Here is a 54,564-nt window from a genome sequence, read left to right as displayed (position 1 = left end):
TACGGACCTTCACCCAGTGCCTGCGGCACGTCAACCGTGTAAGTGCCGCCCGCCAGTACCGGCGTGGTCACTGTGATGACCGTGTTGCCCTGCGTGATGGTCAGCGTGACGACGCTACCTACGGGCGCATCGGTGGTGCCAGTGATGGTCGGCGTTGTGTCATTACTGACCGCCGGAGCATCGACGGTGATCGCCGGCGCGGTGGTGTCGATAGCACCGCTATCAGTGGCCGAACCTGTGTTGCCAGCCGGATCGGTAACCTGAGCGCCCACGGTATACGGACCTTCAGCCAAGGCTTGCGGCACGTCGACGGTGTAAGTGCCGCCCGCCAATACTGGCGTGATCACTGTGATGACTGTGTTGCCCTGCGTGATGGTCAGCGTGACGACGCTACCTACGGGCGCATCGGTGGTACCAGTGATGGTTGGCGTCGTGTCATTGTTGACCGATGGGGCATCGACGGTGATCGCCGGAGGGGTTGTATCGATGGCGCCGCTATCGGTCGCGTTGCCCGTATTTCCGGCCGGGTCAGTAACCTGAGCACCCACGGTATACGGACCTTCAGCCAGAGCCTGCGGCACGTCGACGGTGTAAGTACCTCCCGCCAGTACCGGCGTGTTCACGGTGATGACCGTGTTGCCCTGGGTAATCGTCAGGGTGACAGTGCTGCCCACCGGCGCATCGGTGGTACCAGTGATGGTCGGCGTCGTGTCATTGCTGACGGCTGGAGCAGCGACGGTGATGGCCGGAGCGGTGGTGTCGATGGCGCCGCTATCAGTCGCGTTGCCTGTATTCCCGGCCAGGTCAGTAACCTGAGCACCCACCGAGTAAGCGCCTTCAGCCAGAGCCGCCGGTACATCTGCCGAGTAGGTACCACCCGCCACAACCGTGGCAGTTGTGGTCAGCACGGTCGTGCCCTGAGTAATGGTCAGGGTAACGGTGCTACCTACGGGCGCATCGGTGGTGCCGGTGATGGTCGGGGTGGTGTCATTACTGACTGCCGGAGCATCGACAGTGATCGCTGGAGCCGTGAGATCGATGGCGCCGCTATCAGTCGCGTTGCCCGTATTTCCGGCCGGGTCAGTAACCTGAGCGCCCACGGTATATGGACCTTCAGCCAGAGCCTGCGGCACGTCGACGGTGTAAGTACCTCCCGCCAGTACCGGCGTGCTCACGGTGATGACCGTGTTGCCCTGAGTAATCGTCAGGGTGACAGTGCTGCCCACCGGTGCATCGGTAGTACCAGTGATGGTTGGCGTCGTGTCATTGCTGACCGCTGGGGCATCGACGGTGATCGCCGGCGCGGTGGTGTCGATGGCGCCGCTATCAGTGGCCGAACCTGTGTTGCCAGCCGGATCAGTAACCTGAGCACCCACGGTGTACGGACCTTCCGCCAAGGCCTGCGGCACGTCGACGGTATAAGTACCACCCGCCAGTACCGGCGTGTTCACGGTGATGACCGTGTTGCCCTGGGTAATCGTCAGGGTGACAGTGCTGCCCACCGGTGCATCGGTAGTACCAGTGATGGTTGGCGTCGTGTCATTGCTGACGGCTGGAGCATCGACGGTGATGGCCGGAGCGGTGATGTCGATGGCGCCGCTATCGGTCGCGTTGCCTGTATTCCCGGCCGGGTCAGTAACCTGAGCACCCACGGTATACGGACCTTCAGCCAGTGCTTGCGGTACGTCAACCGTGTAAGTACCACCCGCCAGTACCGGCGTGTTCACGGTGATGACCGTATTGCCCTGAGTAATCGTCAGGGTGACAGTGCTGCCCACCGGCGCATCGGTGGTGCCGGTGATGGTTGGCGTCGTGTCATTGCTGACCGCCGGAGCATCGACGGTGATCGCCGGAGCGGTGATGTCGATGGCGCCGCTATCGGTCGCGTTGCCCGTATTTCCGGCTGGGTCAGTAACCTGAGCGCCCACGGTATACGGACCTTCAGCCAGAGCTTGCGGCACGTCGACGGTGTAAGTGCCGCCCGCCAATACTGGCGTGCTCACGGTGATGACCGTGTTGCCCTGCGTGATGGTCAGCGTGACGACGCTACCTACGGGCGCATCGGTGGTACCAGTGATGGTCGGGGTGGTGTCGTTGCTGACTGCTGGAACATCGACGGTGATGATCGGTGCTGTGACGTCGACCGTATAAGGTCGCTCATCAACAGCCGTACCCACGTTACCAGCTTCATCCACGCTGCTGATCGTCGCAGAGATAGCGCTGGCGGCGCCAAGATTGGCTGCGCTTACCGGAATGCTGAAGCCAAGCACTCCATTGCCGAGGTCTACAACTGAGCCCGTAAAGAGAGTGCCGCCCACATTCAGCGTGATCGAGTCCCCAACTTTTGCTTCGCCGCCAACGGTGCCGGTAACGACTACCGTAGCCGCACCGAGCTCAGCGCTATTAAGCAGGTCGTCACCAGTGATCGGGTCGATGCTGATGGTGACCACAGGCGCTGTGTTGTCAGGGGCGTTCGGAGTAGCGGGCAGAGTAGAGTCGGTGAATAGGGCAGGTTCATTGTCTTCGATAAGATTGAAGCCTGGCGTGCCAGGGCCTGCTGTCTGAAAGCCTATGGTCGGATCGACTCGCTGGGCTGTCTCGGTCAACATCACCGCGCTATGGCCGCCACCCGCACCGCCCGCGCCGCCAGCCGAGCCTGGACCCGCTGCGGTCGGTTCCAGATCGGTAGTCGGGTCGAGGCCCGCCGCAAGCGCCTGTTCGAGTTCGCTGCTACCCGACTGATTCGCGCTGTCGGCGATCTCCTGAGCTTGGGCATTGCCCGCTTGCCAGGAGCTGTTCGCGCCCAAGCTAACGGTCTCGCCATTTGCAAGTTCCAGAGTAACGGAGCCGCCGTTTGCTGTAGTGATCTGCTCACCAGCAAAAATGCGGTCACCCTCGAAGACCTGACGTCGCAATCCGTCCACCGACACGACAAATACCTGGCCAACCAAAGACTTGATGACAGCGGCGAAATCACTCATATGCAGCTCCGTGCGCGCATGCGCGAACTAATCCTGTTAAATGCAGCTATACCGTTATAGCGGATGTTGATGAAAACGGTACGTCATATAATTGGCAGGTATTTAAAGGCGGGTTCATTTGCGTCAGAGTATTGACCCGTTGCCTCTGATCATAAACAATCGCACGCATTGATGTCACTTTGATATTTTTCAGACGTTCGGCACTACGGTGGAGCGCTGAAATCTGGGTGGCAATGATAGGCTGTCGGCTGGTTCCGCAGCGACTTGATACCGACCGACGACGCGTCGTCTTTCATAGGGAATTTTCGACCATGCGTTTCTTTGCTGCTCTTCCTCTGGCCTTCGCAATCTCCGCTTCTGCGTCCGGCCAAACGCTCACTGAGGCAATGCAGAATGCGCTTAATGTGCATCCTGAAATTCAGTCCGGTATCAACGCGCGCCTGGCTGTAGAAGAAGAGATGAAGGCAGCCAAGGCCGGCTACTTGCCGCGGGTCGAGGTTCAGGCCGGGTATGGTCGTGAAGGCACCGATAACAACAGCACGCGTGGTGTCGATGATCGGGGCTATCGCACGCTCAATCGTTCCGAGTCCAGCTTGACCGTGCAGCAGATGTTGTTCGATGGGTTTGCCACGCGAGGGGAGGTCGCTCGTCAGCGCGCGACCGTGAACGCCCGCGCTTATTCCCTGATGGCCAACTCCGAGCGCACCGCGCTGGACGTAGCCCAGGTCTATCTCGAAGTACTGCAACGACAGAGCCTGATGCGGCTGGCGGAAGACAACCTGCGCAGCCACGAACGCATCTACGACCAGATTTCACTGCGCAGCGAGCGTGGGGTAGGGCGCATGGCCGACCTGGATCAGGCCGAGGCGCGTCTCGCGCAAGCTCGTAACAATCTGCTCACTGAACAAACCAACCTCGCTGATGCTCAGGTCACTTTTCTCAGCATCGTCGGCCGTGACGCAACGGATCTGAGTATGCCCGACAGCATGGGTGTGTACCTTCCGGAAAACCTGACCGCCGCTCGTGACGAACTGATGGCCAATAACCCGAATATCAGTTCAGCCGAAGCCGATGTAAGAGCCACCGAGGCGCAGTACCAGACCGCCAAGGCCTCGTTTTACCCGCGTTTCGATGCGGAACTGTCGACCGGCGCCAACCACAACGTCGATGGGGTCGAAGGGCAGAGCAACGAATGGCAGGCGATGGTCCGCATGCGTTACAACTTGTACGCTGGCGGTAGCGACAGCGCCAACGTGCGCTCCAAGGCCTATCTGAGTAACCAGGCCATGGACATTCGCAACAATGCTCTGCGAGTGCTCAACGAAGAAGTCGGTCTGGCCTGGAATGCGCTGCAGAATGCCCGTGCGCAGTTGCCGATCGCTCAGCAATATGTCGACCACAGCTCCCGCGTACGCGACTCCTATCAGAAGCAGTTTGGCCTGGGCGAACGTACCTTGCTCGATTTGCTGGACAGTGAGAACGAGTATTTCACCGCCGCTCGTCGTCTCGAAGAAGTGCGTTTCACCGAGCTGTTTACCCATTACCGCATCAAGGCGACCACCGGTACTCTGCTCAAGAGCCAGGGCATCGCGGCGCCTGTTGCGTCGGTACCGTTGGATGTCATCAAGGCTAATGTGCAACTGCCCAAGTTGAACTAGAGTCAGGTTTTTAGTAAAGGGTAAATGTGCAGTGGCAGTAGAACCTGATCCGTCCCAGCCGCGCAGCGACCCGCGCGATCGTTACGACGACCCCTTGCTGGATAGTCTGCTGTCCCTGTGCAGTCTGCATCAGAAGTCCGTTAGCAGGGCCATGCTCACCGCCGGGCTGCCGCTGCCCAAGCAACGCTTGAATGCCGATTTACTGCCGCGTGCAGCGGCCCGCGCCGGGCTGCAGGGGCGCTGGTTAAGGCGCAGCCTGGACAAAATCCCCGAGCTTGCACTGCCCGCACTGTTGCTATTGCGCGACGGCCGTAGCGCCTTGCTGCTCGGCTGGGAAGCCGAGGGGCAGGCGCGGATCATGCCCAGCGAGACCGAGGGCGGCGAAGTTCGCGTCAGCGCTGAAGCCTTGGCCGAGGATTACAGTGGGCGAGTATTCTTCGCTCAACCTCAGCACAAATTCGATTTTTCTCGCGGTGAGCTGGTTCCTCAGGCCAGGACCTGGTTCCGCGACACCCTCAAGCGTTCGCGCTGGCTGTACGTCGATGCCGTAGCCGCCAGTCTGCTGATCAACCTGATCGGCATGGTTACGCCCTTGTTCGTGATGAACGTCTACGACCGTGTTGTACCCAACCAGGCCGAAGCGACCTTGTGGGTGCTGGCAATCGGTATCTGTGGGGTGTTCTTTTTCGATCTGCTGCTCAAGACGCTGCGTGGGCTGTGCCTGGATCTTGCTGGCAAAAAGACCGACATGATTATTTCCGCCACGCTGTTCGAGCGCATTGTCGGTATGGCGATGAAGCATCGACCGGCGCGAGTCGGCAGCTTTGCGCAGAACATTCATGAGTTTCAGAGCCTGCGCGATTTCCTGGCGTCGCTGACGCTGGCGAGTGTCATCGACCTGCCGTTCACCGTGCTGATTCTTGCCGTAATCGCGTACCTGGGCGGGCATCTGGTGTGGATTCCCATCGTCGCGTTTCCGCTGGTGGCATTGATCGGCTGGGCCTTGCAGAGGCCTTTGGCAAAAACCATGGAGCGCAGCATGGCGCTGGCTGCCGAGCGCCAATCCGGGCTGATCGAAAGCCTGGCTGGCCTCGATGCAATCAAGGTCAACAACGCCGAAAGCGAACGCCAATACATGTGGGAGCAGACCATCGGCACCCTGGGCCGCTTCGAGCTGAAGGCGCGCATGCTGTCGAGCCTGGCGATGAACTCGACGCTGTTGCTGCAGCAACTGGCGGGCGTGGTAATCATCGTCCTTGGCGTGTACCAGATCATCGCCGGCAACCTGAGCATGGGCGGCCTGATCGCCTGTTACATGCTCAGTTCACGTGCTCTCGGCCCATTGGCACAGATTTCCGGGCTGCTGATCCGTTACCAGCAGGCCCGCGTTACCCTGGATTCCGTCAACCACATGATGGAATTGCCTCAGGAACGCCAGGCAGACGAGCGCCCGTTGAAGCGCCAGACCTTGCAGGGCGGCGTCGAATTCCGTCAGCTGGATTTTCATTACCCAGATCAACAGCAGGCCGCCCTGCAGAACATCAATCTGATGATTCGCCCTGGCGAGAAGGTCGGCATCATCGGCCGCAGCGGCTCGGGCAAGAGCTCTCTTGCCAAGCTGATCGTGGGGCTTTATCAGGCCGATGCGGGCAGCTTGCTGGTTGACGGCATCGATGTACGGCAGCTCGACGTCAGCGACGTGCGCTACAACATTGGCTACGTGCCTCAGGATATCCAGCTGTTTTCCGGCACGCTGCGCGACAACCTGGTGTCCGGCGCGCGCTACGTCGAGGACGAACTGGTACTGCAGGCGGCCGAGTTGGCCGGCGTACATGAATTCGCGCGGCTCCATCCCAATGGCTACGAGCTGCAAGTTGGCGAGCGTGGACAGAACCTTTCCGGCGGCCAACGCCAGAACGTCGCCCTGGCTCGCGCGCTGTTGCTCGATCCACCGATTCTGTTGCTCGATGAGCCGACCAGCGCCATGGACAACACCGGCGAAGAGCGCCTCAAGCAGCGCCTCGCCGCGATCAGCAAGAACAAAACCTTGCTGCTTGTCACTCACCGCGCCTCGATGCTTACCCTGGTTGAGCGTCTGATCATCGTCGACCGCGGCCGCATCATTGCCGATGGGCCGAAAGAGAGCGTCATGGAGGCGTTGAAGAAGGGGCAAATCAGTGTCAGCTAACAACCCCTTTACGCGCTTCTTCCGTGCCGCTGCCTCTTACTTCGGTCCTCGAGACGAGGTGGGTGACGAACCGCTTCCTGAAGTTCGCAAGGCACTCATCGAGGACGCGCCACGGGTCATGCGCCTCACGCTCTGGGGCGTGATCGCTTTCGTGGTGTTTTGCCTGCTGTGGGCCAACTTTGCCGAGGTCGATGAAGTGACCCGTGGCGATGGCAAGGCCATTCCCTCGTCGCGGGTGCAGAAGATCCAGAACCTCGAGGGCGGCATCGTTTCCGAACTGTTCGTCCGTGAGGGGCAGATTGTCGAGGCCGGTGCGCCTCTGTTGCGCCTCGACGACACGCGCTTCGCCTCGAATGTTGGCGAGACTGAAGCTGATCGCTTGTCGCTTTCCATGCGCGTCGAGCGTTTGAGCGCCGAGGTCGAGGGCCGCGAACTGGCCATCCCGGATGACATTGCTGCTAAGGCGCCAGGCCTCGCGCAGAGCGAGCGACAACTGTTCGCCAGCCGCCAGCAACAGCTCAAGGATGAAGTGGCAGGGCTGCAGGAGCAATTGACTCAGCGCCGCCAGGAAGTGCGCGAGTTCGCCTCCAAGCAGGGCCAGTATCGCAACAGCCTGGAACTGCTGCGTCAGGAAATTCGCATGTCCGAGCCGTTGGTGGCCGAAGGTGCGGTATCGCCGGTGGAAGTGCTGCGGCTCAAACGTGCTGAAGTGGAAAGCCGCGGCCAGCTCGAGGCGACCGGCCTGGCAATTCCCCGCGCAGAGGCGGCGATCAAGGAAGTCGAGCGCAAGATCGACGAAACCCGTGGTCGGTTCCGCAGCGAAGCGTTAACGCAATTGAATGAGGTGCGCACCGACCTGAGCAAGATCGAGTCGACTGGCAGAGCGCTCGAGGATCGGGTCAACCGCACGCTAGTTACCTCGCCTGTGCGAGGCATCGTCAAGCAACTGCTGGTCAACACCATTGGCGGGGTGATTCAGCCGGGCAGCGATATGGTCGAGATTGTACCGATCGACGAAACCCTGCTGGTGGAAGCGCGCATCCGTCCACAGGACATCGCTTTTCTGCATCCTGGGCAGGAGGCAGTGGTCAAGTTCACCGCTTATGACTACACCATCTACGGCGGCATGAAGGCCACACTGGAACAGATCGGCGCCGACACAGTGACCGACGAGGAAGGCAACAGCTTTTACCTGATCAAACTGCGTACCGAGAAAAGCCACCTTGGTACGGAAGAGCGCCCGCTGCTGATCATTCCCGGCATGGTGACCTCGGTGGACATCATCACCGGCAAGAAGAGCGTACTCAGCTATCTGCTCAAGCCGATCATCCGCGCTCGCTCCGAGGCGTTACGCGAGCGCTGATAGGCGGCCTAGCCGAGTCGCGCCAGCGGATGCTCACCCGCAGGTTGAGCAAAATGCGCATCGACGATGTGCGCACGCACTGCGGCGACGTCCGGCCAGTGCCAGCGCGGCGCGTGGTCCTTGTCGATCAGCCGGGCCCTTACGCCTTCGGCGAACTCTGGGTGGCGGCAGCACGTCAGGCTCATGCCGTATTCCATCTGGAATACCTGCGCCAGAGACAGATGCCGTGCCCGGCGGATTTGCTCCCACACCAGATGTCCGGTCAATGGGCAACCGCCCAGCATGGTCTTCGCAGCTTTTGCCAACAGCGCATCGTCATCGTTTTGCAGCGCTGCCAGGGCGTTCCAGCTGAGCGGCAGGCTGGCTTGGTCGAGCAGCGCATCGATACGTTTGCGACGTGGTAACCACTGAGCCGGCGGCAGCTCGCCGGAGGCCTGATGTGCCAGCGCCTTGAGCAGGCTGTGCAGCTGCAAATCTGCCTGGTCACGCCAATTCAGCTGAATCAGCCCATCGATCAGTGCGTCCTGTTGAGTGTCGAGCAGGAAGCGGTCGGCCAGATCGAGGTCCAGGGCATCAGTGGCATTCATCGGGCTCGCCGTGAGGCCGAAGAACAGCCCCAGTTTGCCGGGCAGGCGAGACAGGAAGTGGCTGCCGCCAACATCCGGGAACAGGCCGATGCTGATTTCCGGCATGGCCAGGCGGCTGCTGGTGGTGACGATTCGAATGCCCGCGCCTTGCAGCAGCCCCATTCCTCCGCCCAGTACATGACCATGAGCCCAGCAGATCAGCGGTTTTGGGAACGTGTGCAAATAGTGGTCTAGCCGATACTCGTGGGCGAAGAAACGCTGCGCCAACTCCGGCGTTTCGCCTGGGTTCTCCAGACAGCGCTTAGCCAATTGCACGACATCGCCGCCTGCACAAAATGCCTTGCTGCCGTTGCCTCGCAGCAGAACGCAGGCGACACGCGGGTCATCGGCCCAGGCCTGCAGGCGATCCTGCAGCGCATCGATCATTGGCAGCGACAACGCGTTGAGGCTGCCGGGTGCGTCCAGGCTGGCGATACCGATCAGGTAGCCGTGCAGGCTGGGCCTTTCCTCAAAAATCACATTCATGGTCGGTTCCAAAAGCTATTGCCGGTAAAGGTCAGGTATTACGCCAGTGTGCCGGGCGTTTCTCCAAAAAGGCATTGACCCCTTCACGAGTGTCGGCGGCATCGAACAGGTCGACGAAACGCTCGCGCTCGGCAGGTAACCAGGTCGTCGGAGCACGTTCCCGGGCGCCCTGAATGAGCGGTTTTATCGCGCGCACTGCTACCGGACTCTGGCTGGCCACCTTGGAGGCCAGTAACAGAGCGTGGCCGCGCGCCTCGCCTTCATCAACCACTTGTTCGACCAGGCCAATGCGCAGCGCGGTATCGGCATCGACCCGTTCACCGCAGAGGATCATGCGTTTGGCCCAGCCTTCGCCCACCAGCCAGGGTAGGTTCTGGGTGCCGCCGGCGCAGGGCAGCAGGCCGACACTGGCTTCCGGCAGTGCCATCAGCGCCTGGCGTTCGGCGATACGAATGTCGCAGGCCATGGCGCATTCCAGGCCGCCGCCCATGGCATACCCATTGATCGCAGCAATCGATACACCGCGAAAATCGCGCAGCCGTTCAAAAGCCTCACCGAAGCGGCTGGCCATTTCGCGGGCGCGGGCCTTGTCGCCGTCGGCAAACAGCTTCAGGTCGGCGCCGGCAGAAAAGAACTTGCGGCCCTGGCCGGTGATCACCAGCGCGTAAATGTCGTCATCCCGGTTGAGATGCTCGATCAGATGCCTGAGGCCGATCAGCGATTCACGGTCCCAGGTATTGGCCGGTGGGTTGTTGATGGTCAGCAGCGCCGTGTGCCCGTGTTTTTCCACGGTGAGCTTGTGGGTCAGGTCGAAGATTCCGGGTTTGTAAGGTTCGATTGCCGTACTCATGGGGCGTCCTCTTCTAAGGCGTTGCACTTACTGTAGCGCCAATGGTTGCCCCGCGTTACGCCGCTCGGCCTGCCAAGTGGCGAGGTCGGGCAGGCCGTTGCCGCCATCCAGGCGCTCGACGATTTCGAAGTAATCCTGTTTGAGCGGGTCCTTGAGGACTTCAGCGCGGGGTTTCACCTTCACGGCGTAAACCGTCTGCACGTTTTGATGATCGAAACTGCGCCACTGCTGGCGGTCCTTGAGCAGGGTGTAGCTGTGACCTTCCAGTGCCTTGATCAACGCCTCGCTGTCCAGGCTACCGGCGCGCTTGGCCGCATCGGCCCATTGTTGGACGATGCTATAGGCGGACGCCGCAGAGCTGGACGGGTACATGGCGTAGCGTTCGCTGTAGGCTTTGACGAAGGCCTTGCCGAGCGCCGAGTTTTCCAGCTCCGGAACGCGCCATGTCCACGGCTCGGTGCCGACCACACCTTCCATCAAGCCAGGCCCGGCCTGCTCGACGATGCTCTGGGTGAGGTTGGGGGCAACGATCTGCATGCGCTCCGTGAGGCCAAGATCCTTGGCGATGCGCATGGCTCTGACCAGATCTTCTCCAAACAGTACCAATGCCAGAACCTGAGCGTCGCTCGCGGCTGCCTGGGTCAGAGCTGTCTGATAGCCGGCCAGGCTGGCACCGGGAAACGGAATCTTGAGGCTTGGGTGCAAGGCCGTATCCTGGGTGTTGGTGGTTTGCCGCAACGAGCTTTCGGTCGTGTGGCCCCAGGTGTAATCGGAGGTGATGTAGAAGTAGCGTTTATTCGGCAGTTGCTTGTTCAGGTACTGGCCTAGCACCTGAGCGCTCATCCAAGCGTTGTTGCACTCGCGAAACATGAAGCGATGGCCGTCTTTGCCGGTGGTGTCGTTGGAGTAGGTGAGCGTACCGAAATACAACAGCCTATGCTCCGCCGCGCGCTTGCTGGCAGCAATGGCGACCGCGCTGGAAGCGCCACCGAAGAGCATCGAGACGCCCTCTTTGGCCAGTTTGTCGACGTTGCGCTCAGCCTTTTTCGGCCGCGATGCGTCGTCCAGGCTGGAGAGCCGCAGGCTGCGGCCCAGCACGCCACCTTGTGCGTTCAACTCATCGATAGCCAGCAAGGCGCCGCGCATTTGCGAGAGGCCTTCCTCCTTGTAACTGCCGGTGCGCGGGTAGCTGAGGCCCAGAGTAATCGGGTCGGCAGCGTGGGTGAAGGCATTGAATCCGGCGCACAGGGCCAGAAAGGCGAGCAGTCGTCTCATGGTGTGTTCCTTGTTTTTATTATGATGTTGGCCCCTACGTTTTACGCTTTTCTTCGCCCGGTGGGTAAGTCGCTTTTGACAAAAGTGACGGTTGCTAGTCATTTATGCGGGCGTTGCCAGGACCGTCTGCCTTGACTTGGCTTGTGTGCTTCTCTAGCGTGCCGATTCATTTGGTTAGCCGGGAGCAGGCATGTCCGCCGCAGATAAGGTCAAGCTGGAAGCCGGCTGGAAGCAGGCGCTTCATGAGGAGTTCGATAGGCCCTACATGACGGCGCTGGGGGATTTCCTGCGTCAGGAGAAGGCCGCCGGCAAGGAGATATATCCGCCTGGACCGCTGATCTTCAATGCACTGAATTCGACGCCGCTGGATCAGGTCAAGGTCGTCATCATCGGCCAAGACCCTTATCACGGCCCTGGCCAGGCGCATGGTTTGTGCTTCTCGGTACAGCCGGGTGTGGCGACGCCGCCGTCGCTGGTGAATATCTATAAAGAGCTCAAGCGCGACCTGAACATCGACATCCCCAACCACGGTTATCTGCAGTCGTGGGCCGAGCAGGGCGTATTGTTGCTCAACACATCGCTGACCGTGGAGCGGGGCAACGCCGGCTCCCACGCTGCGAAGGGCTGGCAGCCATTTACCGACCGCATCATCTCGGTGGTCAGTGAGCAGCGTCCGCGATTGATCTTTCTGCTATGGGGGGCCCACGCGCAGAGCAAAGAGCGGTTGATCGATACCAGCAAACACCTGGTGCTCCGCTCGCCGCACCCATCGCCGCTGTCCGCGCACCGGGGCTTCATCGGCAACGGGCATTTCAGCCGTACTAATAAATTTCTCGAGCAGCACGGCCTCGCGCCTGTTGACTGGAGACTGCCGCCGGCTCAAGCCTGATCGGAACAGATCTGCCCAGCCAGATCGGTTTGTAGCGAGGCCAGGCGCTCGCTCGCCTGCATGCGCTGCTTGTCATCGGCCGTCGCCAGAAGATCGCTGAGCAGCCCAGCCATGGCCTGGCGGGATTCGCGGTAGGCCTGCTCGGCCTCATCATCAGGGGTGCCTCGGCGGCTTTCCAGTACCCGGCTCATGCGCTCCGGGAAGTCGACTTCGCCGCGTGCGTCTAGTGCCGCGCGGAACTCGGCTTGCCAACGGGCGCGGTTCTCCAACCATTGGTGGTTTTGCTCACGGCGCTCGCTGGCCCATTCACCAACCCGCTTGCGTTGCGCGTCGTTCAGCGACCCGAACCAGGGACGCAAGCGTTTTTCCAGGCGCTCGGCGCGCTCTTTGATCTGCGTTGCCACAGGCGGCTCGAGAAACTCCTTTTGGTCTTCCAGGTTGTCCTTGTCCATGCGCGCGTACAGGCGTTCGACCTGCTCGGCGCGCAGACCGCCCAGTAGAGCAACGGTAGTGGTGTTGGTCTGCTGCACCACGGCGTGAAATGCCTGTTCCGCTTCGAGCATGTGCGCCTCGAGCAGCCCGGCATCCGGGTGCGGTTGCTGCAGGAGTTCCTGGGCACGTTGCAGCCAGGCGACGTAGCGCGGCAGCTCGGTGCTGCAATGCCAGCCAAGATGAGCCTGCACCTGCGGCTTGAGCCAGGCTTTCTGCTGCGAATCGAGGTCCAGGTACTGGTTGACCCGCCAAGGGATTATCCAGTCGAGGTTGCGATAAGCCAGGCTCGTCTGGTTGCAGGCAGCGATGAACACGCCGACACACAGCAGTAAAACCGCGCTTTTAAGATGACCTAACATTGAACGCCTCCTCGCGATCACTCAGGTAACGAGGTTACGCCTGCAATAACGCGATAGGCGCCCCTGACATATCTGCTAAACGAAGCGTTTTACGACCAAAGTCTTACCTGCAGAAAATCTGAGAGCTGCTAGTTTCATAGTGCCATAACAACAATAACAACCTTTGGAGGACCCTATGGCCCTGTCCAAGCAAGAGGCCGCCACGGCCTATTGGAAAGAAAATCTGCGGCTGATGCTCTGGCTGCTGGTGATCTGGTTCGTCGTGTCGTTCGGCTTCGGCGTGCTCTTCGTCGATCAGTTGAACACCATCAATGCGTTCGGCTTCCCCCTGGGATTCTGGTTCGCTCAGCAAGGCTCCATCTACGTGTTTGTGCTCGAGATCTTCTTCTATGTCTGGAAGATGAATCGCCTCGATCGCAAGTACAACGTGCACGAAGAATGAGGCCGCAAGCATGAGCACACAGTTCCTGATCTATCTGTTTGTCGGCGCGACCTTCGCGCTCTATATCGGCATCGCCATCTGGACCCGAGCGGGCTCCACCAGTGAGTACTACGTCGCCAGCAAGGGCGTGCATCCGGTACTCAACGGCATGGCCACCGGCGCGGACTGGATGTCTGCCGCCTCGTTCATCTCGATGGCTGGGATTATCGCCTTTGCCGGTTATGACGGCTCCGTGTACCTGATGGGCTGGACGGGCGGCTACGTGCTGTTGGCCATGTGCCTGGCACCGTACCTGCGCAAGTTCGGCAAATTCACCGTTCCGGAGTTCATCGGCACGCGCTACTACTCACAAACCGCACGCATGGTGGCGGTGGTGTGCGTGATCTTCATCTCGTTCACCTATGTTGCCGGGCAAATGCGCGGCGTGGGTATCGTGTTCTCGCGCTACCTGGAAGTGAACATCGAGACCGGCGTGGTCATCGGCATGGCCATCGTGTTCTTCTATTCCGTGCTGGGCGGCATGAAGGGCATCACCTACACCCAGGTGGCGCAGTACTGCGTGATGATCTTCGCCTACATGGTGCCTGCCATCTTCATTTCGATGATGATTACCGGCAACCCGATCCCGCAACTGGGCTTCGGCAGCGAGGTGACTGGTACAGGCCAGACCGTTCTCGAGCGTCTCAATGGTCTTGGTGCCGAACTGGGCTTCACGCCTTACACCGATGGCAGCAAGTCCACCACGGACGTGTTCTTCATCACCATGGCGTTGATGGTCGGTACCGCCGGTCTGCCGCACGTTATCGTTCGCTTCTTCACCACCCCGACCGTGAAGGACGCGCGTAAATCGGCCGGCTACGCCCTGCTGTTCATCGCCATTCTGTACACTACTGCGCCAGCGGTTGCGGCGTTTGCCCGTACCAACCTGCTGACCAGCGTGCCCAATACCAGCTATGAGGAAGTGCCTGCCTGGTTCAAAACCTGGGAAAACTCCGGTCTTATCGGTTGGTTGGACAAGAACAACGATGGCGTTATTCAGTATGGCCCGGGTGCGGCATTTGCCGGCAAGCCGACCTTCGGCGCAGAACGCGGCGACGTAGGCCAGCGCATGCTCACCAACGAGCCGACTGCAGCGGCCAACGAGCTGTACGTCGATAACGACATCATGGTACTGGCCAACCCGGAAATTGCCGGTCTGCCGGGCTGGGTGATCGCGCTGATTGCGGCCGGTGGTCTGGCGGCGGCATTGTCTACCGCTGCCGGCTTGCTGCTGGTGATTTCCACGTCGATCTCCCATGACCTGCTCAAGAGCAATCTGATGCCTGGCATCAGCGAGAAGAAAGAGCTGCTTGCTGCGCGGGTTGCGGCGGGTGTCGCGGTGGTGATTGCCGGCTTGTTCGGTATCTATCCGCCGGGTTTCGTGGCCCAGGTGGTGGCCTTCGCCTTCGGCCTTGCGGCAGCGTCGTTCTTCCCGGCTATCGTGATGGGGATTTTCTACAAGCGCATGAACAAAGAGGGCGCTATCGCCGGGATGGTGGTCGGTCTGGCCTTCACCTTCGGCTATATCGTGTACTTCAAGTTCATCAACCCGACGGCAACTGCCGCTGACTGGTGGTTCGGTATTTCGCCGGAAGGTATCGGTACCCTGGGGATGATCTTCAACTTCGTCATCGCCTTCTTGGTTTCGCGCATGACTGCACCACCGCCGGAGCACATCCAGCACCTGGTGGAGGACATTCGCGTACCACGCGGTGCGGGGGCTGCGATCGACCACTAAGGCGTTAGCCGCGAGAAAAAACGCCGGATATTTCCGGCGTTTTTTTATGCCTGTCTAATGCACGCCTAAGAGTCGATGGCCGTGAATTATCGTTGGGCCTACTGGGACGTTGCCGTTACAGGTGTAGCGAGGCGTAGGTTGGTATCTCGACGAGGCGCCTGGTAAAAGCAAGCAACGCAGTTCCTGTCTTCGAGTAGCCGCCACATCAGATGCGCATCACCACAACCCGGGCCAGCGATTGGCTTGCGACAGATAAGGGAACCCAGCTACCCGCAACCGTTATGCGCTGTGCGGTGAGCCAGGTAAAGACGCATTGTTCCTTTCGGTATTCAGGGCAGCGGTGACCGCCGCATCCACAGGCGGTAGAGTGGCTCGGCCAGAAACATCACCATGAACAGGCGAAAGGCCTGCAATGCCGTGACCAGGGCGACCGATAAGTGCAGCGCTTCGGCGGTCAGGCACAGCTCGGTGATGCCGCCCGGCATCATGCCAAGCATCAGCGACACCGCCTCGATACCCGCCAGCCAGCCCAGCGCTGTGCCGAGCAGGGCGGTAGCGACCATGGCCAGCAGGGTGAACATCACCACACGAGCCAAAAATGCGGGAGCGCTGCGAAAGAATGTGCGATCGAAATGGCAACCCAGCGCGCAGCCGATCAACCACTGGCCCAACTGGCCAAGCCAGCCCGGCGTGCCGATATGCAGGTCGAAGGTTACGCTGGCTGCAGCACACAGCGTTAGCGGGCCGAGCATCCAGGGATTGGGTTGGCCGAGACGGCGCCAGACCAGAGCAAGCAATCCACCAGCAGGCAGCAGGATCAGCAGCCAGGCCCAGTCGACGTCTACGGCTGGCGGTGGCTCCATGGCCGGGAGGCCCCAGGTGAACAGCGCTGGAATCAGCAAAATCACCATCAGCAGGCGCGTGCTGTGAGCTGCTGCGATACGCGCAGGCTGCGCGCCATGGCGCAGCGACAGGTTGACCATCTCACTGGCGCCACCCGGCATGCTGGCGAAAAAAGCAGTCGCACGGTCTACACCGGAAAGACGCAAACCGATGATGCCGATAACGCTCAGGGCAAGGGTTACGAAAACCCCGATCGCGATGATCGCCAGGTTGCCGAGTACTTGCTCAAGCACCTCGCCAGTGAAATGCAGGCCGATGCCTGCAGCCACCAGCCATTGACCAACTTGCCTGCCGCCTGGCATTTCCCGGCTGAGTACGCCGCTGCAGCGCAGGGCGATCACCGCCAGCAGCGAACCGATCACCCATGGCAAAGGCCAGCCTATAAGGCTGGCCAGGTAACCACCGAGTGCGCCAACCAGTGGCGTGGGCCACCAGTTGCGCAGGTGCTTCGGGTTGTCGCGGGGCTCGACGCTATCAGGCATTCGCCGCTTCGGCCTTGCGCTGACTACGCTTGCGCCACGCACGGTAAAACGGCAGGGCAATCATAGCCACGATCAGTGTCCATACGCCCCAGGTGATCGGGCTGGCGAACAGGATGCCCAGCTCGCCGTTGGAGATCGACAGGGCGCGGCGCAGGTTCTGCTCCATCAGGCCGCCGAGGATGAACCCGAGCAGAATCGCCGAAAGCGGGAAGTCCATCTTGCGCAGGATGTAGCCAGCCACCCCGATACCGATCATCAGGAACAGGTCGAACGCGGTGGCGTGCACGGCGTAGACGCCGATCGAGGTGATGATGGCGATGGCCGGCACCAGTGCCCAATACGGCACGGCGAGGATCTTGGTGAAGATCTTGATCATCGGCACGTTCATCACGATCAGCATGATGTTGGCGACGAACAGCGAGGCGATCAGGCCCCAGACGATGTCCGGCTGGTCGCGAAACAGCAGCGGGCCGGGGGTGATGTTGTACAGCGTCAGCGCGCCGAGCATCACCGCGGTGGTGCCGGAGCCCGGAACGCCGAGGGTCAGCATCGGCACCATCGAGCCACAAGCCGACGCACTGTTGGCGGTTTCCGGCGCGGCCAGGCCACGCAGGTCACCTTCACCGAACTTGTTGTCCTTGGTGGCCAGGCGTTTTTCGCTCATGTACGCCACGGCACTGGCCAGGGTCGCACCGGCGCCCGGCAGAATGCCGAGGAAGAAACCGACCGCGCCGCTGCGCAGGTTGGTGCCCAGTACCGACAGGCCTTCCTTGAGGTTGAACAGCATGCGGCCCTTGGCTTCGATGGCCTTCTGGCCATGGTGGGTACGCTCGAGCAGCACCAGAATCTCACTGACCGAGAACAGGCCCAGCACCAGCACCACGAACTGAATGCCGTCGGCCAACCCCAGGCTGCCGAAGGTGAAACGGTACACGCCACTGTTGGAGTCGATACCGACACAGGACAGGAACAAGCCGATACAGGCGGCAATCGCGGTCTTCATCGGTTTGTTGCCGGCCATGCCCGCCAGGCAGACGATGGCGAACACCATCAGCACGAAATACTCGGCCGGGCCAAACGCCACGGCCCACTTGGCGAGCAGCGGGGCAAAGATCACCACGCCGCAGGTGGCCATCAGGCCGCCGACGAAGGAGCTCCAGGCGGAGATCGACAGGGCCACACCGGCCTTGCCCTGACGCGCCAGCGGGTAGCCGTCGAGGGTGGTCATCACGGCCGAGGCTTCGCCCGGGATGTTCAGCAGAATGGAAGAGATACGCCCGCCGTATTCGCAGCCCAGGTACACGGCTGCGAGCAGGATCAGCGCGGTTTCCGGCGGCAGGCCGAGGGCGAAGGCGATCGGGATCAGCAGCGCCACGCCGTTGATCGGGCCCAGGCCCGGCAGCAGACCGACGACCGTGCCGATCAGGGTGCCGCACAGCGCGGTGAACAGGTTGTAGGGGCTCAGGGCAACGCCGAAGCCTTGACCCAGGTAGCTAAAAGTATCCACGGATCAGATCTCCAGGCTGGAAAGGATGCCGAGCGGCAGCGGTACATCGAGGATCTTGTCGAACAACAGGAACAGGCCGACCGCCAGCAACACGCCGGAGATCACGCTGGTCTTCCAGGTGCCCTCGTAAAGGCGGGCCATGGCGATGCCGAAGATCAGGCTGGCCGGAATGAAGCCCAGCGGCTCGAAAAGCGAGGCGTAGATGGTGAAGATCGCCACGCAACCGACCACCTTGCGGATCACATGCCGGTCCAGTGGCGGCTCATCACTGTGCGACGTGGTCTTGGACGGTTTGACCAGCAGGTAGATGGCGCCCAGGCCCATGAGGATCAGCAGCAACAGCGGATAGGCGCGAGGGCCGACCGGCTCGTAGGAGAAGGGCGCGTGATAGCCCCAGGCGACGATGCCCAGCCCGGCACACGCCAGCAGCAGCACCACGCCGAAAATGCGTTGTGACATGAAGAATTCCTCGTTTTTTACCATGCCGAAAGCATCCCCTGGGCAATGCCCAGAGGATGACCGTGAATCACAAGTAGTTGGAGCTGGGTTACTGCTGGATCAGGCCGAATTCCTGGGCCAGTTCCTTGTACTGGGCGACCTGCTTCTTCACGTAGCCGTCGAGTTCTTCGCCGGTCATGGCGAACGGATAAAGCTGGCGATCTTCACGCAGCTTGGCGAAGTCCTCGGAAGCGAGCAGTTGGTCGAAGGAGTTCTTCCACCAAGCATAGGCTTCATCGCTGACTTTCGGGCCGAGGTAGAAGCCGCGAATTACCGGCCAGACCACTTCGTAGCCTTGTTCTTTGGCGGTCGGGATGCTGGCCACTACGTCACCCGGAAGGCGATCTTCGGAGAACACAGCGAGAATGCGCATGTCGCCGCTTTCGATGTGCGGTACGGAGTCGGCAATGTCGGTACTGGCGACCTGAATATGACCGCCGAGCAGTGCGGTGGCCAGCTCACCGCCGCCTTCCATCGCCACATAGCGCATTTCTTTCGGGTCGATACCAGCAGAGCGGGCGATCAGGGCGGTCTGCATCCAGTCCTGGCTACCGACGGTGCCGCCTGAGCCGATGACCACTTTACTTGGATCGTCCTTGAGTGCTTTGACCAGATCGTCCAGGGTTTTGTAAGGCGAGTCCTTGCGAACCGCCAAGGCGCCGTAGCTGGTGCCGACGCCAGCCAGCCACTTCACGGCGCTCTCGTCGAAGCGACCGAATTTGCCTTGTGCCAGATTCAGCAGCGAGCCGCTCGAGAAGGCGGTGATGGTGCCGGCGTCAGAGGGGCGCTGGGCGACAACCGCGTTATAAGCCACCGCACCCACGCCGCCTGGCATGTAGGTCACGCGCATTGGCGATTTCAGCAGCTTGCTTTCAACCAGGGCACTCTGTGCCAACTTGCAGGTCAGGTCGAAACCGCCGCCCGGCGCTGCCGGTGCGATGCACTCGGGGCGACGTGGCTCGTCGGCGAATGCCTGGCCGGCAACCAGCAGGCAGGAAGCGGTCAGCAGAATGGTACGCATGGATGTTTTCATGGGGCGTTCTCCGGTGGAGTCTTTATTGTGGGTACGGCAGCACCTATCCGATCAGCAGTGCGCGGTGCGCGTCATCAGCATCACGCGTGCGCAAAAGCAGTCTAGATAATCAGGTGAGCAAATCTTCGGGAGTCGAGGGTGGGCAGCTTCGGTGTTGAAGCGGGCAGACGCTGGGCTGTCGGCATTGTGTGGATACTCCTTGTTATTTTTGTCACGCCTGCACGCCACTGTGCAGATCGTTTTATAGGGGGATCAAGCCACCTTCCAGTTATCCTAGTGGCGTAACCTTTCGCAAAGCTTTCAATGCTGAAAGTTGTTCCTTGGCGGTCTCGGTGAATGTCTTAACAGCCAAGTTCTTGCGCGAGCGGTAAACTCCTGCCCCTCATGGCGGTCAGGTCCATGGTTCGGTGTGGAGGTTGCAGTGCGAATACTGCTGGTCGAGGATCATCCGCAATTGGCGGCGAGCGTGACTCAGGCGCTCAAGAGTGCCGGGTGGACAGTGGATGTTCTGCATGACGGAGTGGCCGCGGACATGGCACTGAGCAGCGAGGAGTACGCCTTGGCGATCCTTGATGTAGGGTTGCCGCGTATGGACGGTTTCGAGGTCCTGGCGCGTCTGCGCGCGCGCGGCAAGACCGTGCCGGTATTGATGCTAACCGCTCGCGGTGAGGTCAAGGACCGGGTGCACGGCCTCAATCTGGGGGCCGATGACTACCTGGCCAAGCCGTTCGAGCTGAGCGAGCTGGAGGCGCGGGTCAAGGCGTTGCTGCGGCGCAGCATGCTCGGCGGCGAACAACAGTTGCGCTGCGGCGACCTGGTTTACGACCTGGATACCCGCCGTTTCACCTTGTTGGACGAGAACCTCAATCTGACGTCTCGCGAGCAGGCCGTACTCGAAGCGATGATCGCTCGCCCGGGGCGGGTCATGAGCAAAGAACAGTTGGCGTCTCAGGTATTCGGTCTGGACGAAGACGCGAGTGCCGACTCAATCGAGATCTACGTGCATCGGCTGCGCAAGAAGCTGGAAGGCGGTTCGGTGCGTATCGTCACGTTCCGCGGTCTCGGTTACCTGTTGGAAGCCACGGGTGGATAGGCCGGGTAGTCTGCGTGGGCGGCTGATCCGGCGGCTGGCGGTATTGTTCACGGTAATTCTACTGGTCAGCAGCCTCACGGCTTACTGGAGCGCCCGGCATGCCGCGGATACGGCCTATGACCGTACCTTGCTGGCCTCCGCACGGGCTATTTCCGACGGCCTTTATGCGGTAGAGGGCATGCTCAGCGCCAATGTGCCCTATATCGCGCTCGATACCTTCGCCTACGACAGCGCCGGGCGCATCTACTATCAGGTGCTGGGCCCCAAGGGTGAGCTGGTGTCCGGTTACGACAATATACCGGCAGCACCGCCTGATACGCCGCGTACCAACGACTATCCCGCCTTGGCCAAGTTCTATGACGGCGAGTACCTCGGACAGGGCGTGCGGGTGGTCAGCTTTCTGCAGCCGGTCAGCGAGCCGGGCTACAGTGGCATGGCGGAAATTCGCGTGGCCGAAACCCAGGGGGCCCGCGAGCGTATGACTCGCGACCTGTTGCTTGGCACGCTATGGCGCATGGGGCTGCTGTCGGTCAGTGCGCTGCTGCTGGTGTGGCTGGCGGTGAGCGCGGGTCTGCGGCCGCTGGAGAGCCTGCGGCGCGCCGTGGCCGCGCGCAGTAGCGATGACCTGCGACCGCTGCCCGATGGTGACATGCCGCGAGAGCTGCTTCCGCTGGTCAATGCATTGAACCAGTTCAATGCCCGTCTGCGCCGATTGTTCCAGCGGCAGTCACAATTCATCGCCGATGCCTCACATGAATTGCGCACGCCGCTTGCTGCGCTAAAGGCTCGTGTCGAACTCGGCTTGCGCGCTCGCGAGCCCGAGGTGTGGCATGCCACCCTGGAGGACGCAGCGCTGAATGCCGATCGCCTCACCCATCTGGCGAATCAACTGCTGTCACTGGCGCGTATCGAAAGTGGCGCCCGGGCGATTGCCGAGGGCGGGGCGCTGCGCCTGGACCTCAGCCAACTGGCTCGCGAACTGGGCATGGCCTTGGCGCCGTTGGCCCATTCGCGGGGTGTCGCGCTGGCGCTTGAGGCCGAACAGCCGGTGTGGATTCATGGCGAGCCGACGCTGCTCAACGAGCTGCTGTGCAACCTGATCGATAATGCCATGGCTTACACCGAAGCCGGCGGCAACGTGACCCTGCGAGTGCTGGAGTCCGGCGTGTTAGAGGTGGAGGATGACGGGCCGGGAATTCCCGAAGAGGATCGCGAGCGGGTGTTCGAACGCTTTTATCGCCGTCAGGCTCAGGGGCTTGGCGCAGGGTTGGGGCTGGCCATCGTGGGCGAGATCTGCCAGGCACATCGTGCCGCCATCAGTCTGCATCAAGCCAGTCCGCAGGGTTTGCTGGTCCGCGTGGCGTTCCACAGCGAAGCCGACTGAACCAAAAACGGCGAGCAGCCGCTCGCCACAGCGGGTTTACTGCAGCATGGTCATGGCAGCATCCATGGCCGCTGACAGGTCTTCATCGGCATGGATATCCATATCCGGCTTCAGACCGAGCTTGGCAAACGCCGGGATTTGGCTCCAATCCAACTGAGTGTACGGGTGCGGTGTACCAAGATGGCTTTGCAGGGTGGCCACTTGGACGATGTCGACGTAATCGACTTTCGCACTGTTACGGCTGAAATTCGCGTACTGGCTGGGCACGCAGGCGATGACCTCAGGGAACTCCCAGGCGCGCAGGATCTTGTCACCGATTATCGGGTGGATCTGTTCGATCACATGATTGAGGCTGATCGAGTCGGCTAGTAGCTCGCTGTGCTCTTCAGCGTAGGTCAGGATCGGCAGCACGCCGATCTGGTGGACCAGCCCGGCTAGCGTGGCTTGATCCGGCATCAGGCGGGTGTAGTGGCGGCACAGAACGTGGCTGATGCCGGCGATCTCGGTGCTCTTGTTCCACACTTCACGCATCTTGCGGTCGACCACATCGGTGGTGGCCTGGAACATCTGCTCCATGGCAAGGCCGGTGGCCAGGTTGCAGGTGTAATTGATGCCCAGGCGGCCGATGGCCATCTGCAGATCGGTAATTTCCCGGTTGGTGCGCAGCAACGGGCTGTTTACCACCTTGATGATGCGTGCGGTAAGTGCCGCGTCATTGCCGATGACCTTGCTCAATTCCGGGATGCCGACATTCGGGTCTTCAGCCGCCTCGCGAACTTTCAGGGCGACCTCGGGCAAGGTCGGCAGAACCAGTTCATCGTTGTCGATGGCTTTGATCAGATCCAGTTGGACTTTCTCGGCGAGTTTGCTCATGAAATTCTCGTTGTTAGCGTTGTGTTGGCGGACGAAGCGCAGTGTACGTCAGCGCTGGATTTCGCGGTTACTGTCCAGCGTATACGGCAAGTCGAGCAGGGTGAGCGGCGCTCCTTCCAGGGCGCCGAGATGCACAGCGCCATTATTTGCTGCGTCTTCCTGCAGCACGGCGAGCAGTTCTACGCCAGTGGCGCAGGACGCCGCCAACACCACTTCGCCCACCGCGCTGCGATGCACAGGGGAAAACAGCTCGGTGCCGGGCAAGGGTAGCTCGGCACAGGTGCCAGTGAGCCGATAGAGGCGGCGCTTGAGCTTGCCCAGGTACTGCATGCGGGCGACGATTTCCTGCCCGGTGTAACAACCTTTCTTGAAGCTGACCCCGCCAACGGCTTGCAGGTTGATCATCTGCGGGATGAACAGCTCTCGGGTCGCGCCGGTCACCTGGCCGATGCCGGCGCGGATTTGCGCCAACCGCCAGTCATTGAGCGTCGCCGGCGGCAGGTGCTCGCTTAATTGTTGGCGAATGCTTGCGTCGTGTTGTGCTGGCACCCACAGTTCGGCGCGACCATCGCTCAGGCGGATGGCGAACAGGCTTTCGGTGGTTGCGACACTGTCTGCTTCGGTCGCCAGTTCCAGGCCCAGCGCTCGTAACGCTGTGTCGCCAGCGCTCAAACCATAGCGAACCCAGGCCTCACTTTCATCGGTGAGCTTGGCTTTGGAGAACACCGCGTATTTCTGCAGATCGGTCAGCTGCGGCGCCAGCAGCTCGCGATCCATCGCCAGCAGGAAACCATCCGCCACGCTGACGATGCGAAAACTGGAAAGCATGCGGCCTTTTGCTGTGCAGCGTGCTCCGAGGCTCGAGCCATTGGTGCCCAGGTAGCTGATGTTGCAGGTGATCTGCCCTTGCAGAAATTTGCCGGCGTCGGGGCCGCGCACCGCGAGAATGCCTTCATGGGTGAGTGTGCAGAAGAAAGCGCTATCGGCCATGATCGAGAACGTCGCCGGTAAAGAATGAGGCTGCCATGATAAGAGCAGCAGTGAGCCGCAAGCTACAGGCAAAAGCTCGTCGGCCTGGGCACAGCAAGTATTGCCCGATGGCAGCGCTGATCTGGCCGGCAGCTGTTGTTATACTGCCGGCCTTTTCCGAGGAGCAGCCCATGGTCGACGCCACTGAACTCAATCGCCTCTTCTGGCACAGCCGACGCGGCATGCTCGAGTTGGACGTGCTGTTGGTGCCCTTCGTGCGCGAGGTGTACGCCACGCTGAACGACGAAGACCGCGCTCGCTATCGCAAGCTGCTCGAGTGCGAAGATCAGGACATGTTCGGCTGGTTCATGCAGCGTGGCGAACCCGAGGATGCCGATCTGCGTTACATCGTTCGCATGATCCTGGATCGTGTCCAGCCCAAGTAAGCGCTTCGAATGCTACTGGCAACCGTCTCGACGGTTGCTGGAGATCTACCTGTGCCTGCAGGTGCTTGTCCTGTTAACGCTGTTTTGGGTCGAGCTTGCGCTGTGGGCTCGGGTCGCCGGCCTGGCGATGTGTGGCGCTCACGCAGCCTGGGTTTTGCCTCGGCACGTGCTGCTGAGCAGCCCTGAGACCTTCCGCGGCGTGCGTCACGACGACGAGGGTTGGCAGGCGCGCCGTGCAGACGGCGATTGGCTGCCTGTCACCTTGCTACCTGACAGCCTCGCGCTGCCGTGGCTGGTGCTCCTCAGGTTCCGCCTGGCCGGCCAACACCGCGTGCACAGCCTCTGCATCCCAGCGGATGCCCTGGCGTATGAAGCCCATCGTCGCCTGCGTGTGCGCCTGAAATTCAGCCGTCAGCGTTGGCGGGTCGCAGAATAGTGTCCATGGCTTCGGGCAGCATGTCCGGATAATCCAGGGTGTAATGCAGGCCCCGCGACTCTTTGCGCTCCATGGCCGAGAGAATCATCAACTCGGCCACCTGGGCCAGATTGCGCAGTTCGATCAGATCCCGGCTGACCTTGTAGTTGCTGTAGAACTCATCGATCTCGTCGAGCAGCAGCCGCACGCGGTGCTGGGCGCGCTGCAATCGCTTGGTGGTGCGTACGATACCGACGTAGTCCCACATGAAGCGCCGCAGCTCATCCCAGTTATGGGCGATGATCACGTCTTCGTCCGAGTCGGTCACCTGGCTGGCGTCCCAGGACGGCAGGTCTGCGGGCATCTTAATCTGATCCAGCTGCGCGACGATGTCCGCGGCGGCAGAGCGGGCATACACGAAGCATTCGAGCAGTGAGTTACTGGCCATACGATTGGCGCCATGCAGGCCGGTGAAACTGGTTTCGCCGATCGCGTAAAGGCCGGGCACATCGCTGCGGCCAGCCTGATCGACAACCACGCCGCCGCAGGTGTAGTGCGCTGCGGGCACCACGGGGATTGGCTGCCGGGTCATATCGATGCCGAATTCCAGGCAGCGCTGGTAGACGGTAGGGAAGTGGCTTTTGACGAAATCTGAGGGCTTGTGGCTGATGTCCAGGTAAACGCAGTCGATGCCCAGGCGCTTCATTTCATGGTCGATGGCACGGGCGACGATGTCGCGCGGCGCCAGTTCTTCGCGAGTGTCGAAGCGCGGCATGAAGCGTTCGCCATTGGGCAGGCGCAATAACGCACCTTCACCGCGCAGCGCCTCGGTCACCAGAAAACTCTTGGCCTGCGGGTGGTAGAGGCAGGTCGGGTGGAACTGGTTGAACTCCAGGTTGCCAACCCGACAGCCGGCGCGCCAGGCCATGGCGATGCCGTCACCGCAGGCCCCATCCGGGTTGCTGGTGTACAGGTACACCTTGGCTGCGCCGCCCGTGGCCAGGATGACGAAGCGGGCGTGGTGAGTGTCCACCTCGCCGCTGCGCCGATCCAGCACGTAGGCGCCTATGCAGCGCTGGCCCTCGCGCCCGAGTTTGCGCTCGGTAATCAGGTCGATCGCGACCCGCTGCTCGAGCAATTCGACATTGCTGCGCTCGCGCGTGCGCTCAAGGAGGGTATTGAAGATCGCCGCGCCGGTGGCGTCGGCGGCATGGATGATGCGCCGATGGCTGTGGCCGCCTTCGCGAGTCAGGTGGAACTCGAACCCGCCGTCCTCTCGATCATGCTCGTCGTCCCGCGTGAAGGGTACGCCTTGGTCGATAAGCCACTGAATGGCCTCGCGGCTGTGCTCCACGGTGAAGCGCACGGCATCTTCACGGCACAGGCCGCCGCCCGCATTGAGCGTGTCATCCACATGGGAGTCGATGGTGTCGCTGTCGTCCAGGACTGCCGCCACGCCACCCTGAGCCCAGAAAGTCGAGCCGTTGGCCAGCTCACCTTTGCTCAGCACCGCGATGCGCAGGTGCTCGGGGAGGGTCAGTGCCAGGGTCAGGCCCGCAGCACCGCTGCCGATAACCAGGACGTCATGGTGGAAATGTTGGCTCATTGTTCTAAGAGTCCACTAGGGGGCGCCCTCTAGTATATAGAGAGGGGCAGCGGCACAATAGCCAGCCCAGTGGGCTGTCGCGAGCAGAAGGTGTATCGTGGCGGGCTGGCGATGTGCCTGCCAGGTAGTTCTTGAGAAAGTGGTGCTGGAGTTTCATATGCCCAGCTAGAACCAGGATGAACTTTTATAGTCGTCAAGGTTCATAGCCGGGTCGCCCCGGAGAGGGATTGTGTCTGGCGGTCAGGCGCGTGAAGTCGCGATAAAGCGAAAATTCACCTCTGCACCTCAGGCGTTCTAAGACTATTCGCGCAGCAGGGCAGCACCCTGGTGCGCTGTTTCGTGCAAAACCAGAAAGCGTTTTGCGGGAAGCTTGTTCGGAGGGGGAGAACTTTTGCGCATGGCTCGAGTCTATTTTTGCAGACTGGTCCTCTTGCAGACGCTGACCTCCTACGAATTCAACGAGGAGTATTCATGCTAACCCAGGAAGAGGATCAGCAGCTGGTCGAGCGCGTTCAGCGTGGTGACAAGCGAGCGTTTGATCTGTTGGTGCTGAAGTACCAGCACAAGATTCTCGGGTTGATCGTGCGTTTCGTGCACGACACCCATGAAGCTCAGGATGTGGCGCAGGAAGCTTTTGTAAAAGCTTATCGGGCGCTTGGAAACTTTCGCGGTGATAGTGCGTTCTATACATGGCTATACCGCATCGCCATTAACACGGCGAAGAATCATCTGGTTTCTCGCGGTCGGCGGCCACCGGATAACGATGTAAGCGCAGAGGATGCGGAGTTCTACGACGGCGATCATGCCCTCAAGGACATCGAATCTCCCGAGCGTGCGTTGTTGAGGGATGAAATCGAAGCCACCGTGCATCGGAGCATTCAGCAATTACCAGAAGATTTACGAACGGCGCTAACGTTACGTGAATTTGATGGTCTTAGTTACGAAGACATTGCGAGCGTCATGCAGTGTCCTGTTGGCACAGTGCGTTCGCGAATCTTTCGGGCGCGTGAAGCCATCGACAAGTCCCTGCAACCGCTGTTGCAGGAAGCCTGAGACAGCGGCGACAGCCAAGAGAGGAACCGCTATGAGTCGTGAAGCCCTGCAGGAATCGCTGTCCGCGGTAATGGATAACGAAGCGGATGAACTTGAACTTCGGCGTGTGCTCGGTGCGAGCAACGATGCCGAAATGCGTGCAACCTGGTCTCGTTACCAAGTAGCCCGCGCTGTGATGCACAAGGATCTGCTCGTGCCACAGCTGGACATCGCTGCAGCCGTTTCCGCAGCCCTGGCAGACGATGCCACACCGGCAGCGGAGCAGAAAGTAGTGCGTGGTCCTTGGCGCAGTCTTGGTCGGGTAGCTGTAGCAGCTACCGTGACCGTTGCAGTGCTGGCGGGTGTGCGCTTCTACAATGAAGACGATGTTGCCGGAGCCCAGCTGGCTCAGCAGGATCAACCTGCAATCGCACTGCCGCAGGCGCAAGGTCCAGCTATCCTGGCCGGTTTCAGTACTTCGGATTCTCAGCCTAGCATTGAGACCGTATCTGCCGAGACTGAACAGGAACTTCCTGAGTACCTGCGTCAGCAAGCCCAGCAGACTGCTAACGGTGCTGCTGTGAGTGACCAAGAGCGTTAAGTAGAGCGCACATGCGTCATGCGCTCTATGCCTCCCTGTTGCTCGGCAGTTCCTTGGTTATTCACACCATGGCTGCCGAAGCGCGGGGTCGGTCGCATCAACCCAATAAGGGTTGGAGGCGATCAAGATGTTCTCCATGTTAATAACCCAAAAACTCTCCACGCACTTTATTTGGCGTCTCAATGAGCCAGGTAGAAGTGTGAGCGAGAGTTTTTTCAGTTACTTCTACCTGGGAAATGTTGCCTCAGGGGCATTCGGCACTGAGGTGTGCGGCCATTCGTTTAGTGCTGCCGCGCAGCGCATCGCTTGCGTGGCGGGCGAAAGATATGTGGGGTCCAGATTGGCTAACCATGTGTTTAGTCGTTCCGTTGCATAACCCTTTGCAGGGCGGCATTTATACATAGAAGCGTTTAGCTGGCAGTTCATTCTCGGCGCCTGACAATCGATGCCAGAGATGGCATGGTGATGTTACTGAGATACCTGTCGGCAATGTCGGAGCGTATCCTCATGTCGATTCGCTCTGATCCGGTGTACACAGCAGGCTGGGTCGAGGGGATGACAAAGGTCCGTTGTGTCGTTGTACCGTTATGTTGTTTTACCGATAGCCCCGCAGGGGCTCGCTTGTTCTGGATGGGGAAGAAACTGCAATGTCGATGCCTAGCCTGAAAACCTACGCGGCCGCGCTATTCGCGGTGTTCATGATGGCCCAGTCCGTTGCCGCGCATGCGCAGTTGCCGGACTTCACGCCACTTGTCGAAGCCGCTTCGCCTGCCGTGGTCAATATCAGTACCCGGCAGAAAGTGCCAAATGCCGTCGCAGGCAATGGCGGTCTCGCTGTTCCGGATCTGGAAGGCCTGCCGCCAATGTTTCGCGAGTTCTTCGAGCGCAACATTCCCCAGCAGCCCCGTGCCCCGGGCGGTGGTCGTCAGCGTGAAGCTCAATCGCTGGGCTCCGGCTTCATCATTTCCAAGGATGGCTACATCCTGACCAATAATCATGTGGTCGCCGACGCCGATGAGATCATCGTGCGGTTATCTGATCGCAGTGAGCTGGAAGCCAAGCTGATCGGTACCGATCCGCGCAGTGATGTGGCTTTGCTCAAGGTCGAAGCTGACGATCTGCCCACGGTGAAGCTGGGCAATTCCGACGATCTGAAGGTCGGGGAGTGGGTGTTGGCCATTGGCTCGCCCTTCGGTTTTGACCATTCGGTGACTGCCGGTATCGTCAGCGCCAAAGGTCGCAGTCTGCCGAACGAAAGCTATGTGCCGTTCATCCAGACCGACGTGGCCATCAATCCGGGTAATTCGGGCGGTCCGCTGTTCAACCTGGAGGGCGAAGTGGTCGGCATCAACTCGCAGATATTCACTCGCTCCGGCGGCTTCATGGGTTTGTCATTTGCCATCCCGATGAGCGTGGCAATGGATGTGGCCGACCAGTTGAAGAGCAGCGGCAAGGTTAGCCGTGGCTGGTTGGGTGTGGTCATTCAGGAAGTGAACAAGGATCTCGCCGAGTCCTTCGGTCTGGAAAAACCAGCCGGTGCGCTGGTCGCGCAAGTCATGGAAGACGGCCCGGCCGCTAAAGGTGGGCTGCAGGTGGGTGACGTAATCCTCAGCCTGGATGGCAAGCCGATCATCATGTCCGCTGATCTGCCGCACCTAGTGGGCGTCTTGAAGCCTGGCACCAAGGCTAATCTGGAAATTGTCCGTGAAGGTTCGCGTAAGAACCTCAAGCTAGCCGTAGGTGCCATGCCCGCCGATGACGGTGACGAGACGGCCGAAAGTGCCACGCCGGGCGTCGAGCGCAGCAGCAACCGCCTGGGTGTCAGTGTCGCTGAGCTGTCCGGTGAGCAGAAGAAAGCGCTGGATCTCAAAGGGGGTGTGATCATCCGTGAAGTACAGGACGGTCCGGCTGCATTGATCGGCCTGCGCCCGGGTGACGTGATTACTCACCTGAACAACCAGGCGATCAGCTCGGCATCCAACTTCGATGAAGTCGCTCAGGCACTGCCGAAAAACCGCTCGGTGTCGATGCGTGTGCTGCGCCAGGGGCGCGCCAGCTTCATCACCTTCAAGCTGGCTGAGTGAGTCTTGCCAGGTAGGTTTGACTGAATCGTGGCCTGATTGGTCGTGATAGAAAAGAGGCGGCGAAAGTCGCCTCTTTTTATGGGCGGCTACTCATGAAATAACTCACCGGAGTCGTAGTCATGATCGAATTCTTCGCTGCCCTGGGGGTTTTCGGAGTGCTCAGGCTGGCAAATACCTCGCTCCACCGGTTGTCCCGACGTGACGTAGGGGCAACCTCTCGGGTAAACTTCCCGGCTATTTTCGGCGGGCAGTCGCCTGCGGCCTTTTCGAGTGTTGTCCTGTGAGTGACCTGAGTCATATCCGCAATTTTTCCATCATTGCCCACATTGACCACGGCAAGTCGACGCTGGCTGACCGTTTCATCCAGATGTGCGGTGGTCTGACCGCGCGTGAGATGGAGGCTCAGGTACTCGACTCTATGGATCTGGAGCGTGAGCGCGGCATCACCATCAAGGCTCACAGCGTCACCTTGTACTACAAGGCGAAGGACGGCATCACCTACCAACTGAACTTCATCGATACACCCGGCCACGTCGACTTCACCTATGAGGTGAGCCGCTCGCTGGCCGCCTGTGAAGGTGCGTTGCTGGTGGTCGATGCCGGCCAGGGCGTGGAAGCACAGTCGGTAGCCAACTGCTACACGGCCATCGAGCAGGGCCTGGAAGTGATGCCTGTGCTCAACAAGATGGACCTGCCGCAAGCCGATCCAGATCGCGTCAAGGACGAGATCGAGAAGATCATCGGCATCGATGCCACCGACGCCGTCGCCTGCAGCGCCAAGAGCGGCATGGGCGTCGATGAGGTACTGGAGCGCCTGGTGCACACCATTCCGGCGCCGACCGGCGAGATCGAGGCGCCGTTGCAAGCGCTGATCATCGACTCCTGGTTCGACAACTACCTGGGCGTCGTCTCCCTGGTTCGCGTGCGCCACGGTCGAGTGAAGAAAGGTGACAAGATTCTGGTCAAGTCCACCGGCAAGGTGCACCTGGTCGACAGTGTTGGCGTATTCAATCCCAAGCACACCGCCACCGCCGATCTCAAGGCAGGTGAAGTGGGCTTCATTATCGCCAGCATCAAGGACATTCACGGCGCGCCGGTGGGCGATACCCTGACCCTTAGCTCGACACCCGACGTCGAAATGCTGGCAGGCTTCAAGCGTATTCAGCCGCAGGTATACGCCGGTCTGTTCCCGGTCAGCTCTGAAGATTTCGAGGACTTCCGCGATGCGCTGCAGAAGCTGACCCTCAACGACTCATCGCTGCAGTACCTGCCGGAAAGCTCCGACGCCCTGGGCTTCGGCTTCCGCTGTGGCTTCCTCGGCATGCTGCATATGGAAATCATCCAGGAGCGCCTGGAGCGCGAGTACGACCTGGATCTGATCACCACCGCGCCGAGCGTTATTTTCGAAGTGTTGCTCAAGACCGGTGAAACGATCTACGTCGACAACCCGTCCAAGCTGCCGGATGTGTCCTCGGTCGAAGACTTCCGTGAGCCGATCGTACAAGCAACCATCTTGGTTCCGCAGGAACATCTGGGTAACGTGATCACCCTGTGCATCGAGAAGCGCGGTGTACAACGTGACATGCAGTTCCTCGGCACTCAGGTCCAGGTTCGCTATGACCTGCCGATGAACGAAGTGGTGCTCGATTTCTTCGACCGCCTGAAATCCACCAGCCGTGGCTATGCCTCGCTGGATTACCATTTCGACCGTTACCAGTCGGCCAATCTGGTCAAGCTGGACGTGCTGATCAACGGTGACAAGGTCGATGCGCTGGCATTGATCGTGCACCGTGACAACGCCCACTACAAAGGGCGTCAGTTGACCGAGAAGATGAAAGAACTGATCCCTCGGCAGATGTTCGACGTTGCCATCCAGGCCGCCATCGGCGGACAGATTGTGGCGCGTACCACTGTCAAGGCGCTGAGAAAGAACGTTCTGGCCAAGTGCTATGGCGGTGACGTAAGCCGTAAGCGCAAGCTGCTGGAAAAGCAGAAGGCCGGTAAGAAGCGCATGAAGCAAGTGGGCAACGTGGAAATTCCGCAGGAAGCCTTCCTTGCTGTACTCAAGTTGGATAGTTAGGGCCTATGTCATTCAATTTTCCGCTGTTGCTGGTCATCGCCGTCGCCGTGTGCGGCGCGCTGGCGCTGTTCGACCTGGTATTCCTGGCGCCCCGTCGTCGTGCGGCGATTGCCAGTTATCAGGGCAAAGTCGAGCAGCCCGACGAGGCAGTGGTCGAGAAGCTCAACAAAGAGCCTTTGCTGGTTGAATACGGCAAGTCGTTCTTTCCGGTGCTGGCCATCGTGCTGGTGCTGCGCTCGTTTTTGGTAGAGCCGTTCCAGATTCCGTCTGGCTCGATGATCCCGACGCTAGAAGTTGGCGATTTCATTCTGGTCAACAAATTCGCCTATGGCATTCGCCTGCCAGTGCTGGATACCAAGGTGATCGAGGTCGGTGATCCGCAGCGCGGAGACGTCATGGTGTTCCGTTATCCCAGTGACCCCAACGTCAATTACATCAAGCGCGTGATCGGCCTGCCCGGCGACCACGTTCGTTACAGCAGCGACAAGCATCTGTTCGTCAATGGCAAGCCCATCGCCGAGCAGCTGATCGGCGAAGAGCCCGGCAGCCTTGGCAGCGCCACGCTGTACAGCGAGCGTCTGGGTGATATGGAGCATCGCATCCGCAAGGAGATGAACCGCTACCGCGCCGAGCCTGGCAAGGAGTGGACGATTCCCGAAGGGCATTACTTCATGATGGGCGACAACCGCGACAACTCCAACGACAGCCGTTACTGGAACGACCCGAATATCCCCAAGGATGTGCTGGGCATGGTTCCGGATCGCAACATTGTCGGCAAGGCGTTCGCCATCTGGATGAGCTGGCCGGATCCCAAGTTCAGCCACCTGCCGAACTTCTCCCGTGTCGGCCTCATTCACTGATCTGATGAAAATTTGCGGCGCCGTTCAATACGGCGCCGCCAGCTATCTATAGTCTTCTTGTGCGCGCGACGCGCATGACTAGAACTATCTGGATATTTGGGGAAAAACATGAAATTCGCACGCTCGCAGCAAGGCCTGTCGATTGTGAGTTGGCTGGTTGTGCTTGCTGTGGTGGCGTTTCTCGCCAGCACCGCGTTCAAGATAATCCCGCATTACCTCGACTACATGTCGATGGAAAAGATCATCACCTCGGTCGAGACCGACAAGGTGCAGGAAGTCAGGACCGTAGGCGACTTCTATGCTCACGTCAGCCGTGGCATGACGGTCAATAGTATCCGCGACCTGAACCTGAAAGATGTGTTGAAGGTGACCATCGAGAACAATGAGTTTCTCGCCCACCTGAAGTATGAAAAACGTGAATCGCTGATCGAGAACCTCGATCTGGTGGTCAATTTCGATAAAGAATTTCGTGTGCGAATGCCGTGAGTGTTTCGTTGACCCGCCTTGAGCGCCAGCTCGGGCACACCTTCAAGGACCAGGATCTGATGATCCTGGCGCTGACCCATCGCAGCTTTGCCGGGCGCAATAACGAGCGCCTGGAGTTTCTCGGCGATGCCATCCTCAATTTCGTTGCCGGTGAGGCGCTCTACGAGCGCTTTCCCCTGGCCCGCGAAGGCCAGCTCTCCCGGTTGCGTGCGCGGCTGGTAAAGGGCGAAACCCTGGCTGTAATGGCCCGTGGGTTTGACCTGGGCGAATACCTGCGCCTCGGCTCCGGTGAATTGAAGAGCGGCGGTTTCCGTCGTGACTCGATTCTCGCTGATGCGCTGGAAGCCCTGATCGGCGCCATTTACCTGGACGCTGGCATGGATGTCGCCCGCGAGCGAGTGCTGGCCTGGCTGACCAGCGAGCTGGACAGCCTGACCCTGGTCGATACCAACAAGGACCCGAAGACCCGCCTGCAGGAGTTTTTGCAGTCGCGTGCCTGCGAGTTGCCGCGTTATGAGGTGGTCGATATTCAGGGCGAACCTCATTGCCGAACCTTCGTGGTCGAATGCCAGATCAATCTACTCAATGACAAAACCCTGGGCCAAGGTGCCAGTCGTCGCATAGCCGAACAGGTTGCAGCGACGGCCGCGTTGATCGCGCTGGGTGTGGAGAACGGCAATGACTGATTCGCCTGTTACACGCTGTGGCTATGTCGCCATCGTCGGCCGGCCCAACGTGGGCAAATCGACGTTGCTCAACCACATTCTTGGCCAGAAGCTGGCAATTACCTCGCGCAAGCCGCAGACCACTCGCCACAACATGCTTGGCATCAAGACCGAAGGCGAGACGCAGGCCATCTATGTCGACACGCCCGGCCTGCACAAGAATAACGAGAAAGCGCTCAACCGCTACATGAACAAGAACGCCTCGTCGGCGCTGAAGGATGTCGACGTGGTGATCTTCGTGGTTGATCGTACCCGCTGGACCGACGAAGACCAGATGGTTCTCGAGCGCATTCAGTACGTGCAGGGGCCAGTGATCCTGGCGGTCAACAAGACCGACCGTCTGGACGACAAGGCCGACCTGATGCCGCACCTTAAGTGGCTGGCAGAGCAACTACCGAACGCTGAAATCGTGCCGGTTTCGGCGCAACATGGCCACAACCTCGACTCTCTGGAAAAGTTGGTAGGTGATCGCCTGCCGGAAGGCGTGCACTTCTTCCCGGAAGACCAGATTACCGATCGCTCCGGTCGCTTTTTCGCTGCTGAACTGGTGCGCGAGAAGATTATGCGTCAGCTGGGTGCCGAGCTGCCCTACCAAATCACCGTCGAGATTGAAGAGTTCAAGCGCGAAGGTCGGATCATGCACATCCATGCGCTGATTCTGGTCGAGCGTGACGGGCAGAAGAAAATCATCATTGGCGAGAAGGGCGAGCGCATCAAGCGCATCGGCCAGGACGCGCGCAAGGACATGGAGTCGATGTTCGACACCAAGGTCATGCTCAACCTCTGGGTTAAGGTCAAAAGCGGCTGGTCCGACGATGAGCGCGCCCTGCGTTCCTTGGGCTACGACAATATCTGACCCGGCGCCCGGCGTCCCGGCATCCCGCCGCCTTGCGGCTGGCACCGACAGCGAGTGATTCAGCATGCTTGCGCTCAGCCAGCCCGCCTATGTCTTGCACAGCCGTGCGTACCGTGAAAGCAGTGCGCTGGTTGACTTTCTTACGCCCCAGGGGCGCCTGCGTGCCGTGTTACGCGGCGCACGGGGCAAGGCCGGCAGCCTCGCCAGGCCGTTCATTCCTCTTGAGCTGGAAACCCGCGGCCGCGGCGAGCTGAAGAACGTCGGCCGGCTGGAAGCCTCCGGTATTCCCAATTTGCTCTCCGGCGAGGCGCTGTTCAGCGGCCTGTACCTCAACGAATTGCTGATCCGTGTACTGCCGGCCGAAGATCCGCATCCGGTGATTTTCGAACAGTACGCCATGACGGTGCTGGCGCTGGCCCAGGGGCGCGCGTTGGAGCCGCTGCTGCGCGCCTTCGAATGGCGGCTGCTCGATGAACTCGGCTATGGTTTCGCTCTGCACAACGACGTGCAGGGTGACGCTGTCGTCGAGGGCGGTTTGTACCGACTGCAGGCCGATAGCGGCTTCTTGCCCATCGGCCATTGGCAGCCTGGTGCCTTTCTGGGCAGCGAACTGCTGGCCATGGCCGAGGCCGACTGGACCGCGCCAGGGGCGCTAGCCGCAGCCAAACGGCTGATGCGTCAGGCGCTGGCACCTCATCTGGGCGGTCGACCTCTGGTCAGCCGCGAATTGTTCATGACGCTCAAGGAGCCGACCCGTGACTAAAGCCAATCGTGTTTTGCTGGGCGTGAATATCGACCACGTCGCCACCCTGCGTCAGGCACGCGGCACGCGCTATCCCGACCCGGTCAAGGCGGCGCTGGATGCGGAAGAGGCCGGGGCTGATGGCATTACCGTGCACCTGCGTGAAGATCGCCGGCACATTCAGGAGCGCGATGTGCGCCTGCTCAAGGAAGTCATGCAGACGCGCATGAACTTCGAGATGGGCGTGACCGATTTCATGCTCGACTTCGCCGAAGAAATTCGCCCGGAGCACGTCTGCCTGGTGCCGGAAACTCGTCAGGAGTTGACCACTGAAGGTGGTCTGGATGTGGCCGGGCAGGAAGCGCGCATCGCTGCAGCGGTAAAGCGGCTAGCGGCCGTTGATAGTGAGGTTTCGCTGTTCATCGATGCGGACCCACGGCAGATCGAGGCGAGCAAGCGCACTGGCGCGCCGGCTATCGAGCTGCACACTGGCCGTTATGCCGATGCGCATGATCCGCAGCAGGCTGCCATCGAACTGCAGCGTATCCGCGAAGGCGTTGCCTTGGGCGTTTCGCTAGGGCTGATCGTCAATGCCGGCCATGGCCTGCATTACCACAATGTCGAGCCAGTGGCGGCGATCCCCGGTATCAACGAGCTGAACATCGGCCATGCGCTGGTGAGCCACGCGCTGTTCGTTGGCTTCAAGGATGCGGTGCGGGAGATGAAGCAATTGATCGAGAGTGCCGCCGCGCACTAGCGCTTTGCCCCGTAGGCCACTGCGACCTGTGCTGCCAATGCTTCGGCGGCGGCGCCACGGTTGCTGCCACGTAACAATTTGATGTGGTAATCCCCCAGCGGCGGCAGCCCGAACTCCTGCTGGGAGAGGCGGCGCAACGGTGGTTTCACCAAGCTGGCAGGGAAGGCTGCAATGGCCAGATCGGCCAGCAGCGCCGCTTCCTGGCCGGCGCACTGCTCGCTTGAGTAGGCAATGCGGTAACTGCGGCCCAGCCGGTCCAATCCATCCATAGCAGCACGCCGCCAGGCGCAGCCGCGGCTGGCGACGGCCAGCGGCAATGGCATGCGCTTGACCGCTAGCCCACCATCACGACCAGCCCACACCAGCGATTCGCTGCAGATGATTTCCCCTCGGGAGTCGTCGGCGTCGCCGTTGCCGGTGTTCAGCAAGGTGAGGTCCAGCTCCCCGGCATCCAGGCGCTCGATCAGCTCGCAGCTGCGGCCTACTGACACATCAACCTGAACCGCCGGATGGCTGAGGGCGAATTGCGAAAGCAGATCGGGAAGGGCGCCAACGCCGATATCGAAGGGCGTACCAAAACGGACGGTGCCCGCCAGATTGGGAACCAGAAAGTGCGATACCGCTTCCTCGTTAAGCTTGAGCAGGCGGCGGGCGTAGCCGAGCAAAATCTCGCCATCCGTGGTTAGCCGTACGCGACGGCTTTCTCGTAGGAATAGGCTGCGGCCCAAGGTTTCTTCCAGGCGCTTGATCTGTTGGCTTACGGCTGCCGTGGTGCGAAACACCTGCGCAGCGGTGCGGGTGAAACTGCCGCTTTCGGCGATACCGACGAACGTCTTCAGGACATCGCTTTCCAGTAGCGGAAGCGCAGCGGGTATGTCGGCCAGGAGCGTGCTCTTCATGGGTTGTTAATGTTTTCTTAATTGATAGTTTGGTATTACTCATTTGCCTTAACGGTAGGCGCAACTCAATCTGTCGGCAAGCGATCACCGATAACCGGTGTTCACAGGTGGTGAGGAGCGTTGTTATGACGACGAGCAAACAGCATTCAGCAGGTGCCGAGCACACCGATCAAGCTCGGTTACCAGGCAGCTTTCCAGCAGAGCTGGCGCAGTGTCTGGGTGACTGGTATTTCGCTTGGTGCTGGAGGCGCAAGATGCGCCGCCTGCTAAGGCTCGAAGGTATTGGTCAAGTGCGCCTGGGCAGCGCGCACGAGCGAGTGAGCGCTGGAGCGCAGATGCCTCTGCGCTTGATTGTCACGCGGCAAGCCGAGTGGAGACGCAAAAGTAGCCGGTAATAGACGACGCCGAGGCCGGCTTGTTACGGTTCAGCAACAGGCTCATCTGGCAGGCGTATTACCGATTCGACAAAGTCTCCACGCACGCGCAGCCTAACGAACCCTAGCCTGTTAAGGGGTGACGTCGGATGCATAGTCCGGAAGGTCAATTTTTTCCGCATCCCGCAGGAATAGTTTGGAAAATGTTTTACGTACTGCCGGTTTCCCTGCAAGTTGCATTGCACTTCTGAGCAATTTAAGCCCTGTACGAGTGTGAGGCCAAAGCATGCGCGGCACGAATTTGGGAACGCCTTGCCCTTCTTTCACAAACGGTCGCATGACGCGCTCATACGCGACCAGTGCAGATGGAAGATCGTCTGTTCGAGATAGCTCGCCAGCCAATACATAGCCGCCGACGATAGCGAGTGTAGTGCCGATGCCAGATAACGGCGTAACGCACCATGCCGCGTCACCCGTAAGGACGACACGGTCGTGATGCCAGCGGCGCATTCTCACTTGGCGCAGAACATCAAAATAGAAATTATCAGTTTTGTTCATGCCTTCAAGAATGCGTGGAAAATGCCATCCTGCGTCGGAGAACCGCTCCTGAAGGAACTGTTTCTGCCGCTCTATAGGCCAGTCGTTCTCGCCTTCAGGCTTTTTCTGCATCCCCATGTAGACATGCACGTTGTTCCCACGACCAGGCTTTAACGTCGCACCGATTCCACCCACGGTGTTGTATTGACGTGCGAACACGCCATCGGCGGAAGTTTTGGGTATTGCGAAATAGGCAAGCGTCATGTCCATCCACTTCGGATTGTTCTCTCCTGGAAAAATCAATTCGCGAGTGGGTGATCCGACGCCTTCTGCAACGATGACGGCATCGTATCGAGCACTTGGGCTATTACTGAAGTGGACGGTGACGCCGTCTGCATCTTGCTCAAGAGCCCTGATGGTCTCACTGAAAAGAAAGGTTGATCGGCTACTTGCAGGCTCGTAGATCATTCGCGCAATGTCGCCACGCATTATTTCCAGCTCTGCTGTTGGCCCGTCGCCTATATCGTCGACGTGAAAGCGCGCGATGGGATTATCATCTTCGTCTACCCAATCAGTGCCAATTTCACCGGTGCCAAGAGCTTGGGCTGCTTGCTCAAGTCCCATCTTGCGCAGGACCACTCGACCTGCACCGCGGACATCTACGTTTTGGCCCCCGTTACGAAAAGCAGGCGCCTTTTCAATAACAGTCACATCAAAGCCATACCGGGAAAGCCACCAGGCTGTGGTATTTCCAGCAACACTTGCGCCACTGATCAAAATTTTTTTACGCATACGGACTCTCCTGTAGTCCGCGCACAATATCATGCGTGATATAAATAAACATCACGTGTGATATAAGAGTCAGTCTTCCAAATTTTTGATGAACCGCTGGAGTAACGCCAGTAAAATGGCTGCCTCCTCTGGCGTGAATCCACTCATGCCACGTGCGTTGGTATCGAGCAAAATCTGCCGTCCTAGCGCTGCCGTATCCCGACCGCGCGGTGTGATGCTTACAAGCGCAGCGCGCTTGTTTGTCGCCACGACGGCACGTTCGATCAGGCCTGCTGCTTCTAGCTTGTCTAAAGTCGCAACCATGGCGGGCTGTTTTATCGCAGACGCTTTCACGAGGTCCCGCTGAAGCATCGGGCCGCGCCAAGCCAGCCACAGTAACGGGCCAATTAAAGTGAGCGAGGTTCCATGTGACCGTAACGCTGCCTCTACCGCGCGATGAAACACACGCTCTGCGTGCTTCGCGAGGTAGCTAGGAGCAACAGCCGCGTCTGGATGAATATCTTGTTCATTTTCCATTACGGTATTTTGTCGGAAATTGATGGCGGTCACTAGGGTGGTTCTCAATTAGGCCAGCCAGGTGACTGCTGATACGAGGCTGAGCATTGACCGGTAGTTTCTGGTCAACCGCCCGTACCTTGTCGCAATCCGGCGAAACTGCTTCAGCTTCTGGAAATATCGCTCAACCAAATTACGTACCCTGTAGACACGGCGATCCAGTGGTCGAGGGTTTAAGCGATGTCTCCTTGCAGGAATTACAGTCTGGGCTGCGCACTGCTGGATCGTCTCAATCAAAACATCTGAGTCATAGCACTTATCTGCCGATACCAGCTTAGGGTTAAAACATCCGCCATTCCCAAACGTAAAAAGGTAACGGTGATGCCCGATGACCTCAAATGAGAACGCTGCCTAGGGCTTGCGCGCGACCAGCACGGCGCGCCTTGGCGCAGGCAGGCCTTCGATGGTGCGGCTGTGATCCAGCGGGTCGAGGAATTCCGGTAGCGACTGGTAGCGCATCCACTCGGTGCTGCGCTGCTCCTCGACCGAGGTGACGCTCACGTCCACGCAGCGCACATCGACGAAGCCAGCGCGGCGCAGCCATAACTCAAGCGCCGGTACCGAGGGCAGGAACCACACATTGCGCATTTGCGCGTAGCGATCTTCGGGAACCAGCACCTGATTGGCATCGCCTTCCACCACCAGGGTTTCCAGCACCAGCTCGCCGCCCTTGAGCAGGCAGTCCTTGAGCTCCAGCAGGTGGTCGATGGGCGAGCGCCGGTGGTACAGCACGCCCATCGAAAACACGGTGTCGAAGCCTTGCAGTTTCGCCGGCAGGTCTTCGATGCCGATGGGCAGGTGCCAGGCTGGCATGTCTGGCAGGTAATGTTTCATGGCCAGGAACTGGCAAAGGAACAGCCAGTTCGGGTCGATGCCGACCACGCTTGCGGCGCCGTCGCCGAGCATGCGCCACATGTAGTAGCCGTTGCCGCAGCCGACATCGAGCACGCGCTTGCCGGTCAGATCGAGGTGCGGGGAGACCCGCTGCCATTTCCAGTCCGAGCGCCACTCGGTGTCGACGTGCACGTCGAACAGATGAAACGGGCCTTTGCGCCATGGGATCAACCCGCGCAGGGCGCTATCCAGCGCTGCCCGTGCGGTTTCGTCACGGGGGCCGTCGAGGCGGAAGTCATCGCGCAAGTCGATCTGCTCGGCCACCAGCGGCGGCAGCGCCTCGACCGCTGCGTACCAACGTTGAAGGTCGCCATGGCCGATGGCCAGCCTGGCGTCGATCTGCCCCGGCAAGTCTGCGCTCCATTCTTGCAGCGGGGTACCGGCGAGCTGCGCCTGCAGGGCGTCGAGGTCCATGCGGCGCATCATGGCAGGGCCACCAAGGAGGCGAAGTTCAGGCACTGGAACCACGGCACCACGTTGCTGAAGCCGGCGGCGAGCAGGCGTTCACGGTGCTGTTCGAGGCTGTCGGGCAGCATTACATTTTCGATGGCGCTGCGTTTCTGGGCGATTTCCAGCTCGCTGTAGCCGTTGGCGCGCTTGAACGCCACGTGCAGATCGGTGAGCAGGGCATGTTGCTGCTGGTCCTCGAAGCGCAGTTTTTCCGAAAGGATCAGCGCGCCGCCAGGCAGCAACGTGCGGTGGATCCGGCTGAGCAGTTCCAGGCGATTTTCCGGGGCGATGAACTGCAGGGTGAAATTCATCGCCACCAGAGAGGCCGGCTGCCACTGCATGGCGAGGATGTCTGCCTCGATGACTTCCACCGGCAGCAACTCCTGAAACATGGCGTCCTGGGCATGCAGGTACTCGCGGCAACGCTCGACCATGGCCACCGAGTTGTCTACAGCGATGACTCGGCAACCCTCGACCTGCACGTGGCGACGCAGTGCCTGGGTAACGGCGCCCAGGGAGCTGCCCAGGTCATAGAGCAGGCTGTTGGGTTGTGCGAACTGGCCGGCCAGCACACCGATGTTCTCGACGATGGTCGGATAACCGGGCACCGAGCGCTTGATCATGTCCGGGAACACGCGCGCCACGTCTTCGTTGAACACGAAATCTGGCACCTGATCCAGAGGCTGGGCGAAAAGTTGGTCGGGCTGTCTGTTCACGGTCGGTCTGCGCGGCGCTGGAAAGGCGCGCATTTTAGCCAAGTCCGGCGATTAGCCAAACCTTGTCGACGTTATTCGTCGGTAGCGGCGCCGCCATTCATCGTCTGTCGAGAGGGCCGATCGATGGCTCGCCCGACATCAGCAGACGTGCAGCGGCCTTAACGAACCTGAATCCGGCAGTCGAACGTTTCGGCTGGTTCGGTGCTGGCGTCCCAGGGCTGGGCATAGGTCAGCAACAATTGTGCCTCGCCGCTGCCGATTGCCTGGAAGCGCCAAGTGGAGTGCCCATCGCCGCCGACCAGATCGGATTGCGACGCGCTGTAGACTTCCGGGCCGAGGCTTTTGAGTATGCTGCTGGCGTCTTCACGCACTGCCCAGCGGTAACCGGTGGTGGGATTGCTCGGCAGGCTGAGGATCATCTGCTGGCCCACTTGCAGGTTGAGCGGGCACTGCGTCTGTTGCTGAACGGCGACGCTTTTCGACGGGCTCGCGCAGGCACTCAGCAGCGCGATTGCCGCGGCGAGCGACAGGCTATGGGCGATGGTCATCAGTGGCTCCGTTGTCTGGAAAACGCGTGTCAGCATAGCCGTTGACGCCCGGCCTGTAACCCGCGCGACCGTGGCCAGCATCAATCGACGATGAACAGGCGGGCGCCAGTGCTGGTCGAGCTGCGATGCGCTTCGGCGCCGTCGGCAACCTGGTAACTCATCCCGGTAGTCATCACGAAACGCCGGCCGTCTTCCAATTCGGTGTGCAACTCGCCTTCCAGGCACAACAGGATGTGGCCTTTGTGGCACCAGTGATCGGCCAGGTAACCCGGCGAGTAATTGACCATGCGCACGCGTAATGCGCCGAACTGCTGCGTCCGCCAATGGGCCACGCCGGTTTCGCCTGGATGCTCGGTGGCCTGTATCTCGCTCCAATCGGTAATGCCGAAGGGGATATCGCTAATGTTCATGGGTGTCTCCGTTCGGTGTTGAGGGTCGTATGCGGCGACTAGGGGCGTCACTGCCGAGCGACGCTGACCCCTTCCAGGTTGGCGAAGGAGGTGTCTTTGGCGGTGAGCAGGAAATCGCGCATGAACGGTGCATCGAGCATGTCGGTGCGGATGCCCGCGTACAGCGTGGCGAAAAGTCCCTTGTCGCCGAGGCGCTTGGCGGTCACGTAGCCGCGTGAACTGTACTCGTGCAGCGCCCAGTTAGGCAGGCCGCAGACGCCGCGGCCGCTGGCCACCAGTTGCATCATCATCACCGTCAGTTCAGAGGTGCGAACCTGAGCCGGCTCGATGTCGGCGGGCTCGAGAAAACGCGTGAAGATATCCAGCCGATCCCTCTCCACCGGGTAGGTGATCAGGGTTTCGCGCAGCAGATCTTCGGGGCGGATGAAGGGTCGATTGGCCAGCACGTGCTGGTTGGCCACTGCCAGCATCGCTTCATAGGTGAACAGCGGCACGTAAGTGATGCCGGACAGTTCCAACGGGTCGGACGTCACCACCAAGTCGAGATCGCCGCGCGCCAGGGCGGGCAGCGGCGCGAAGGAGAACCCCGAGGCCAAATCCAGTTCGACCTCCGGCCAGGCATCGCGAAACTGGTCGATGGTCGGCATCAGCCACTGGAAGCAACTGTGGCATTCGATGGCCATGTGCAGGCGGCCGGCCGTGCCGCCGGCCAGACGCGAGAGGTCGCGTTCGGCGCTGCGCAACAGCGGCAATACGCTGTCGCACAGCTGCAGCAGGCGCAGGCCAGCACTGGTGAACCGCACGGGCTTGGTCTTACGCACGAACAGTTGCATGCCCAAGCGTTCTTCCAGTTCCTTGAACTGGTGTGAGAGCGCCGACTGAGTGAGGTGCAGGCGTTCAGCCGCCTCGACCAGGCTGTCGGTCTCGCGCAAGGCGTGAAGGGTTTTCAGATGACGTATCTCAAGCATCGAATGTCCTGCAAGATATTCAATCAGGCGGCAGCGAAGATGAGCGCCTTTCATGCATGCAGTGTCCCTCAGGTGTTATCACGCTGTCGAGCCGGCAATACGATATCCGTCTGGCGGGTTTCATCAAACTGTCACCATTGTGTGGCAGCGCGCGGCGGTGAGGAGCTGCAACACTTCACGGCTATTCGGGTTTTTCGCTAATGGAATGAACAATGCGCGTGGTGTTTTTTGTGGCTGCCTTGCTGTGCAGCCTGTCGTCCCAGGCGACGGAGGCCTGCAGGGTCGGTTCGGACGTCGAGCGCGTATCGCTGGGTGAGGTGAGTCTGGCGTACCAGAGTATCGGACGCAGCAGCGACCCCGCGCTGCTGTTGGTCATGGGCCTGGGCGGGCAGTTGATCCACTGGCCGGACGACGTGGTCGAGCAACTGTGCGAACAGGGTTTTCGGGTGATTCGCTATGACAACCGCGATGTTGGCTTGAGCCGCTGGAACGCCGAAGCGCCCACTGCCAACCTGGCCTACGAAGTGCTGCGCTACCGGATCGGCCTGTCGGTCGGCGCGCCTTATCGGTTGCGTGACATGGCAGGCGATGCTCTGGGTCTGATGGATGCTTTGGGCATTCGCCAGTTCCATCTGCTGGGTGCCAGCATGGGCGGAATGATCGCGCAGCACGTCGCCGATATGGCGCCGCAGCGGGTGCAGAGCCTGACCCTGGTGATGACCAGTTCCGGAGCGCAGGGTCTGCCGGCACCGAGCCCGGCATTACTGCGGCTGCTGTCGCGGCGAGATGCTCCGAGTCGCGACGTCGCTCTTGAGCAGCAGGCGGACCTGCTGGCCGCGCTGGGCAGCCCTGCCGTGGTGGATGATCGGGCGATGCTGTTGCACCAGGCCGAAGTTGCCTACGACCGTGCCTTCAACCCTGCCGGGGTGGAGCGCCAGCTATTGGCAATTCTGGCTGAAACCAGCCGAGTGGATTTGCTCAATCGTTTGCAGGTGCCGACCCTGGTGGTGCACGGCACCGCAGACCCGCTGCTGCCAGTGATGCACGGTGTGCATGTGGCGGCGCATGTGCGCGGCAGCGAGCTGCGGCTGATTCCCGGGCTCGCTCACCGCTTTCAGGAGCGTTTCAAGGCGCCGTTGCTGGCGGCTGTACTGCCACACCTGCAAGCTCACCGGCAGGATGTGCAGCTGGTGCAGATGTAACGCCCGCGTGTATGGCTGGCGCCATGTAGCGCTCCAGCCGATTACGTTGCGTGGCATCTAGGAACAAGCCGAGTTTACTGCGGCGCCAGAGAATGTCGTCCACCTCGGTCGCCCATTCGTGCTCGCGTAAGTAGTCGACTTCCCGGGCGTACAGGCCATGCCCGAAGTCCTCGCCGAGCTGCTCGCCGTTCTCCACATCTGCCAGTAGCTGCCAGGTGCGGCTGCCGTAGCTGGCGGCCCAGCGCTGTGCCAGCGCAGCGTCCAACCAGGCGTGACGCTTGCACAGCGCATCGACCAGGCTTTGCCGACTATTCATCTGCTCGCCACCCGGCAGTGGCGCGTCAGCAGTCCAGCGCGCTGACATGTTCGGGAAGAACGGGGCCAACTGCGCCAGGGCCGACTCTGCCAGCTTGCGGTAGGTGGTCAATTTACCGCCGAACACCGAGAGCAACGGAGGCTCGTCGCCTTGGGCCGACAGCGACAGCGTGTAGTCACGGGTGATGGCGGACGGTTCATCGGATTCGTCGTCGCACAGCGGGCGAACGCCTGCGTAGCTGTGCAGGATGTCGGCACGGCTGATTGATTTGCGGAAGTGATCGTTGACCACCTGCAGCAGGTAATCGGTTTCTTCCTCGCTGATGCTCACCGTGGCCGGATCGCCGTTGTATTCGCGGTCGGTGGTACCAATCAGGGTGAAGCGGTGGAGGTACGGGATGGCGAAGACGATGCGGCGATCTTCGTTCTGCAGGATGTAGGCCTGCTCACCGTCGAACAGCCGCGGCACGATGATGTGACTGCCCTGGATCAGGCGAATGCCGTAGGGCGACTGCTGCTTCAGGTCGTCGCGAATGAAGCGCGCCACCCACGGACCAGCGGCATTGACCAGCGCCTTGGCGCGGATCGAAAACAGGCTGCCATCGGCGCGTTCCAGGTGGATATGCCACAGGCCCTTGCTGCGCCGTGCGCTGACGCAGCGGGTGTGGGTGTGTACATGAGCGCCATGCTCGCGCGCTGCCATGGCGTTGAGTACCACCAGGCGCGCGTCGTCCACCCAGCAGTCGGAGTACTCGAAGCCCTTGCTGATCTCGGGCTTGAGCGGGCTGCTGGCGCCGAAACTCACGCCACGCGAGCGTGGCAGGGCTTTGCGTTTGCCCAAGTTATCGTACAGAAACAGGCCGGCACGGATCAGCAAGGCAGGTCGCAGGTGCGGGCGGTGCGGCAGGATGAAACGCATCGGGCTGACTATATGCGGGGCCTTGGCCAGCAGCACCTCGCGCTCTGCCAGAGCTTCACGCACCAGGCGAAACTCGTGGTGTTCCAGATAGCGCAGCCCACCGTGGATCAGCTTGCTGCTTGCTGATGAGGTATGGCGGGCCAGGTCATCTTTTTCACAGAGGAACACGGACAGACCACGGCCGGCCGCATCACAGGCGATCCCGGCTCCATTGATACCGCCGCCGACGACGGCAACGTCATAAATCTCGGAAAGCGGGCTGGTGGACAGGCTGGAAGTGGGCATCATCAGGCCTCATGTTGCTTTTCTATTGGAATACGAACATTTATGTTCATTTGCGAAAATACTAGCGCATGAAGAGAGGTGTATCCAGTCGAATTCGATTGAAAAAACTCATCGGGATGCACGGGAATGAAAATTCACGAACATTTCTACAGATAACTGTGGCGATGGAAGGTTCGGGTTGTGTTGGTACGAAAATCGAATGGGCGCGGCTAACCCCACCCGACCGGCAAGACGCCAGGCGTCCGTGGTTCGGGTGCAGTTCTAAAGAAGGACGTGTCAGACCACGTCGAGGCGGATCTTGTGTTGCTCGAGCAGGTGGCAGAGGGCAGGCACGGGCTGCTGGTCGGTCACCAGGCAGTCGATCAGGCTTATGGGGCCAAGGCGGATCATGGCGTTACGGCCGAATTTGCTGGAGTCGGCGGCGAGGATCACCTTGCGGGCATTGGCGATGATTGCCTGGGAGACGCGAACTTCCTGGTAATCGAAGTCCAGCAGGCTGCCGTCTTCGTCGATGCCGCTAATGCCCACCAGGGCGAAGTCGACCTTGAATTGATTGATGAAATCGACGCTGGCCTGGCCGACCAGACCGCCGTCGCGGCGCACGTTGCCGCCGGTGAGCAGCACATCGAAATCGTCCTTGGCGCTGAGCATCGAAGCCACGTTGAGGTTATTGGTGATGATCTTCAGGTGGCTGTGATTGAGCAGGGCGCGGGCGATCGATTCGGTGGTGGTACCGATGTTGATGAACAAGGAGGCGTGATCAGGAATCTGCGCGGCGATGGCTTCGCCGATGCGCTGTTTCTCATGGCGCATCTGGTCGGCGCGCATGGCGTAGGCGGTGTTTTCGACGCTGGAGTCATAGGCCGCGCCGCCGTGGTAGCGACGCAGCAGATTGGCATCCGCCAGTTGGTTGATATCGCGGCGGATGGTTTGCGGAGTGACGACGAACACGGTGGCCAGCTCCTCGATGCTGACGTAGCCGCGTTCACGGATCAGATCGAGGATTTGCTGCTGACGGGGAGGCAGATTCATGGGGGGTCCTTGGGGGCTGCCGCACGGAATTGGCCCATGATGCCGCACGAACCTGCTCACTGCCAGTTGCAGCCGGGCGCCAAGCCCGGCTGTTGCTTACTTGGCCTCTTCGTGAGGCTGCCAGTCGCGTGTGCGGTCGACAGCTTTCTTCCAGCCTGCGTAAAGCGCTTCCTTCTCTGCTTCAGGCAGCTGCGGATCGAACTCCCGCTCGATGATCGCCTTGCCGCGCAGCTCGTCCAGGCTGCTCCAGAAACCGCAGGCCAGGCCGGCCAGGTAGGCCGCGCCCAGGGCGGTGGTCTCGCGCATTTCCGGGCGTTCTACATGGGTGCCAAGAATGTCCGCCTGGAATTGCATGAGGAAGTTGTTGGCCACTGCACCGCCGTCCACGCGCAGGGATTTCAGTCGTTCGCCGGAGTCCTGCTGCATGGCATCGAGTACGTCGCGGGTCTGGAAGGCAATCGACTCCAGGGCCGCGCGGATGATGTGGTCGACGCGCACGCCGCGGGTCAGGCCGAACAGCGCGCCGCGGGCGTACGGGTCCCAGTAGGGGGCGCCCAAGCCGGTGAAGGCAGGTACCAGGTACACGCCATTACTGTCCTTCACCTTGTTGGCGAAGTATTCGGTGTCGAAGGCATCGTTGACGACCTTCAACTCATCGCGTAGCCACTGAATGGTCGAGCCGCCGTTGAAGATCGCCCCTTCCAGTGCATAGGTCACTTCGCCGCGTGGGCCGCAGGCGATGGTGGTGAGCATGCCGTGCTGGGACTTCACTGCCTTATCGCCAGTGTTCATCAGCAGGAAGCAACCGGTGCCATAGGTGTTCTTGGCCTGGCCAGGCTCGACGCACATCTGGCCGAACAACGCGGCCTGCTGATCACCGGCGATGCCAGCGATGGCAATGCCACTCTTGGTGTGGCCATAGATTTCAGAGGAGGATTTCACTTCGGGGAGCATCTCCCGCGGAATATCCAGTACCTCCAGCATCTTCGCGTCCCACTCCAGCGTGTGGATGTTGAAGAGCATGGTGCGCGCGGCGTTGGTGTAGTCGGTGATATGTACCTTGCCGCCGGTGAATTTCCAGATCAGCCAGCTATCGACGGTGCCGAACAGCAGCTCGCCGTTGCGTGCGCGCTCACGGCTGCCTTCGACATGGTCGAGAATCCACTTCAGCTTGGTGCCGGAGAAGTAGGGGTCGGTGACCAGGCCGGTAGTTTCCTGAATGTATTCTTCAAGGCCGTCACGCTTGAGCTGCTGGCAGATCTCGGTGCTGCGGCGGCACTGCCAGACCACGGCATTGTGAATCGGGCGGCCGGTGTTCTTGTCCCAGACAACGGTGGTTTCGCGCTGGTTGGTGATGCCGATCGCCGCCACCTGGTCATGGTGCAGACCGGCCTGCGCAAGCGCTTCGACCATCACGGCGCTCTGGGTGGCGAAAATTTCCATGGGGTCGTGCTCGACCCAACCACTTTGCGGGTAATGCTGAGTGAATTCGCGCTGGGCGATGCACACCACGTTGGCATCGCGATCGAAAATGATCGCACGGGAGCTGGTCGTGCCCTGGTCGAGGGCAATGATGTAATTCTTGTTCTGAATGTCGGTCATGTCGATTGCCTTGAACGAGTTAACGGAGGGTGGAAGGCATGCGCACTGAGGCGCGCACGTCGTTGAAATTCAGGAAGCTTTGACGTCGCGTTCGGCGCTCTGTTCTGCCTCGGCGGTGTCGAGTGCGTTGGGCAGGTGCCGGGCGATCATGCCGCGGTAGATCGCTGCGCCCAGGCAGGCGCCGAGAATGGGCGCGAAGATCGGCACCAGGAAATAGGGGATATCACGCCCGCCAGTGAGTGCGATATCACCCCAGCCTGTGAAGAAGGTCATCAGCTTGGGGCCAAAGTCTCGCGCAGGGTTCATCGCGAAGCCGGTCAGCGGGCCCATGGCGCTGCCGATCACCGCGATCAGCAGGCCGATCAGCAGGGGTGCCATCGGCCCCCGTGGCAGGCCGTTGTTGTCATCGGTCAGCGCCATGATCACGCCCATCAGGATCGCTGTGATCACCACCTCGACCATGAATGCCTGGCCAGTAGAGAGCACCGGATTCGGGAAAGTGGAAAACACTGCCGCCAGCTCCAGGCTTGCCTGGGAGCCGCGAACCATCTGGTGGGCTTGTTCGAATTCGCTGAACAGTCCGCTGTACAAGGTGTAGACCAGCAGTGCACCGCAGAAGGCGCCAGCGATTTGGGCGAGGATATAGAACGGCAGTTTGCGTTTCTCGAAATCGGCGAACAGCCACAGCGCGATACTGACGGCTGGATTGAGATGCGCGCCGGAGACTCCGGCCGTCAGGTAGATCGCCATGCTGACGCCGACGCCCCAGATAATGCTGATTTCCCAGAGGCCGAAACTCGCACCTGCGACCTTGAGAGCGGCCACGCATCCAGTGCCGAAAAAGATGAGCAGCGCGGTGCCCAGAAATTCGGCCATGCATTGGCCCGATAGCGAAGGTTGTTGGTGAGCCGTCGTCATTGTAAGCCTCGTTTTTTTTGTTGTTTAGCGATTGCGGCTGGCGGGAAAACGACCTCCTGGGAGTCTCCACGTGCAACATCGCCACTGCTGATGGGAATACGGTGCCTTTGTTTGAGATGTTCACAATCGAAAGAAAAAATAGCCGCTGATCGGTGATTGTCAAAAATCGAACGCATTAAGCGGTTGGTTTTTTCGAATTCAATCGTCTGCTTAGTTCAATAGGTCAGCGTCCGCCGCGATAGGTTCCGTGACAGGATGATATTTTGCTGGTTGATTGGCAGGGTCGAAACAGAGCCTTTGCGTGTGAGTATCGCTAGAATCGTTGGCTAGTCCGCTTCGCCCTTGTCCTTAGTCTGGAGCTGATATGACGCCCGCATTGGATCTGTTGAAAAAGGTTCGCGCCGAACATCGAATCCACAGTTATGAACACGATCCCAAGGCAGCATCCTATGGCCTGGAAGCCGCCGAGAAGCTCAACCTCGATCCGGCGCAGGTATTCAAAACGCTGCTGGCAAGCAGTGAGAAGGGCGAGTTGCTGGTGGCGGTGGTGCCGGTGGTGGGAACGTTGGATCTGAAAGCCCTGGCTCAGGCCGCAGGCGTAAAGAAGGCCGACATGGCCGCCGTGGATGCAGCGCAGCGAGCCACCGGTTATCTGGTTGGTGGTATCAGTCCGTTGGGGCAGAAGAAGCGTCTGCGTACCTTCATCGATAACAGTGCGAAGGACTTCCCGAGCATTCATGTCAGTGCTGGACGCCGAGGGCTCGAAGTGGAACTGAGCGCCGAGACCCTGGCGCAGCATACTCAGGCAAAATTCGCCGCTATTGGCCGCGGCGCGTGAGCGTTTTGCCTGCTAGGCGCTTCATGGCGAGCATGCTGCTGATACCGAAAAATATCCGTGCCCTGAATCCCGCCTTCTCGAACGTCTATTTGGCAGCGTGTAGGTCATCGGGGGCGGGCGTGCCGGTTCGCCGTCTGCACACATGAGCTTGATAGGATCGGCATACGCTGGCACTGTCAGCATCGCTTCTAGCCGCCGATGACGAAGCGCGCCGATCTGCTTAGGTGTGTTTAGCTTCGTGCGGTGTTACGGATAGGCAGCGCAGGTCGATTGTTCCCGGTAATAAAGCAGGAGGCTTTGCGGGTGATCAAAGGATTTCGATGGCATGCACGCGGCCTACTAATGGCGGCGTTGCTGGGCAGTACGTATGCCAAGGCCGAGACGCTGGTCATGGAGGCGGACGTCTGGTGCCCGGTCAATTGTGCCGAGAACGCCGAGCGTCCCGGTATTTTTATCGAATTGGCCAGGGAGATCTTTGCCGAAGCCGGCATCACCGTTGAATACCGCGTTACCAACTGGGCAAGGGCCGTACTGGAGGTGCGTACGGGGCGCGTCAACGCGCTGGTGGGTGCAGGCATCCGCGATGCCCCGGACCTGATTTTCGGTGACGTAGCACCCGGCATCTCGCGAAACTGCTTCTATGCCCGGGCCGACAGTACCTGGCGCTACACCGACCTGGCCTCGCTTGAGCAGATTCGCCTTGGGGTGATCAACGGCTACAGCTACGGTGAGCAGATCGACAATTACATAAGCCGCCATCAGCGTAATCCGGATCGCCTGCAGCAGGCTGCCGGTGAACAGGCTCTGGAGCTGAATGTTCGCAAGGTAGAGCTGGGACGGGTCGATGCGACGCTGGAAAACACCTGGGTAATGTCCCTCTATCAGAGCAAGGACCCGACCGCTGCCAAGCTGGTTCAGGTCGGTTGCCGAGTGCCGGATGTGCCCATCTACATCGCCTTCTCACCGGTGCTGCCATCCAGCAAACGTTATAGCGACATTCTCGACGATGGCGTGCGTCGCTACCGTCAGGATGGTCGGCTCGAGACGTTACTGCAGCGTTACGGTATCGGCGCGCTGCGTTGAATTTTTCCTGACTGTCCTGCTGCGCTGTATCAACAATGATCGCCACGCCCACAGTTGTTACTTGCCTATTGGAACGCTCTCATGTCCCTCGAATTTCACCAGGTCGATGCATTCAGTGATCGGCCCTTCGCTGGTAACCCTGCTGCTATCTACCGGCTTGATCACTGGCTCGATGACTCACTGATGCAGCAGATTGCTGTTGAGCACAACCTCGCAGAAACTGCGTTCGTGGTGAAGGAGGGTGCGGCGTGGCGTATTCGCTGGTTCACGCCCACAGCCGAGGTGCCGCTGTGTGGGCACGCGACGCTAGCCAGCGCTCATGTGCTGTTCGAATGTTACGGCGAGCCCGGGGAGCGCATCGACTTCATTTATGCGCAGGGCGCGCTGGCAGTCAGCCGCGAGGCGGGGCGTCTGGTATTGGACTTTCCTTGCCAGCAGCCCACCCCGATTGCAGTTCCGGAAGGCCTGGCTGAAGTGCTCGGGCAAACGCCGGTCGCCGTACTTGATGCCCCGCAGTTGCTGGTACTGCTTGAGTCAGAGGCTGCGGTGCGCGCCTGCTGTCCCGATCTGCGCGCGCTGGCGCAATTGCCCTGGCCGGCAGTGATCATTACTGCGCCGGGGCAGGCAGTAGACTTCGTGTCGCGAAACTTCGCGCCGGCCGTCGGCATCGATGAAGATCCGGTAACCGGTTCCGCGCATTGCATTCTCACCCCGTACTGGGCGCAGCAGCTGGGCAAGTCCGAGCTGACGGCGTATCAGGGCGGCGCGCGCGGTGGGTTTCTATGGTGTCGACTGGAGGAGCCGAGGGTGAAGATCGCCGGCCACGCCCACTTGGTGAGCAGCGGCCGGTTGCACCTCGATCGCTAGTCGTTGTGGGCCAGCGTCGATGGCGCCGCCACGCTGCCTGGTGCGGCAAACGCCACCAGGTGGTCGGCGGCGATACGAATGCCAACGTGCTCACCGGGCTGGTGATCGGCATGGCTAGGAAACAGAGCTTCCAGCTGGCTGCCGGTAGGCAACTGCAGGCGATAAAGCGTCGCTGCACCCAGAAAGCTTTTGCCGACGATCAAGGCCTGCTGAGCACTCTGCGGGTCGTGGACGATGTCGTCGGGACGCAGCAGCACATCTACCGCGCTACCAACCGGCCAGGCGTAGGCGCGGTTGCCGCGGATCGTACCCAGCTCGGTCTGCACCTCATCCGGCGCCCGTAGCTGGCCGCGGATGAAATAACCCTGACCAATGAAACTCGCGACGAAGGGCGTCTGTGGCTCGTGGTAGAGGTTGAAGGGCGTGTCCCATTGTTCCAGGTGGCCCGCCTTGAAAACACCGACATGATCGCTGACGGCGAAGGCTTCTTCCTGATCATGGGTAACCAGAATCGCACTGGTGCCACGGCTCTTGAGAATGTCGCGCACCTCGTGACTAAGGCGCCGACGTAGCTCGCCATCAAGGTTCGAAAATGGCTCATCGAGCAGCAGCAGTTGCGGGTCGGTGGCCAAGGCGCGGGCCAGGGCGACGCGCTGCTGCTGTCCGCCGGACAGTTCGTTCGGATGCCGCTTGCTGAGGTGATCGAGCTTGACCAGTTCCAGTAGCTCGCGGGTCACCTGCTCGCAATCGGTCTGCTTGCGAATACCGAACGACACGTTCTGCGCCACGCTCAGGTGCGGGAACAGCGCGTAATCCTGAAACACCATGCCGATGCGGCGTTTTTCCGGTGCCAGGGTAAAGCCTCGACGGGAGATCACTTCGCCAGCCAGGCTGATTTCGCCCTCCAGCACCGGCTCGAAGCCGGCAATCGCGCGCAGGGTGGTGGTCTTGCCACAGCCAGACGGGCCGAGCAGGCAACCGATGTCACCCGGATTGAGGTGCAGGTCGAGGTTCTGCACGACGCGCTGTTCACCGTAGCCGCAACCCAGATTACGCAGGCTCAACAGCATGGGCTGGCTCATGCGTGGTGGTACGCCGGTTCGACCAGAAATTCGAGCAGCGCTTTCTGCGCATGCAAGCGGTTTTCGGCCTGGTCCCAGGCGGCGGAGCGCGGGTCATCGAGCAGGTCCGCACTGATTTCCTCGCCACGGTGGGCGGGCAGGCAATGCAGGAACAGCACGTTTACATCGGCCGCATCGAGCAGGGCACGGGTCACTTGATAGGGAGCGAACAACTTGTGACGTTCGGCGATTTCCTCTTCCTGGCCCATCGAGGCCCAGACATCGGTGCTTACCAAATGAACGCCGGCCACCGCCTCGCGCGGGTCGCGGAAGATCTTCACGCGCTCGCCGGCCTCAGCCAGCAGCGCCGCATTCGGCTCGTAACCTTCCGGGCAGGCGACGTGCAGGTTGAAGTCAAACTGGATGGCCGCTTCTATATAAGAGTTGCACATGTTGTTACCGTCACCGATCCAGGCGGCGG

51 protein-coding genes (1 of these 51 only partly in view) are annotated in these 54,564 nt (G+C 60.4%); 24 read left to right on the top strand and 27 right to left on the bottom strand.

The features are described from left to right. A partial coding sequence (locus BLS60_RS11960) for a retention module-containing protein (protein ID WP_092368206.1) occupies positions 1-2,981 on the bottom strand: 2,981 nt, incomplete at its 3' end. A 311-nt stretch (positions 2,982-3,292) separates the two neighbouring features. Here BLS60_RS11960 and BLS60_RS11955 point away from each other — a divergent pair. From BLS60_RS11955 to BLS60_RS11945, 3 genes are read left to right on the top strand one after another with little or no spacing between them, the layout of a single operon-like run. Continuing rightward, positions 3,293-4,639, top strand: coding sequence for a TolC family outer membrane protein (locus tag BLS60_RS11955; RefSeq protein ID WP_070883275.1), 1,347 nt, complete (start codon positions 3,293-3,295; stop codon positions 4,637-4,639). A 31-nt stretch (positions 4,640-4,670) separates the two neighbouring features. Beyond that, a complete protein-coding gene (locus BLS60_RS11950) occupies positions 4,671-6,827 on the top strand; it encodes a type I secretion system permease/ATPase (protein ID WP_070883274.1) in 2,157 nt (718 codons plus the stop codon). 58 nt (positions 6,828-6,885) lie between these two features. Further along, positions 6,886-8,190, top strand: a complete 1,305-nt coding sequence (locus BLS60_RS11945) for an HlyD family type I secretion periplasmic adaptor subunit (RefSeq protein WP_092368203.1) — start codon at positions 6,886-6,888, stop codon at positions 8,188-8,190. 8 nt (positions 8,191-8,198) lie between these two features. Here the strand turns inward: BLS60_RS11945 and BLS60_RS11940 are convergent, their stop codons facing one another. Genes BLS60_RS11940 through BLS60_RS11930 form a run of 3 tightly spaced genes read right to left on the bottom strand, consistent with a single transcriptional unit; the run spans position 8,199 to position 11,427 of the window. Continuing rightward, positions 8,199-9,302, bottom strand: coding sequence for an enoyl-CoA hydratase/isomerase family protein (locus tag BLS60_RS11940; RefSeq protein ID WP_092368200.1), 1,104 nt, complete (start codon positions 9,300-9,302; stop codon positions 8,199-8,201). Between the two features lie 31 nt (positions 9,303-9,333). Beyond that, on the bottom strand, positions 9,334-10,152 hold the full coding sequence (locus tag BLS60_RS11935) for an enoyl-CoA hydratase (protein WP_092368197.1): 819 nt from the start codon (positions 10,150-10,152) through the stop codon (positions 9,334-9,336). Between the two features lie 27 nt (positions 10,153-10,179). After that, complete coding sequence (locus BLS60_RS11930; protein ID WP_092368194.1) at positions 10,180-11,427, bottom strand: ABC transporter substrate-binding protein; 1,248 nt, start codon at positions 11,425-11,427, stop codon at positions 10,180-10,182. 190 nt (positions 11,428-11,617) lie between these two features. On the opposite strand from BLS60_RS11930, the gene ung reads away from it, so the two are divergent. Next, positions 11,618-12,316, top strand: coding sequence for a uracil-DNA glycosylase (ung, locus tag BLS60_RS11925; protein ID WP_092368192.1), 699 nt, complete (start codon positions 11,618-11,620; stop codon positions 12,314-12,316). Here the strand turns inward: ung and BLS60_RS11920 are convergent. Beyond that, positions 12,307-13,167, bottom strand: coding sequence for a DUF6279 family lipoprotein (locus BLS60_RS11920; RefSeq protein WP_070883268.1), 861 nt, complete (start codon positions 13,165-13,167; stop codon positions 12,307-12,309). The genes ung and BLS60_RS11920 overlap by 10 nt on opposite strands. A gap of 175 nt (positions 13,168-13,342) precedes the next feature. On the opposite strand from BLS60_RS11920, the gene BLS60_RS11915 reads away from it, so the two are divergent. Both BLS60_RS11915 and BLS60_RS11910 read left to right on the top strand, forming a co-directional pair. After that, positions 13,343-13,609 (top strand): DUF4212 domain-containing protein, encoded by a 267-nt coding sequence (locus BLS60_RS11915; protein ID WP_070883267.1) that lies wholly within the window; start codon positions 13,343-13,345, stop codon positions 13,607-13,609. A 10-nt stretch (positions 13,610-13,619) separates the two neighbouring features. Then, complete coding sequence (locus tag BLS60_RS11910) at positions 13,620-15,386, top strand: sodium:solute symporter family protein (protein WP_070883266.1); 1,767 nt, start codon at positions 13,620-13,622, stop codon at positions 15,384-15,386. Between the two features lie 329 nt (positions 15,387-15,715). Here the strand turns inward: BLS60_RS11910 and BLS60_RS11905 are convergent, their stop codons facing one another. From BLS60_RS11905 to BLS60_RS11890, 4 genes are all read right to left on the bottom strand, one after another. Further along, on the bottom strand, positions 15,716-16,771 hold the full coding sequence (locus tag BLS60_RS11905) for an AbrB family transcriptional regulator (protein WP_092368189.1): 1,056 nt from the start codon (positions 16,769-16,771) through the stop codon (positions 15,716-15,718). Next, on the bottom strand, positions 16,764-18,278 hold the full coding sequence (locus tag BLS60_RS11900; protein ID WP_092368186.1) for a tripartite tricarboxylate transporter permease: 1,515 nt from the start codon (positions 18,276-18,278) through the stop codon (positions 16,764-16,766). The genes BLS60_RS11905 and BLS60_RS11900 overlap by 8 nt, the downstream gene beginning before the upstream one ends. A 3-nt stretch (positions 18,279-18,281) precedes the next feature. Continuing rightward, a complete protein-coding gene (locus BLS60_RS11895; protein ID WP_092368263.1) occupies positions 18,282-18,737 on the bottom strand; it encodes a tripartite tricarboxylate transporter TctB family protein in 456 nt (151 codons plus the stop codon). An 88-nt stretch (positions 18,738-18,825) separates the two neighbouring features. After that, positions 18,826-19,809, bottom strand: a complete 984-nt coding sequence (locus BLS60_RS11890) for a Bug family tripartite tricarboxylate transporter substrate binding protein (protein WP_092368183.1) — start codon at positions 19,807-19,809, stop codon at positions 18,826-18,828. A 421-nt stretch (positions 19,810-20,230) separates the two neighbouring features. On the opposite strand from BLS60_RS11890, the gene BLS60_RS11885 reads away from it, so the two are divergent. Together BLS60_RS11885 and BLS60_RS11880 are read left to right on the top strand one after the other, a co-directional pair. Continuing rightward, a complete protein-coding gene (locus tag BLS60_RS11885; protein ID WP_070883261.1) occupies positions 20,231-20,902 on the top strand; it encodes a response regulator in 672 nt (223 codons plus the stop codon). After that, the gene (locus tag BLS60_RS11880) at positions 20,895-22,286 is read left to right on the top strand and encodes a sensor histidine kinase (RefSeq protein WP_070883260.1); all 1,392 of its coding nucleotides are present in this window, start codon (positions 20,895-20,897) and stop codon (positions 22,284-22,286) included. The genes BLS60_RS11885 and BLS60_RS11880 overlap by 8 nt, the downstream gene beginning before the upstream one ends. Before the next feature lie 36 nt (positions 22,287-22,322). Here the strand turns inward: BLS60_RS11880 and BLS60_RS11875 are convergent, their stop codons facing one another. Continuing rightward, entirely contained in the window at positions 22,323-23,159 is an 837-nt protein-coding gene (locus tag BLS60_RS11875; RefSeq protein ID WP_070883259.1) for an HDOD domain-containing protein, read from the bottom strand. Between the two features lie 48 nt (positions 23,160-23,207). Next, positions 23,208-24,149, bottom strand: a complete 942-nt coding sequence (gene ygfZ / locus BLS60_RS11870; protein ID WP_092368180.1) for a CAF17-like 4Fe-4S cluster assembly/insertion protein YgfZ — start codon at positions 24,147-24,149, stop codon at positions 23,208-23,210. A 170-nt stretch (positions 24,150-24,319) separates the two neighbouring features. On the opposite strand from ygfZ, the gene BLS60_RS11865 reads away from it, so the two are divergent. Then, the gene (locus BLS60_RS11865) at positions 24,320-24,574 is read left to right on the top strand and encodes an FAD assembly factor SdhE (protein WP_042555046.1); all 255 of its coding nucleotides are present in this window, start codon (positions 24,320-24,322) and stop codon (positions 24,572-24,574) included. Further along, positions 24,558-25,010 carry a protein YgfX gene (locus BLS60_RS11860; protein ID WP_092368177.1) on the top strand — a complete coding sequence of 151 codons (453 nt, stop codon included), beginning with the start codon at positions 24,558-24,560 and terminating at the stop codon, positions 25,008-25,010. Before BLS60_RS11865 ends, BLS60_RS11860 begins: the two co-directional genes overlap by 17 nt. Here the strand turns inward: BLS60_RS11860 and nadB are convergent. Next, the gene (nadB, locus tag BLS60_RS11855) at positions 24,979-26,595 is read right to left on the bottom strand and encodes an L-aspartate oxidase (RefSeq protein ID WP_092368174.1); all 1,617 of its coding nucleotides are present in this window, start codon (positions 26,593-26,595) and stop codon (positions 24,979-24,981) included. The genes BLS60_RS11860 and nadB overlap by 32 nt on opposite strands. Before the next feature lie 471 nt (positions 26,596-27,066). Here nadB and rpoE point away from each other — a divergent pair, with 471 nt between their 5' ends. The 10 genes from rpoE (at position 27,067) to pdxJ (ending at position 36,818) form a co-directional block, all read left to right on the top strand. Beyond that, entirely contained in the window at positions 27,067-27,648 is a 582-nt protein-coding gene (gene rpoE, locus BLS60_RS11850) for an RNA polymerase sigma factor RpoE/AlgU (protein WP_013792331.1), read from the top strand. 31 nt (positions 27,649-27,679) lie between these two features. Further along, the gene (locus BLS60_RS11845; RefSeq protein WP_070883255.1) at positions 27,680-28,228 is read left to right on the top strand and encodes an RseA family anti-sigma factor; all 549 of its coding nucleotides are present in this window, start codon (positions 27,680-27,682) and stop codon (positions 28,226-28,228) included. Positions 28,229-28,875: 647 nt separating this feature from the next. Next, complete coding sequence (locus BLS60_RS11840; protein ID WP_070883254.1) at positions 28,876-30,312, top strand: DegQ family serine endoprotease; 1,437 nt, start codon at positions 28,876-28,878, stop codon at positions 30,310-30,312. A gap of 280 nt (positions 30,313-30,592) precedes the next feature. Beyond that, entirely contained in the window at positions 30,593-32,392 is a 1,800-nt protein-coding gene (gene lepA, locus BLS60_RS11835) for a translation elongation factor 4 (protein WP_070883253.1), read from the top strand. 5 nt (positions 32,393-32,397) lie between these two features. Beyond that, complete coding sequence (lepB, locus tag BLS60_RS11830) at positions 32,398-33,252, top strand: signal peptidase I (RefSeq protein ID WP_070883252.1); 855 nt, start codon at positions 32,398-32,400, stop codon at positions 33,250-33,252. Between the two features lie 108 nt (positions 33,253-33,360). Beyond that, entirely contained in the window at positions 33,361-33,738 is a 378-nt protein-coding gene (locus tag BLS60_RS11825; protein ID WP_070883251.1) for a DUF4845 domain-containing protein, read from the top strand. Continuing rightward, positions 33,735-34,424: a ribonuclease III gene (gene rnc, locus BLS60_RS11820; RefSeq protein WP_070883250.1), complete on the top strand. Its 690-nt coding sequence runs from the start codon at positions 33,735-33,737 to the stop codon at positions 34,422-34,424. Before BLS60_RS11825 ends, rnc begins: the two co-directional genes overlap by 4 nt. Then, on the top strand, positions 34,417-35,319 hold the full coding sequence (era, locus tag BLS60_RS11815; RefSeq protein WP_092368171.1) for a GTPase Era: 903 nt from the start codon (positions 34,417-34,419) through the stop codon (positions 35,317-35,319). The genes rnc and era overlap by 8 nt, the downstream gene beginning before the upstream one ends. Positions 35,320-35,383: 64 nt before the next feature. Continuing rightward, entirely contained in the window at positions 35,384-36,082 is a 699-nt protein-coding gene (gene recO / locus BLS60_RS11810) for a DNA repair protein RecO (RefSeq protein ID WP_092368168.1), read from the top strand. Then, the gene (gene pdxJ / locus BLS60_RS11805) at positions 36,075-36,818 is read left to right on the top strand and encodes a pyridoxine 5'-phosphate synthase (RefSeq protein WP_092368165.1); all 744 of its coding nucleotides are present in this window, start codon (positions 36,075-36,077) and stop codon (positions 36,816-36,818) included. Before recO ends, pdxJ begins: the two co-directional genes overlap by 8 nt. Here pdxJ and BLS60_RS11800 read toward each other — a convergent pair. The 9 genes from BLS60_RS11800 to metR all read right to left on the bottom strand — a co-directional run bounded on the left by BLS60_RS11800 (position 36,815) and on the right by metR (position 43,961). Continuing rightward, entirely contained in the window at positions 36,815-37,717 is a 903-nt protein-coding gene (locus BLS60_RS11800; RefSeq protein ID WP_092368162.1) for a LysR substrate-binding domain-containing protein, read from the bottom strand. The genes pdxJ and BLS60_RS11800 overlap by 4 nt on opposite strands. 506 nt (positions 37,718-38,223) lie before the next feature. After that, entirely contained in the window at positions 38,224-39,420 is a 1,197-nt protein-coding gene (locus BLS60_RS11790) for an FAD-dependent monooxygenase (RefSeq protein WP_092368156.1), read from the bottom strand. 69 nt (positions 39,421-39,489) lie between these two features. Then, positions 39,490-39,969, bottom strand: a complete 480-nt coding sequence (locus BLS60_RS11785) for a MarR family winged helix-turn-helix transcriptional regulator (RefSeq protein ID WP_208597297.1) — start codon at positions 39,967-39,969, stop codon at positions 39,490-39,492. 15 nt (positions 39,970-39,984) lie between these two features. Continuing rightward, positions 39,985-40,248 (bottom strand): transposase, encoded by a 264-nt coding sequence (locus BLS60_RS21845; protein WP_420848456.1) that lies wholly within the window; start codon positions 40,246-40,248, stop codon positions 39,985-39,987. Between the two features lie 78 nt (positions 40,249-40,326). After that, positions 40,327-41,295, bottom strand: a complete 969-nt coding sequence (gene cmoB / locus BLS60_RS11775; RefSeq protein WP_092368150.1) for a tRNA 5-methoxyuridine(34)/uridine 5-oxyacetic acid(34) synthase CmoB — start codon at positions 41,293-41,295, stop codon at positions 40,327-40,329. Next, entirely contained in the window at positions 41,292-42,068 is a 777-nt protein-coding gene (gene cmoA / locus BLS60_RS11770; RefSeq protein WP_070883243.1) for a carboxy-S-adenosyl-L-methionine synthase CmoA, read from the bottom strand. Before cmoA ends, cmoB begins: the two co-directional genes overlap by 4 nt. A gap of 125 nt (positions 42,069-42,193) precedes the next feature. Beyond that, positions 42,194-42,583 carry a protease inhibitor I42 family protein gene (locus BLS60_RS11765; RefSeq protein WP_092368147.1) on the bottom strand — a complete coding sequence of 130 codons (390 nt, stop codon included), beginning with the start codon at positions 42,581-42,583 and terminating at the stop codon, positions 42,194-42,196. A gap of 80 nt (positions 42,584-42,663) precedes the next feature. Beyond that, entirely contained in the window at positions 42,664-42,993 is a 330-nt protein-coding gene (locus BLS60_RS11760; RefSeq protein ID WP_070883241.1) for a DHCW motif cupin fold protein, read from the bottom strand. Positions 42,994-43,040: 47 nt separating this feature from the next. Continuing rightward, positions 43,041-43,961, bottom strand: a complete 921-nt coding sequence (gene metR, locus BLS60_RS11755) for a transcriptional regulator MetR (protein ID WP_070883240.1) — start codon at positions 43,959-43,961, stop codon at positions 43,041-43,043. Between the two features lie 212 nt (positions 43,962-44,173). Between metR and BLS60_RS11750 the strand changes: the two genes are divergently transcribed. Next, positions 44,174-45,163 (top strand): alpha/beta fold hydrolase, encoded by a 990-nt coding sequence (locus BLS60_RS11750; RefSeq protein WP_092368144.1) that lies wholly within the window; start codon positions 44,174-44,176, stop codon positions 45,161-45,163. On the opposite strand, the gene glpD is transcribed toward BLS60_RS11750, so the two are convergent. The 4 genes from glpD to BLS60_RS11730 all read right to left on the bottom strand — a co-directional run bounded on the left by glpD (position 45,087) and on the right by BLS60_RS11730 (position 50,234). Beyond that, the gene (gene glpD, locus BLS60_RS11745) at positions 45,087-46,682 is read right to left on the bottom strand and encodes a glycerol-3-phosphate dehydrogenase (RefSeq protein ID WP_092368257.1); all 1,596 of its coding nucleotides are present in this window, start codon (positions 46,680-46,682) and stop codon (positions 45,087-45,089) included. The genes BLS60_RS11750 and glpD overlap by 77 nt on opposite strands. Positions 46,683-46,958: 276 nt before the next feature. Next, a complete protein-coding gene (locus tag BLS60_RS11740) occupies positions 46,959-47,714 on the bottom strand; it encodes a DeoR family transcriptional regulator (RefSeq protein ID WP_070883238.1) in 756 nt (251 codons plus the stop codon). Positions 47,715-47,810: 96 nt separating this feature from the next. Continuing rightward, the gene (gene glpK / locus BLS60_RS11735) at positions 47,811-49,316 is read right to left on the bottom strand and encodes a glycerol kinase GlpK (protein WP_092368141.1); all 1,506 of its coding nucleotides are present in this window, start codon (positions 49,314-49,316) and stop codon (positions 47,811-47,813) included. A gap of 69 nt (positions 49,317-49,385) precedes the next feature. Continuing rightward, positions 49,386-50,234, bottom strand: a complete 849-nt coding sequence (locus BLS60_RS11730; protein ID WP_070883236.1) for an MIP/aquaporin family protein — start codon at positions 50,232-50,234, stop codon at positions 49,386-49,388. A gap of 364 nt (positions 50,235-50,598) precedes the next feature. Between BLS60_RS11730 and ybaK the strand changes: the two genes are divergently transcribed. From ybaK to BLS60_RS11715, 3 genes are all read left to right on the top strand, one after another. Further along, complete coding sequence (ybaK, locus tag BLS60_RS11725; protein WP_092368138.1) at positions 50,599-51,072, top strand: Cys-tRNA(Pro) deacylase; 474 nt, start codon at positions 50,599-50,601, stop codon at positions 51,070-51,072. Positions 51,073-51,375: 303 nt separating this feature from the next. Beyond that, on the top strand, positions 51,376-52,155 hold the full coding sequence (locus tag BLS60_RS11720; protein ID WP_244153398.1) for a substrate-binding periplasmic protein: 780 nt from the start codon (positions 51,376-51,378) through the stop codon (positions 52,153-52,155). 81 nt (positions 52,156-52,236) lie between these two features. After that, positions 52,237-53,022 carry a PhzF family phenazine biosynthesis protein gene (locus BLS60_RS11715; RefSeq protein WP_092368135.1) on the top strand — a complete coding sequence of 262 codons (786 nt, stop codon included), beginning with the start codon at positions 52,237-52,239 and terminating at the stop codon, positions 53,020-53,022. Here the strand turns inward: BLS60_RS11715 and BLS60_RS11710 are convergent. Together BLS60_RS11710 and argF are read right to left on the bottom strand one after the other, a co-directional pair. Then, on the bottom strand, positions 53,019-54,104 hold the full coding sequence (locus BLS60_RS11710) for an ABC transporter ATP-binding protein (protein WP_092368132.1): 1,086 nt from the start codon (positions 54,102-54,104) through the stop codon (positions 53,019-53,021). The two genes, BLS60_RS11715 and BLS60_RS11710, sit on opposite strands and share 4 nt — an antisense overlap. Further along, positions 54,101-54,564, bottom strand: partial view of an ornithine carbamoyltransferase gene (gene argF / locus BLS60_RS11705; RefSeq protein WP_070883231.1) — the 3' portion only. It continues 457 nt past the right edge of the window; the window shows 464 of its 921 coding nt (coding positions 458-921); its start codon lies off the right edge, out of view; the stop codon is at positions 54,101-54,103. The genes BLS60_RS11710 and argF overlap by 4 nt, the downstream gene beginning before the upstream one ends.

The sequence above is a fragment of the Phytopseudomonas seleniipraecipitans genome (genome assembly GCF_900102335.1).
GTDB classification, from domain to species: Bacteria; Pseudomonadota; Gammaproteobacteria; order Pseudomonadales; family Pseudomonadaceae; genus Aquipseudomonas; species Aquipseudomonas seleniipraecipitans.
Note: the sequence above shows the minus strand (reverse complement) of the source record. Positions and strands in the feature narration are given on the sequence as shown.

Bases quoted from the DNA above. Each gene is read 5' to 3' on its own strand.
- BLS60_RS11955 (WP_070883275.1), top strand. From the start codon at position 3,293: ATGCGTTTCTTTGCTGCTCTTCCTCTGGCCTTCGCAATCTCCGCTTCT.
- BLS60_RS11940 (WP_092368200.1), bottom strand. From the start codon at position 9,302: ATGAATGTGATTTTTGAGGAAAGGCCCAGCCTGCACGGCTACCTGATC.
- BLS60_RS11935 (WP_092368197.1), bottom strand. From the start codon at position 10,152: ATGAGTACGGCAATCGAACCTTACAAACCCGGAATCTTCGACCTGACC.
- BLS60_RS11930 (WP_092368194.1), bottom strand. From the start codon at position 11,427: ATGAGACGACTGCTCGCCTTTCTGGCCCTGTGCGCCGGATTCAATGCC.
- ung (WP_092368192.1), top strand. From the start codon at position 11,618: ATGTCCGCCGCAGATAAGGTCAAGCTGGAAGCCGGCTGGAAGCAGGCG.
- BLS60_RS11920 (WP_070883268.1), bottom strand. From the start codon at position 13,167: ATGTTAGGTCATCTTAAAAGCGCGGTTTTACTGCTGTGTGTCGGCGTG.
- BLS60_RS11915 (WP_070883267.1), top strand. From the start codon at position 13,343: ATGGCCCTGTCCAAGCAAGAGGCCGCCACGGCCTATTGGAAAGAAAAT.
- BLS60_RS11910 (WP_070883266.1), top strand. From the start codon at position 13,620: ATGAGCACACAGTTCCTGATCTATCTGTTTGTCGGCGCGACCTTCGCG.
- BLS60_RS11905 (WP_092368189.1), bottom strand. From the start codon at position 16,771: ATGCCTGATAGCGTCGAGCCCCGCGACAACCCGAAGCACCTGCGCAAC.
- BLS60_RS11895 (WP_092368263.1), bottom strand. From the start codon at position 18,737: ATGTCACAACGCATTTTCGGCGTGGTGCTGCTGCTGGCGTGTGCCGGG.
- BLS60_RS11890 (WP_092368183.1), bottom strand. From the start codon at position 19,809: ATGAAAACATCCATGCGTACCATTCTGCTGACCGCTTCCTGCCTGCTG.
- BLS60_RS11875 (WP_070883259.1), bottom strand. From the start codon at position 23,159: ATGAGCAAACTCGCCGAGAAAGTCCAACTGGATCTGATCAAAGCCATC.
- ygfZ (WP_092368180.1), bottom strand. From the start codon at position 24,149: ATGGCCGATAGCGCTTTCTTCTGCACACTCACCCATGAAGGCATTCTC.
- BLS60_RS11865 (WP_042555046.1), top strand. From the start codon at position 24,320: ATGGTCGACGCCACTGAACTCAATCGCCTCTTCTGGCACAGCCGACGC.
- nadB (WP_092368174.1), bottom strand. From the start codon at position 26,595: ATGAGCCAACATTTCCACCATGACGTCCTGGTTATCGGCAGCGGTGCT.
- rpoE (WP_013792331.1), top strand. From the start codon at position 27,067: ATGCTAACCCAGGAAGAGGATCAGCAGCTGGTCGAGCGCGTTCAGCGT.
- BLS60_RS11845 (WP_070883255.1), top strand. From the start codon at position 27,680: ATGAGTCGTGAAGCCCTGCAGGAATCGCTGTCCGCGGTAATGGATAAC.
- BLS60_RS11840 (WP_070883254.1), top strand. From the start codon at position 28,876: ATGTCGATGCCTAGCCTGAAAACCTACGCGGCCGCGCTATTCGCGGTG.
- lepB (WP_070883252.1), top strand. From the start codon at position 32,398: ATGTCATTCAATTTTCCGCTGTTGCTGGTCATCGCCGTCGCCGTGTGC.
- BLS60_RS11825 (WP_070883251.1), top strand. From the start codon at position 33,361: ATGAAATTCGCACGCTCGCAGCAAGGCCTGTCGATTGTGAGTTGGCTG.
- era (WP_092368171.1), top strand. From the start codon at position 34,417: ATGACTGATTCGCCTGTTACACGCTGTGGCTATGTCGCCATCGTCGGC.
- recO (WP_092368168.1), top strand. From the start codon at position 35,384: ATGCTTGCGCTCAGCCAGCCCGCCTATGTCTTGCACAGCCGTGCGTAC.
- BLS60_RS11800 (WP_092368162.1), bottom strand. From the start codon at position 37,717: ATGAAGAGCACGCTCCTGGCCGACATACCCGCTGCGCTTCCGCTACTG.
- BLS60_RS11790 (WP_092368156.1), bottom strand. From the start codon at position 39,420: ATGCGTAAAAAAATTTTGATCAGTGGCGCAAGTGTTGCTGGAAATACC.
- cmoB (WP_092368150.1), bottom strand. From the start codon at position 41,295: ATGATGCGCCGCATGGACCTCGACGCCCTGCAGGCGCAGCTCGCCGGT.
- cmoA (WP_070883243.1), bottom strand. From the start codon at position 42,068: ATGCGCGCCTTTCCAGCGCCGCGCAGACCGACCGTGAACAGACAGCCC.
- BLS60_RS11765 (WP_092368147.1), bottom strand. From the start codon at position 42,583: ATGACCATCGCCCATAGCCTGTCGCTCGCCGCGGCAATCGCGCTGCTG.
- BLS60_RS11760 (WP_070883241.1), bottom strand. From the start codon at position 42,993: ATGAACATTAGCGATATCCCCTTCGGCATTACCGATTGGAGCGAGATA.
- metR (WP_070883240.1), bottom strand. From the start codon at position 43,961: ATGCTTGAGATACGTCATCTGAAAACCCTTCACGCCTTGCGCGAGACC.
- BLS60_RS11750 (WP_092368144.1), top strand. From the start codon at position 44,174: ATGCGCGTGGTGTTTTTTGTGGCTGCCTTGCTGTGCAGCCTGTCGTCC.
- glpD (WP_092368257.1), bottom strand. From the start codon at position 46,682: ATGCCCACTTCCAGCCTGTCCACCAGCCCGCTTTCCGAGATTTATGAC.
- BLS60_RS11740 (WP_070883238.1), bottom strand. From the start codon at position 47,714: ATGAATCTGCCTCCCCGTCAGCAGCAAATCCTCGATCTGATCCGTGAA.
- glpK (WP_092368141.1), bottom strand. From the start codon at position 49,316: ATGACCGACATTCAGAACAAGAATTACATCATTGCCCTCGACCAGGGC.
- BLS60_RS11730 (WP_070883236.1), bottom strand. From the start codon at position 50,234: ATGACGACGGCTCACCAACAACCTTCGCTATCGGGCCAATGCATGGCC.
- ybaK (WP_092368138.1), top strand. From the start codon at position 50,599: ATGACGCCCGCATTGGATCTGTTGAAAAAGGTTCGCGCCGAACATCGA.
- BLS60_RS11715 (WP_092368135.1), top strand. From the start codon at position 52,237: ATGTCCCTCGAATTTCACCAGGTCGATGCATTCAGTGATCGGCCCTTC.
- BLS60_RS11710 (WP_092368132.1), bottom strand. From the start codon at position 54,104: ATGAGCCAGCCCATGCTGTTGAGCCTGCGTAATCTGGGTTGCGGCTAC.